This window comes from Lacihabitans sp. CS3-21 (assembly GCF_024343675.1).
Classification (GTDB): Bacteria; Bacteroidota; Bacteroidia; order Cytophagales; family Spirosomataceae; genus Leadbetterella.
Map to the genome: position 1 here is coordinate 57,672 of NZ_RJUD01000014.1, position 43,977 is coordinate 101,648.

General features: G+C 36.7%; 25 protein-coding genes (1 of these 25 cut by a window edge). 19 read left to right on the forward strand and 6 right to left on the reverse strand.

The window, feature by feature from the left end:
- The 3 genes from EGI24_RS10190 to EGI24_RS10200 form a co-directional block, all read right to left on the reverse strand.
- Positions 1-1,019, reverse strand: the 5' portion of a protein-coding gene (locus tag EGI24_RS10190; RefSeq protein WP_255048275.1) for an MFS transporter. It extends 397 nt beyond the left edge of the window; the window shows 1,019 of its 1,416 coding nt (coding positions 1-1,019); it begins with the start codon at positions 1,017-1,019; the stop codon falls past the left edge of the window.
- A 4-nt stretch (positions 1,020-1,023) separates the two neighbouring features.
- Complete coding sequence (locus EGI24_RS10195; protein WP_255048276.1) at positions 1,024-2,148, reverse strand: endo-1,4-beta-xylanase; 1,125 nt, start codon at positions 2,146-2,148, stop codon at positions 1,024-1,026.
- A gap of 340 nt (positions 2,149-2,488) precedes the next feature.
- Positions 2,489-3,646: a substrate-binding domain-containing protein gene (locus EGI24_RS10200; protein WP_255048277.1), complete on the reverse strand. Its 1,158-nt coding sequence runs from the start codon at positions 3,644-3,646 to the stop codon at positions 2,489-2,491.
- Positions 3,647-3,964: 318 nt separating this feature from the next.
- Here EGI24_RS10200 and EGI24_RS10205 point away from each other — a divergent pair, with 318 nt between their 5' ends.
- From EGI24_RS10205 to EGI24_RS10280, 16 genes are all read left to right on the forward strand, one after another.
- The gene (locus EGI24_RS10205; RefSeq protein WP_255048278.1) at positions 3,965-7,102 is read left to right on the forward strand and encodes a TonB-dependent receptor; all 3,138 of its coding nucleotides are present in this window, start codon (positions 3,965-3,967) and stop codon (positions 7,100-7,102) included.
- Positions 7,103-7,116: 14 nt separating this feature from the next.
- Complete coding sequence (locus EGI24_RS10210) at positions 7,117-8,928, forward strand: RagB/SusD family nutrient uptake outer membrane protein (protein ID WP_255048279.1); 1,812 nt, start codon at positions 7,117-7,119, stop codon at positions 8,926-8,928.
- 340 nt (positions 8,929-9,268) lie between these two features.
- Positions 9,269-11,725, forward strand: a complete 2,457-nt coding sequence (locus EGI24_RS10215; protein WP_255048280.1) for a glycosyl hydrolase family 95 catalytic domain-containing protein — start codon at positions 9,269-9,271, stop codon at positions 11,723-11,725.
- A 27-nt stretch (positions 11,726-11,752) separates the two neighbouring features.
- Positions 11,753-13,426 (forward strand): glycoside hydrolase family 43 protein, encoded by a 1,674-nt coding sequence (locus EGI24_RS10220; protein ID WP_255048281.1) that lies wholly within the window; start codon positions 11,753-11,755, stop codon positions 13,424-13,426.
- The gene (locus tag EGI24_RS10225; protein ID WP_255048282.1) at positions 13,423-14,976 is read left to right on the forward strand and encodes a glycoside hydrolase 43 family protein; all 1,554 of its coding nucleotides are present in this window, start codon (positions 13,423-13,425) and stop codon (positions 14,974-14,976) included. Before EGI24_RS10220 ends, EGI24_RS10225 begins: the two co-directional genes overlap by 4 nt.
- 4 nt (positions 14,977-14,980) lie before the next feature.
- Positions 14,981-15,820, forward strand: coding sequence for a sialate O-acetylesterase (locus EGI24_RS10230; RefSeq protein ID WP_255048283.1), 840 nt, complete (start codon positions 14,981-14,983; stop codon positions 15,818-15,820).
- A 59-nt stretch (positions 15,821-15,879) separates the two neighbouring features.
- On the forward strand, positions 15,880-16,764 hold the full coding sequence (locus EGI24_RS10235; protein WP_255048284.1) for an alpha/beta hydrolase: 885 nt from the start codon (positions 15,880-15,882) through the stop codon (positions 16,762-16,764).
- 7 nt (positions 16,765-16,771) lie between these two features.
- Complete coding sequence (locus EGI24_RS10240; RefSeq protein WP_255048285.1) at positions 16,772-18,322, forward strand: carboxylesterase/lipase family protein; 1,551 nt, start codon at positions 16,772-16,774, stop codon at positions 18,320-18,322.
- 32 nt (positions 18,323-18,354) lie between these two features.
- Positions 18,355-20,430 (forward strand): alpha-L-fucosidase, encoded by a 2,076-nt coding sequence (locus EGI24_RS10245; RefSeq protein ID WP_310586079.1) that lies wholly within the window; start codon positions 18,355-18,357, stop codon positions 20,428-20,430.
- 22 nt (positions 20,431-20,452) lie between these two features.
- Positions 20,453-21,607 carry an esterase gene (locus tag EGI24_RS10250; RefSeq protein ID WP_255048286.1) on the forward strand — a complete coding sequence of 385 codons (1,155 nt, stop codon included), beginning with the start codon at positions 20,453-20,455 and terminating at the stop codon, positions 21,605-21,607.
- 18 nt (positions 21,608-21,625) lie between these two features.
- Positions 21,626-22,699 carry an esterase gene (locus EGI24_RS10255; RefSeq protein ID WP_255048287.1) on the forward strand — a complete coding sequence of 358 codons (1,074 nt, stop codon included), beginning with the start codon at positions 21,626-21,628 and terminating at the stop codon, positions 22,697-22,699.
- Between the two features lie 31 nt (positions 22,700-22,730).
- Positions 22,731-23,840 carry an alpha/beta hydrolase-fold protein gene (locus EGI24_RS10260; protein WP_255048288.1) on the forward strand — a complete coding sequence of 370 codons (1,110 nt, stop codon included), beginning with the start codon at positions 22,731-22,733 and terminating at the stop codon, positions 23,838-23,840.
- 21 nt (positions 23,841-23,861) lie between these two features.
- Complete coding sequence (locus tag EGI24_RS10265) at positions 23,862-25,781, forward strand: alpha/beta hydrolase-fold protein (protein WP_255048289.1); 1,920 nt, start codon at positions 23,862-23,864, stop codon at positions 25,779-25,781.
- Positions 25,782-25,817: 36 nt separating this feature from the next.
- A complete protein-coding gene (locus tag EGI24_RS10270) occupies positions 25,818-26,444 on the forward strand; it encodes an MSMEG_1061 family FMN-dependent PPOX-type flavoprotein (protein ID WP_255048290.1) in 627 nt (208 codons plus the stop codon).
- Positions 26,419-27,240, forward strand: a complete 822-nt coding sequence (locus tag EGI24_RS10275) for an acetylxylan esterase (protein WP_310586080.1) — start codon at positions 26,419-26,421, stop codon at positions 27,238-27,240. The genes EGI24_RS10270 and EGI24_RS10275 overlap by 26 nt, the downstream gene beginning before the upstream one ends.
- 26 nt (positions 27,241-27,266) lie before the next feature.
- Entirely contained in the window at positions 27,267-28,697 is a 1,431-nt protein-coding gene (locus EGI24_RS10280) for a family 43 glycosylhydrolase (RefSeq protein ID WP_255048291.1), read from the forward strand.
- Between the two features lie 212 nt (positions 28,698-28,909).
- On the opposite strand, the gene EGI24_RS10285 is transcribed toward EGI24_RS10280, so the two are convergent.
- From EGI24_RS10285 to EGI24_RS10295, 3 genes are all read right to left on the reverse strand, one after another.
- Positions 28,910-29,635 carry a LytTR family transcriptional regulator DNA-binding domain-containing protein gene (locus EGI24_RS10285; RefSeq protein WP_255048292.1) on the reverse strand — a complete coding sequence of 242 codons (726 nt, stop codon included), beginning with the start codon at positions 29,633-29,635 and terminating at the stop codon, positions 28,910-28,912.
- Between the two features lie 3,043 nt (positions 29,636-32,678).
- Positions 32,679-34,106, reverse strand: coding sequence for a sensor histidine kinase KdpD (locus EGI24_RS10290; protein ID WP_255048293.1), 1,428 nt, complete (start codon positions 34,104-34,106; stop codon positions 32,679-32,681).
- 3 nt (positions 34,107-34,109) lie between these two features.
- Positions 34,110-34,808: a LytTR family DNA-binding domain-containing protein gene (locus EGI24_RS10295; protein WP_255048294.1), complete on the reverse strand. Its 699-nt coding sequence runs from the start codon at positions 34,806-34,808 to the stop codon at positions 34,110-34,112.
- Between the two features lie 1,065 nt (positions 34,809-35,873).
- Here EGI24_RS10295 and EGI24_RS10300 point away from each other — a divergent pair.
- The 3 genes from EGI24_RS10300 to EGI24_RS10310 form a co-directional block, all read left to right on the forward strand.
- A complete protein-coding gene (locus EGI24_RS10300) occupies positions 35,874-41,498 on the forward strand; it encodes a hypothetical protein (protein ID WP_255048295.1) in 5,625 nt (1,874 codons plus the stop codon).
- Between the two features lie 91 nt (positions 41,499-41,589).
- Positions 41,590-42,465 carry a hypothetical protein gene (locus EGI24_RS10305; RefSeq protein ID WP_255048297.1) on the forward strand — a complete coding sequence of 292 codons (876 nt, stop codon included), beginning with the start codon at positions 41,590-41,592 and terminating at the stop codon, positions 42,463-42,465.
- A 125-nt stretch (positions 42,466-42,590) separates the two neighbouring features.
- The coding region (locus EGI24_RS10310) for a hypothetical protein (protein ID WP_255048298.1) at positions 42,591-43,977 on the forward strand (1,387 nt) is incomplete at its 3' end.

Sequence of the window (43,977 nt, forward strand, 5' to 3'; positions counted from 1 at the left end):
GGAGGAAAGAAGTAAAAGAAAATGATAAATAAAGTGGAAACAAACAATGATGCTCCAAATACATTTCTTTTTCCGTACTTATCGGCAAACTTTTTCGAAAGCATAATTCCTATCAAACCGATTAAAATTCCACCGCCATTGAAGACGCCAAGTCCCATAGAAATGTCGTTTTCGAAGGCTGGAAGAAAGCTTTTCATAGGCTCCAAAAATGTGGTTAATTGAGCCTTATCTACATAATTTTCAAAATAGTAAACATAAGAACCGCCTTTCATGGCCAAAGTAACAAATACTAAAGTGGTTGTGACCAACATAATGATCCAAGGAATGTTTTTGAACAAATCTCCTAGGTCTTCTTTTAAAGAGGACTTTTGCTCGGGTTTTGGTACGATACGCTCTTTGGTGGTAAAAAAAGTTACCAAAAGCATCAATGTGCCCACAATGGCCAAAATGGTCATTACTTTTTCTATACCTACCGCTTTATCACCATCACCAGCTTTCAGGATAAGGTTGTACATAAAAACTTGCACAAAAAACTGCGAAAACATCACCGCCACAAATCGATAAGCCGACATACTATTTCTCTCCGCCATATCGCCCGTAATCACGCCACTTAAAGCCGAATAAGGCAAATTGTTTGCAGCGTAAAGCAAAAGCAACAAACTATAAGTAATTACTGCGTATATAACCTTGCCCTGATATTCGAAATTGGGCGTGCTGAATGCCAATAATGCGGTAACACCCAACGGAACGGCTGTCCATAAAATCCATGGGCGGAATTTGCCCCAACGGGTGCTGGTTCTATCGGCAATGGCACCCATTACTGGATTAAACACGAACGCAGCAAATAGTCCCACAAAAAGTGTGACCAATGTAGCATCTTCAGTTTTCAATCCATAAATGTCCGTGTAGAAATAGGCCAGGTAGGTTACCAAAGTTTGGAATACCAAATTGGCTGCTAAGTCACCTAGACTGTAGCCAACTTTTTCTAATACCGAGAGTTTCTGAGATTCTTGTGTCATTTTTTTATAGGTTTGGGTTGTTTTTTTTGAGGTTCATTACAGAATTATAAGCTTTTTTAGGTTCAAAATTTCGATCAAAAAGCAAAGGATAGTTGGTGCGGCCTCTAACTGGCCAGCCATTTAACCAAGAATGATTGTCAGCCACTCCCCAAAAAGTAATTCTGTCAATTTTGTCTTGATGTTTTAAGAAGACTTTAAAAAGCTCCTCATATTTTTGAGCCAAAGTAGTTTGAACCGAATCAGGCAATTCTTTTGGATAAGGATTCATTTTCGGACTATTCTCGAAATTTTGATTGACATCTGCTCCCTTTAAGTCCCATGGATTTGGCAAAACAGTAAGATCCAGCTCTGTAAAAGCTACTTTTAAACCCAAAGCAGCGTATTCTATAATCGCATCTTCAATATTTTTAGTGTTCAAACTGTTGATGCTCCAATGCCCCTGAATCCCCACACCGTCTATTTTTGTGCCTGATGCTTTCAATTTTTTGATCATTTCTATAGTTGCCTTGCGTTTTGCAGGTTGTTCGTTGTTGTAATCATTATAATATAATTCCGCTTTCGGGTCTGCTTTTGCCGCTAAATCAAAGGCCATTTTGATAAAGTCTTCACCCAATAAATTGTAAAAAATAGACTTACGAAAAGTACCATCGTCTTCAATGGCTTCATTTACCACATCCCAACTGTTAATTTTTCCCGCATATCTACCCGCCACAGTGTTTATATGATCCGTCATAAACAGTTTCAACGAATCTGCGGACTTTATTTTTCCAACAAAACGAGGCAATTGTGAATGCCAAACAAGCGTATGACCTACCACATACATATTGTTTTTCTGTCCATATTCAACAAATTTATCTCCCAAATAGAAATCGTATTTGTTCCACTCAGGATGAATGTTCATCGATTTCATGTGATTTTCGGGTGTAATGGCGTTAAATTCTTTTTTAATAAGCTGATTGGCTTTGGCATCTTTTTCGAGAATATGCTCAGCTCCAAGAGCCGTACCAACAAGAAAATCATTCTTAAATGCTTCTTTAAGTGAAGTGGGCTGATTTTGAGCAAAAGTTGCAGAAAATAGGCCAATCGAACAAATGAATAGCAGTTGGTATTTGAAATTTGAAGGTTTCATTGTTTAATTATCAAAGGTTAATAAATAAGGATTTTTTTCTTGTTCAGAAAATAAGCGTCAAATTAACACTTAATGTTTGAATAATTATATTTTTACATAAATTATTATTAGTTTTTTTTAATATTTCATAAACTGATATTACTAATAATTTCATAAATGTCTTATTATAAGTAAAATATTAAAAAATTATAACTTTTCTGAATGAATTATTAAATCTCGATATAATGAATGCACTAATCAAATTTTTAAAAAAAAGATATATTTTATGCCTTTTAGAAATCAAAGCCGAACTGAAATAATGAATGATTCAAGTTCAATTATCAAATAGGCTTTTTGAAATTCAATTAGAAGATTTTCTCAGCGAAGAATTTCTAATGATTAATTTACCGTCCAACACGTGTGTTTTCGCTGATAATTCTGTCTTAAATTTTATAATATCCAATAAAATATTCATAGAAGTTTCGCCCATTGAAATCGGAAATTGATTAAAAACTGTAAGGGAGGGCTCAAAAAACTCGACAAGGGAATCGTCACCATAAGACACAAAAGCCAATGCTTCAGGAATTTTTATTCCTGCCGATTTTGCGATGGACATCATCTCTATTGAGTGGCTATAAAATACTGTAAAAATAGCATCAGGTGGATTTTCTAAATTGATGAAATAATTAAAGGCTTCTTTGCTGTCATTTTCCGAAATGTCAGAATAAACGATATATTCTGGATTTATTTCCATACCAAAGTGTTGAAGAGCCGCCAAGTAACCTTTTAATCTTTGGTTAGAAATATCCAAATCTTTAGGTCCCAACATAATGGCAATTTTGCGACAGCCTTGGTTAAGCAAATGTTCCACCAAATCAAAACTACCTTTTACGTCTTGGCTTACGACTTTTGGAATATCCAGCTCGTCAAATACTCTATCAAACTGGACGACAGGTATTCCTTTTTTTATGGCGTTTTTAACATGATTTGAATCTATCATATTTTTGGTATGACTCATCAGAATACCATCAACTTTGAATGAAATGAGATTTTCAATATTCTTAATTTCAGTTTCATTCTTTTCGTCTGAATGGCAAACAATAATATTGTATTGTGACTTGCTCGCAATGTTTTGAATTCCTGCCAACACTCTTGCAAAAAAGGGATGAACCACGTCAGGAAGAATGACCCCGATTATATTGGTTTTCCCATCGTGTAGACTTTTAGCCAAGAGATTTGGATGGTAATCCAATTCTTTGGCGGCTTCAAGTATCGCTTTTTTTGTTTCGAGATTTATATCAGTTTTATCGTTTAAGGCCCTAGAAACCGTAGAAATGGACACACCAAGATATTTCGCCACATCTTGAATAGTGGCATGGGTGTTCTTTTTGGTTTTTGCTTCTGAGTCAGGATAAACAAAGTGAATGGCACAATGTCTGCAATAGTATCTTTGTTTACCTCGTATAAACCCTGCTCGCTTTAAGCCGTCTACATGATCACATTTAATGCACTTCTTCATATGGTTATTGAACTATTTCAAGAAACTTTATTTCATTTCTTCAGACTAAATTTTCCTCATTTATTTTAATTTTTCAATATTTAGTTTGATTATTAAAATAAATATTAATGATGATAGCTATCGGTAACCATTGCGGAAAGGATGTAGATAGCTATTCATTTTCAAATACGTGTCAAATAGACACTTTTTATTGGAAATTCCAAATCATTGAATATAGATTTGAACAAATATATCACAGAATGATCAAAAGGCAAGCTGTCAAAAAATCATTTGTCATGTATTTTGTTGTATTATTTCAATATTTAACCAAATTCAAAAATGACAAAAAACTACCTAAGTAAGACCAGGGTGAATCCATGGAAAATGTTAGGGTTGATGCTCTTTCTTTTTCCGATTACGCTCTTGGCACAAACGAAATCCATCTCCGGAAAAGTGATTGACGGATCCAATAATGAGTTATTGCCATCCGTAACCGTTACAGTAAAAGGAACATTCAGAAGTACCTTAACTGATGCCAACGGAAATTATAAAATTGATGCTGTTTCAAACGAGGCTTTGGTTTTTAGTTTCATCGGCTTCGAAACCCAAGAAGTTTCAGTAGGGGCTAAAAGCGTTATTGATGTTACATTAGTGGTTGGTAAAGGGAATCAATTAGATGAGATAATTGTAGTGGGTTACGGTGTCCAAAAGAAAAGAGACATTACGGGTGCACTGGTTTCTATATCTGAGTCAGCCATTAAAGAAGTTCCAGCTCCCAACATGCTAAATGCGTTGAAAGGTAGAGCTGCTGGTGTTTCTATCGTAAGCAACGGATCAACTCCAGGAAGCCAAGGTTCGATTAGAATTCGCGGTAATCGCTCTTTGACCACTGGAAATGGAGATGGTCTTGATGGCCCTCTTGTAGTAGTAGATGGCATACCTTATGGGGGTTTGAATGACATAAATCCCGATGATATAGCCAACATAGAAATTCTAAAAGACGCATCGGCCACAGCTATTTTTGGTTCAAGAGGAGCTGGTGGTGTAATCTTGGTAACCACCAAAAGAGGTAAAATTGGTAAACCAGTTTTGAGTTATGACGGCTACCATGGAGTAACCAACGTGATGGGCAAATACAATGTCATGAATGGCGAAGAATATGCCAAGTTCAAGGATTTATCAGCAGCCTACAATACTCAAGGTGCTGGTACTACGGCTTATCCATTGACTGAGGAGGAAAGAACCAATTTAGCGGCTGGAGTATCAACTGATTGGCAAGATTTACTTTTCAGACAAGGCTTCAATACAAGCCACCAGCTTGGTTTACAAGGCGGTGTAGAAAATACACAATATGGTATGGGCATAGGTTACTTTAATGAAACTGGTATAATGCCCAACCAAAACTTTGATCGTATGAGCATTAGAGCAACTATAGATCAGAAAATTGGTAAAAGAGTGAAGGTTGGTTTGAATACCATAAACACTTTGACGCATACCAATGACCCTGCAGGTGGCGGTGTACCTACAGAACTTATTCGTCTTTCTCCCTTAGTTACGCCCTACAATACAGATGGAACGGTGAATTTGAACCCCAAGAAAGGTACTATAGAAGCCCAAGCAGTTAGCCCACTTACATTAATTTCACGCGGAGACGATTTGTTGTCTAACAATCGTTCGATTAGAACTTTCAACAGCCTTTATGCCGAAGTAAATATCTTGGATGGCCTGAAATATCGTTTCAATGCCGGCCTTAACTTTAGCCAATCTCATTTTAACGGTTATGGTCCACCCAATACTTTTGTAAATTCAGGAACCGAACAAAGTGTATCTAATGCGGATATTTCAAACACAGAATATTGGGATGTTAACTTACAGCATTTGTTGTACTACGACAAAACCTTTGCTGAAAAACATAAGTTGGGTTTAACCGCTCTTTATGAAATTACTAAGAATCATAGCTTAGGTTCTAATTTCAACGTAAAAGGTGTGCCAGCTGACTATATCAAAACAGCCAACTTTGCTTTGGCTTCTGGAAATGTAACAGCCAACCCTAATAATGGTAATTTTTTCTCAGAAACTGGCTTGTTGTCGTATATGGCTCGCTTAAATTATACCTTCAATAGCAAATACACACTTACCGCTACTTTTCGTAGAGACGGTTCTTCAACTTTGTCAGATGGAAATAAATACTTTAACTATCCGGCAATAGGTGCAAGTTGGAACGTGATTGATGAATCATTCATGCAAGATTTGGGCTTTATTTCTAATTTGAAAGTTAGAGGCGGTTGGGGTATTTCAGGAAACCGTAACGTAGGAGCATATTCTACGCTAGGTGCTTTGTCTTCTAGATATTACAACTTTGGACCGACAGCTGCTGGTCAAGTGCTTGGTTATTTAGTTACTAGCTTACCGGCGAGTGATTTAAGTTGGCAGTCAACATCTCAATATGATATCGGTTTAGAAGTAGGATTTTTGAATAATCGTATCACAGGTTCATTTGATATTTATAAACAAAAAACCAAAGATATCTTGCTTTCAGTTAACCTTCCTGAAAGCAATGGTGCAGGATCGACCCTTAAAAACCTAGGAAGAACTGAAGGTAAAGGATTTGAGTCTTCTTTAACTTTTGATGTTTTAAGAAAAAGAAATGGATTTAACTGGAGCATAGATGCAACTTATTTCTATAACCGTGAGAAAATAACTCAGTTAACTACTCCTTCAGAATTAGACAACAAAGGAAACTTCTGGTTTGTTGGTCATCCGCTTACTGTTATTTATGATTACAACAAAATTGGGATATGGCAAACAGGAGATGCTGAATTAGCAAAACAAACATCCCCCGTTCAAGTTGCAGGTGAAATAAGGGTGGAAGACGTTGATGGAAATGGTAAAATAGATGCTGCTGACCGTAAAATAATTGGAAACTTTCAACCTAAATGGGAGGGAGGTATAACCAATAGAATTAGCTTCAAAGGATTTGACCTTTCGGCTGTCACTTATGCCCGTATTGGTATGAAAGTATTGGTGCCATATTTATCTGGAACATCAGGTGGTGGTTCTGGATTTGGATTCTTAAATCAGGGACGTTCTAACCAGCTGATGATGGATTATTGGACGCTCGACAATCCAACAAATGCTTTTCCGAAGCCAAATGCAGGTGGTGGTGTTAGAGATTTTACATCGACAACGCAATATCAAGATGGCTCATTTATCAAAATGAGAAGTATAAACTTGGGCTATACAATCAGCAACAAGTCTTTGTCAAAAGTAGGCTTGAGTTCAGCCCGATTATATTTGAATGCTACCAATCCATTTATTATTTATTCACCACTAGTGAAAGCTGGTTTGGCGGTTGATCCTGAGGGAAATGGTTATGGTAACACGATTCAAGGGGGGAATTTCAACCGTGTAATCAGTGTAAACCTAAACAATCCTCCGGTACGTCAATTCACTTTAGGTTTAAATCTTAAATTTTAATTATTGCTATTAATATGAAAAAAATAAAAATTTCTATACTCGCATGTTCTTTATTTCTGAGTTTAGGCTGTGAGAAAGTATTAGAAGAACATCCGCAATCGCAAATTGTACCGTCGTTTTTCAATAGTCCCGCTGGGGTCCTTGGAGGTATCGCTGGTGTATACAATGAGATTCGTGGCCAATGGGGTACCGAAGGCTTTTCATCTGAAATGCAAGCCGGTACAGATGAATTTATCCAAGGTGCCAGTAGCGGTGGAGGACCAGTTCACACTTTTAACGGTTTGAATGCTACCAATTTTGGATCAGCTTGGGCAACATCTTTTACAAGTATCAATACGCTAAATGGTGTTTTGAAATTTGGTCAAAACATAGAAATGCCTGAGGCAACAAAGAAGCAATACCTAGCTCAAGCAAAATTTCTAAGGGCATTTTGGTATTTTTATTTAGTACAAACATGGGGTGATGTTCCTTTGCATACTGAATTTATCACGGTACCCTCACAAAGTGCAAAAAGAGACCCAGCAGCAGAGGTTTATAAGTTAATAATTCAGGACTTGACTGAGGCTGCAGCGGCATTGCCTGATAAACCAACAGCTCCCTTCCTGGGAAAAGCGGCTACTAAATCTACAGCTTTATTTTTCTTGTCAAAAGCATATTTGACTCGTGGATGGTTAACCAACTCTCAAGCAGATTTTGCTGAGGCAGCTAAAATTTCGACTGATATTATAGCCAACAAAGGTGCTTACGGCTTGGATTTGTGGCAGGATTTCGGTGATGCTTTTGTGCCTGCAAACGACAATGGCAAAGAAACTATGTTTGTCAGTGACCATTCTAGTGATCCAAAATTTGGATATTATAGTGTGGGTGGTGGAGCAAGTGGTGGAGCTGCTCAAAACTTGACTCCTTGGTTCACGAATTGGAACTACCCCAACAATAGCGGTATCAATTCTTTTATAAATGCATCAGGTGTTTTGGTAAATTCGGGTACTTCAGGCATGATTCGTGACTCATATTATGGTCGTCCCTATCAACGTATTCGTCCTAATAGTGTGAAGCAAACTTCGGGTGAGAATGTTGGAAAGAATTATTTTCTTGACCAGGCTTTTGTAAAAAGAGACATAGATTCTCGTTATGCCAATACATTTTATTCAGTTTATATCGCCAACACTACTGTGAATAACAGTGCAACATCGAGTAATAACAAACGAGGTATTGCTTATACGTTGCAAATAGGAGTTGATACTTCTGTTTGGCTACCAGATTACGAAGTTCCAGGTGCTCCCCAGTTTGTAGGTTCCAGACCATTCAAAGGAATTGTAGCCCCTCCAAGCCTTTGGAAGGCCGATTTGTATCCTGCAATTAAGAAATTTATGGATCCAAGCCGTGGAAGTAATTTCAATGACCCGTCTACTCGTCCTGTGGTTATAACTCGTTTTGCAGAAGTGTATTTAGTAGGAGCGGAGGCGTATCTACAAGCGGGAGACAAAGTAAAAGCGGCAGAACTTTTAAATGTTTTACGCCAAAGAGCGGCTTATCGTAAAACCAACACTGCAGCTCAAAACACAGCAGCTGCGGAGGCTATGAAAATTACTGCAAATGACGTAACTGTTGATTTTATTCTTGACGAAAGAAGCCGTGAGCTTTTTGGAGAATGGATGAGATACCAAGACTTGGTACGTACAAAATCACTCGTGAGACGAGTGAAAGCCTGGAATACAGAAGCTGCAGCAAATGTAAAAGATTTTCACGCATTACGTCCAATTCCGCAATCACAAATTGACAGAACTGTAGAAGGACCAAAATTCCCACAGAACCCTGGTTATTGAATTACAAAAATCTAATAGTTTGAGAAATACATAGAATGAAGCCAGTCTAACGTCCACGTTTGATGGACGTTAGATTTTTTTTTACTTTGGAAACTTTAATACGACCAATTATTTTAGTCAGATATATTCATAATAATTATAAATAAAAGCATAGAAAATTAGTTTAAAGTAAACCTTTTATTAGTATATTTATCTTTTGTTTATTAAGAACAATTTTCTCATAAGAAATTCAAAATTGTTTCTTTTTAAAAATAAATGTGTTAAAATGACACATTTTTGTTATGCATATTCACTTTTAAATAGTTAGATTCAATTCTTTAAATTCTTTTCGGATTTTGGCATGAAAAAATTTTCTATTTTACTTTTTATATTAATTGCTCAATTTGGGTATTCTCAAAAAACTCCCCTAAAACTTTGGTATAAGCAACCAGCAGGTAACACCTGGGAAAACGCACTGCCAATTGGAAATGGTCGATTGGGTGCAATGATTTATGGAAATGTAGAAAAGGAAATAATTCAACTCAACGAACACACGGTTTGGAGTGGAAGCCCCAACCGAAACGATAATCCAAAGGCTCTTGAGAATTTAGCCGAAATTAGAAAACTGATTTTTGAAGGCAACCACAAAGAGGCCGAAAAATTGGCCAATCAGGCCATTATCACCAAAACTTCACATGGACAAAAATTTGAACCAGTCGGGAGTCTCAACTTAGTTTTCTATGGACATGAAAACTTCACCAATTATTACCGAGAATTAGACATTGAAAGAGCTATTTCAAAAACAACCTATCAGATTGGCGATGTGGTTTATACCCGTGAAGCAATTGCTTCTTTGGCCGATAGAGTAATTGTAATGAAAATATCTGCCAGCAAAGGCGGAAACGTATCATTCAACGCCAATATTTCCTCTCCACAAAAAAGAAAAACGATTGCCACTACCCCAACCAAAGATTTAACAATTTCGGGTACAACAAGCGACCACGAAAGCGTAAAAGGCATGGTTGAGTATAAGGGAATTGCTCGAATAAAATTAGAAGGTGGAAGCCTTCAATCAACCGATACCTCTTTGATAGTGAAAGGAGCAAATTCTGCTACAATTTTCATTTCAATTGCTACTAATTTTAACAATTATCAAGATTTAAATGGTGACGAAAATAAACGTGCCATCGAATATTTAAACAAAGCCTACTCTAAAACTTACAGTTCGTTACTAAACTCCCACACTATAGCTTATCAAAAATTATTTAATCGAGTAAAATTTGATTTGGGTGAAACCGATGCCGTAAAACTCTCGACTGACGAACGCCTGAGAAATTTCAGAAATACCAACGACCCTCAAATGGTGGCTCTGTACTACCAATTTGGGCGATATTTGCTCATATCATCTTCACAACCAGGTGGACAACCTGCCAATTTGCAAGGAATTTGGAATCATCGTATAAATCCACCGTGGGACAGTAAATATACCATCAACATCAACGCCGAAATGAATTATTGGCCTGCCGAAAAGACCAATCTTTCGGAGCTGCACGAGCCTTTCTTGAAAATGGTGCAAGAACTTTCGGTGACTGGTCAGAAAACTGCTAAAGATATGTACGGTGCAAAAGGCTGGATGGCTCACCACAATACCGATATTTGGCGAGCAACAGGTGCAATTGACGGAGCATTTTGGGGAATGTGGACAGCCGGTGGTGGCTGGGTGAGTCAGCATTTATGGGAACATTATTTATACACTGGCGATAAAGCATTTTTGGCTTTGGCATATCCTGCACTCAAAGGAGCGGCACAATTTTATGCCGATTTTTTGATTCCACACCCACAAAAAAATAATTGGTTAGTCGTAAACCCAGGAAATTCGCCCGAAAATGCTCCTGCAGCACACGATGGTTCTTCGCTTGATGCAGGCGTTACGATGGATAATCAGATAGTTTTCGATGTGTTCAGCAAGGCAATCAGTGCGGCTCAAATACTCAAAAAAGATGTTTCTTTTGTTGATTCTCTCAAAAAATTAAGAGATAAATTGCCACCCATGCACATCGGGCAACACAATCAATTGCAAGAATGGCTCGATGATATAGACGACCCAAAAGACCAACATCGCCATATTTCGCACCTTTATGGACTATATCCATCGAATCAGATTTCGGCTTATCGCACACCCGAACTTTTTGAGGCTTCAAAAAACTCTCTGATTTACCGAGGCGATGTTTCGACAGGTTGGAGTATGGGCTGGAAAGTAAACTGGTGGGCGAAATTGCAAGACGGCAATCATGCTTACAAATTGATTCAAAATCAACTGACACCCATCGGCAACGAGCGTGGTGCGGGCGGTACTTACAATAACCTTTTCGATGCTCACCCACCTTTTCAGATTGATGGAAACTTTGGCTGCACCTCTGGTATTACCGAAATGTTGATGCAGAGCAGTGATGGTGCAGTGCATTTACTTCCTGCCTTACCAGATGTTTGGCCTTCGGGTAAAATTTCGGGTTTGAAAGCTATCGGAGGTTTTGAAATTGTAGAAATGCAATGGAAAGATGCCAAATTGGTGAAATTGGTCGTAAAATCTCATCTCGGAGGAAATCTTAGATTACGTACACCAAATGAATTGAGACAAAATAATGGAGCAAAACTAAAAGAGGCAAATGGCAAAAATGCCAACCCATTTTATAGTTTAGATGAAACAGCCAAACCTGTTGTTTCAGAAAAAGCAACTTTAAAAGCACCAACTTTGGCAGTAACTAAATTGTACGATATTGCCACTCTAAAAGGACAAATTATCACCTTATCTCTATAAAAATTAACGAATTAAACAAAGATTTCAATGTTAAAAACAGTTTCAAAAATTTGTACTATCATAGTATTGGTTTGTTGTGTAAAAATGGCTTCAGCACAAGTAACCCTTACAAACCCCATCTTAACAGGATTTTATCCCGACCCAAGCATCGTTAAAGTAGGTGCAGATTATTATTCTGTACATTCTACTTTCTCCTATTTCCCAGGCTTGCCCATCATGCACAGCCGTGATTTGAAAAACTGGAAACAAATAGGGAATGTAATCACACGTCCATCACAAATGGATTTTATGGGCGAGCGTATGAGCCGTGGGCTTTTTGCTCCTGCCATTACTTATTACAAAGGCATTTATTACGTTACTTGTACCGATATAGACCACGACGGGAATTTTGTGGTTACAGCCACTAACCCAGCCGGCCCGTGGAGCGACCCCGTAAAAATGCCGCAAGTTCGTGGCATCGATCCTTCGATTTATTTCGATGAAGCCACCGATAAAGCTTACGTGGTGTACAACAGTGATGCACCTGATAATAAGCCACTTTACTCTGGCCACCGTACAGTGCAAATTTATGAGTTTGATTACAAAAACTTGAAAACGATTGGCGAGAAAAAGCAATTGATAAACGGGGGTGTAGATATTACTAAAAAACCAGTTTGGATTGAAGGCCCACATATTTTGAAACGGAACGATTGGTATATTTTGTATTGTGCTGAAGGCGGAACTTCGGTGAATCACTCGCAAGTGGCTCTGCGTAGCAAAGATATTTGGGGGCCGTATGTACCTTATGAAGGAAATCCAGTATTAACGCAAAGAGGTTTACCCGCCGACCGCCCAAATCCAATTACTTCGGCTGGACACGCCCAATTTATTGAAGGACCAGACGGTAATTGGTATTCTATTTTCTTGGCCGTCCGCCCATACGAAGGTGATTATTACAATACGGGTCGTGAAATGTTCATTGCTCCGCTTACTTGGGTAAACGATTGGCCAATGATTGAACACGGAGAAAAAGTCATCGAGTATAAATACAAAACCAATATCAAAGAAGTAAAACAGAAAGGTGCATTGCCACAAAATGGCAATTTTGCTTATACCATGAAGTTCGATAAAGGTCTTGACCTTTCGTTAATGCACTTGCGAACAATTGACAAAACTTCATTTAGCACTTCAAAAAAAGATGGTTTAACTTTAAACTTAAAGCCCGAAACAATTTCAGATTTGAGCAATCCATCTTTTGTTGCAAAACGCCAGCAACACATGTATTCAACTGCCGAAACCGAATTGAGTTTTTCGCCAAAAAATGAAAAGGAGAAAGCAGGTTTGGTGATTTATCAAGACGAAAGCCATTATTATTTCTTGGCAAAATCTATTAAAGATGGTAAAGCTCAGGTTGAATTATACAAAAGTGTTCATCGCAAAAAAGATGTAGAATTGATAAATACCCTTGATGTTGGCAATGGAAAATTGAATTTAAAAATAACTTCAAAAGCAGATAAAGTCGATTTCGAGATTTCAGAAAATGGTAAAGACTACAAAATAATTGCCGAAAACTTAGATGGTAAGCACCTTTCTACCAAATTTTCAGGCGGTTTTATTGGAAATGTATATGCTATGTATGCTACTTCAAACGGTGAAAAATCAGACAATAAAGCATCATTTAAGTTTTTAAAATACAGCGGAAACGACCCAGTTTTGAAATGAAAACAATTTTAAATATTTGTTTATTGCTATTGGTAGGTCAGATAGGGTTTGGGCAAGCTATAAACCCAATCATCCATGCCGATGTACCCGATATGTCGATGATTCGGGTGGGCGATACGTATTACATGAGTAGCACCACTATGCACATGAGTCCAGGTTTGCCAATTATGAGTTCAAAAGACCTAGTAAACTGGAAACTTGAAAGCTACTGCTATGATAGATTGGTGGAAAACGATGCCATGAATCTAACGAATGGTCAAAACACCTACGGTCGAGGTTCTTGGGCGAGTTGCATCCGCCATCATAATGGCGAATTTATGGTCAGTACTTTTGCCGCTACATCGGGCAAAACGCATATTTATACATCAAAAAGTATCAAAGGACCTTGGAAAGAAAAATCCTTTGCTCCTGCTTACCACGACCACAGCATCTTATTTGATGACGATGGTAAAACTTACCTCATTTATGGAGCTGGAAAGCTCAAAATTTTAGAACTAAAGCCTGATTTGAGTGGAGTAGTTGATGGAATTGAAGAAAAAGTTTTGATTGAAAATGCTTCTGCGGCTGCCAATGCCCCAATTATGTTACAAGCCGAAGGCTCACAGCTTTTCAAACACAATGGCAAATATTATCTTTTCAATATTGTTTGGCCGCGTGGCGGAATGCGAACTGTCCTTATTCACCGTGCCGACAAAATCACTGGTCCGTGGGAAGGAAAAATTGGCTTGCAAGATTTGGGCGTAGCTCAAGGTGGCTTGATTGACACGCCAGATGGGCGTTGGTTTTCCTATCTTTTCCGTGATAATGGCGGTGTGGGGCGTATTCCTTATTTAGTGCCTGTCGAGTGGAAAAACGGTTGGCCAATTTTGGGCGAAAATGGAAAAGTACCCTTGACCTTGAACTTGCCCGCCAATAAAACTTTGATTCCAAATTTGGTAAATACTGATGAATTTACTCGAAAAAAAGAAGACGCAAAACTGCCCTTAGTTTGGCAATGGAATCATAATCCTGATAATAATCTGTGGTCAATTACTGAACGAAAAGGCTTTCTTCGCTTAAAAACAGGTAGAATCGATACCTCATTCGTATCTGCTAAAAATACTCTTACACAACGTACCATTGGTCCAGAAAGCACTGGTTCGATTGCCCTTGATGTTTCAAAAATGAAAGATGGCGATATTGCGGGCTTGGGTTTACTTCAGAAGAATTATGGTTTTGTAGGTTTGAAAAACGAAAACTGCACAAAATCTATTATCATGGTAAGTACCAAGGGTGGCAAAGCTGTTGAAATTGAGAAAGTTCCAGTTTCTCAAAACACCCTTTACTTCAAAGCTGAATGTAATTTCAAAGACCGAGCAGACGTTGCTAATTTCTTTTATAGTCTTGATGGAAAATCATGGACAAAAATCGGTGAACCTTTGAAAATGCCCTATACGCTACCGCATTTTATGGGGTATAGATTCAGCCTTTTCAATTACGCCACCAAAGAAATCGGTGGCTTTGCAGATTTCGACTATTTCAGAATAGAAGGTAAAATTTCGAAACTTTAATATCATGAAGAAAAAGATACTACTTTCATTTGCTTTATTTCTATTTATTGGAAAAGCTTTCACTCAAGATAAAAAATTCCATATCTATCTCTGCATTGGTCAGTCAAATATGGAAGGTGCGGCACGCATCGAAGCCCAAGATACTGTTAATATCGACAGCCGATTTAAAGTCTTGGAAGCCTTAGATTGCCCAAAAATCGACCGTCAAAAAGGTCAATGGTACACCGCTAAACCGCCTCTCTGTCGTTGCGATACTCGCCTTTCGCCAGCCGATTATTTTGGAAGAACTCTGCTAAAATCTATGAAAAAGAAACAAAAATTGGGCATAGTCCATGTGGCAGTGGCAGGAAGTAAAATTGAGATTTTTGATAAAGTAAATTACAAAGCCTACCTCGATTCTTCGGCCAAAGAAAAGCCTTGGATGATAAATATGGCTAATGCATATGGAGGCAATCCTTATGAAAGATTGATTGAAATGGCCAAAATCGCTCAAAAATCAGGAGTAATTAAAGGTATTTTGCTACATCAAGGAGAATCAAATACGGGTGACAAAACTTGGCCAGCCCAAGTAAAAAAGATTTACGATGATATTTTAGCCGATTTAAACCTAGCCCGGAATTCCATCCCTTTGTTGGCTGGAGAATTAGTGGCTGCTGAGCAAGGCGGCAAATGTGCAAGCCACAATGCCATTATTGCTACGCTTCCACAAAGCATACCAAATGCAGTGGTGGTGTCCTCAAATGGTCTTACAGCCGCCAAAGATGGTTTGCATTTCGACTCAGCAGGTATTCGTGAATTTGGTAAACGTTATGCTGAGGCATTAATGCAATATTCAAAAAAATAGAATAAGTTGTTGTCTTTGTCCTCATAGACAGTGACTTATATTTTTAATTCAACCTTATAATGAAAAGTAAATTCCTATTAATAGCTACCTTTCTCTGCGGATTTTCCGCTTTTTCGCAAGAAAAAATAACCTTGTATCCAAATGGGGTACCAAATTCCAAGCCTTCGAGCGTAACTGAGTCTGGTGCGGAACGTGGCTTATACAAAGGAATCATTCATCCAACCCTCGAATACATCAAGCCCGAAAAACCAAATGGAACGGCAGTTGTGGTAATTGCGGGTGGTGGTTATGGAGTGATTGTTTATAATGGAGAAGGACTCGGAACGGCCAAAAGTTTGGCTGAAAAAGGAATTTCTGCATTTGTGTTGAAATATCGTTTGCCAAGCGATGAAATCATGCAGGATAAGAAAATCGGACCATTGCAAGATGTGCAGCAGTCTATTAAATACTTGCGTGAAAATGCTGAAAAATATGGAATCGATAAAAACAAAATCGGGGTAATGGGCTTTAATGCGGGCGGGCATTTAGCAAGTACAGCCGCAACACATTTTGAAAAATCATACATCGAAAATCCTCAAAATACCAATCTTCGCCCTGATTTTCAGATTCTCGTTTACCCAGTGATTACGATGCAAGATGCACTTACGCACGGAGGTTCTCGTGATGCCTTGATTGGCAAAACACCTTCGCAAGAAGACAAAGATTTGTTTTCAAATGAATTACAGGTAAAAGCCAACACGCCTATCACTTGGCTCACTCACGCTGCCGACGATAAAGTGGTAGATGTGGACAATAGTATACATTATTTTGAAAAACTGCGTAAAAACAAAGTCGAAGTAGAAATGCACGTTTTCCCGAAAGGAGACCACGGATTTATCTTCCGCCAAAAAGGTTGGATGAACCCACTTTTTGATTGGATGGAAAGGAATAATTTGATTAAATAAAAAAGATATGAAAAGGACGGTTCAATTAATTTTTTTCATTTTGGTTACAGGCTTATTTAGCTTTGCACAAACCGTAAAAACTCAATATGGCTTGGTACAAGGTACTACCGAGAATGGCCTGCAAGTGTACAAAGGTATTCCCTTTGCTGCCCCGCCTGTTGGAGATTTTCGTTGGAAAGCACCTCAGCCAGCAGCCAAATGGGAAGGCATAAAACTTGCCAACAAATTTGGGTCTTCACCATATCAAGGCGGAAATCCACCTTCGGGAAAAAGCGAAGATTGTCTGTATTTGAACGTGTGGAGTCCCGAAAAAAAAGCTGAAGAAAAGCTACCCGTTATGGTATGGATTTATGGTGGCGGATTTGCCTTTGGGTCCACTTCAGAAGCCGTTTATTCGGGCGAAAAATTGGCAGCAAAAGGTGTAGTTTATGTTTCTATACCTTACCGTGTAGGTCAATTGGGATTTTTGGCTCACCCCGAACTCAGTGCCGAAACTATTCAAAAAACTTCAGGAAATTACGGTTTGTTAGATATGATTGCAGGACTTGAATGGGTAAAAAACAATATTGTAGCATTTGGAGGAGACCCTAATAAAGTTACCATTTTTGGGGAGTCGGCAGGTGGTATTGCCGTAAGCATGCTATGTGCCTCGCCTTTGGCCAAAGGACTTTTTCATGGTGCTATCTCACAAAGTGGAGGCTCCTTTGGACCAAACAGAATCACTACTTATCCAGGCGAAAATATGAAGTTATTGTCTTTGGCAGAAAGCCAAGGCGTAGAATTCATGCAAAAAGCAGGTGCAAAATCTCTCGCTGAAATGAGAGCGATTCCTGCTGAAAAACTACCAGGTGGATTTGGACAGCCCGGCGGCTGGCCTATTGTAGATGGCTATGTAATTCCTGACGACCAATATAAGCTATACGAACAAGGGAAATACAACAAAACTGCAATTTTGGTGGGCTATAATTCAGACGAAGGCTTAAGTTTTAGTCCACCAAAAACCCCGAAAGACTACATTGATGGGGTGAATAAACGTTATGGAAAATTTGCCGATGAATTGATAAAAGCTTACCCAGTTGGTGAAAATAATGTACCCAAAACTGCCCGTGACTTAGCTCGTGATGCAGCTTTTGGTTGGCAAACTTGGGCTTGGGCAAATCTTCAAGCCAAAACCAGTAAAGCCAAAGTTTATTACTATTATTTTGACCAACACCCCGACTTTCCCGAAGGTTCTCCGCAGCATGGCCAAGGTACACCGCATGGGCATGATGTAGGTTTTGTGTTTGGCCATACCGACCCAAAAAGCCGTTTAAAAACAGATACCGACGAAAGTATTTCAGAAGCTATGATGAGTTATTGGACAAATTTTGCAAAATATGGCAATCCAAATGGTTCAAATTTGCCAGTTTGGAAAGAATATACCAAGAAAAATCATGCTGTAATGCACCTTAAACAAAGCCCAAAAATGGGAACAGTCCCAAGCGAAGAATCTTTGAAAGTTTTGGATAAATATTTTGAATGGCGAAGAACTGCCGAAGGTAAAGAATGGGCAAAATAAAATATTTCGAATAATTTGATTTAATAATTTATATGAAAAAAGGGTTCTTGATTGTTATATTTTCATGCTTTACATTTTGTTTTTCGTTTGCACAAAATGAAACTCCAAAGCCAGTTTTGCCAATACCTACCGAAAATCAACTGCATTGGCAGCAAATGGAGTATTACGGCTTTATTCATTACTCCGTAAATACTTATACGGATGAGGCTTGGGGTTTTGGAAACGAAGACCCTAAAATATTTAATCCCGATAAATTAGATGTGAGACAATGGGCACGCATCTGCAAAGAAGCAGGTATGAAAGGGGTAATTTTCACGGCAAAACACCACAGTGGTTTTTGTTTGTGGCCTTCAAAATACACCGATTATTCCGTGAAAAATGCTCCTTGGAAAAATGGGCAAGGCGATATGGTGAAGGAATTGGCCGATGCCTGTAAAGAATTCGGGCTAAAATTTGGCGTTTATCTTTCCCCTTGGGACAGAAATCACCCCGACTACGGCAAACCCGAATATATCACATATTTCAGAAATCAATTGACTGAACTTTTGACCAATTATGGTGAAATTTTTGAAGTTTGGTTTGACGGTGCCAATGGCGGAAATGGTTATTATGGGGGAGCGAATGAAAACCGCAAAATAGATGCAAAAACCTATTATGACTGGCAAAATACTTACAAATTGGTTCGTAAACTTCAACCCAATATTGTGATTTGGAATGACGGCGGCGACCGTGCGGATTTACGTTGGGTCGGTACAGAGTCGGGTTATGTCGGCGAAACCAACTGGAGTTTGTTGAATGCCACAGGTGATGTGCCAGAAGATATGCTTAGACATGGTGTAGAAAATGGTAATGCTTGGGTGCCTGGTGAGGTAAATACTTCTATTCGTCCAGAATGGTTTTATCATCCCAAAGAGGACAAAAAAGTAAAAACGCTGCCTCAATTGATGGATACATACTACAATTCTGTAGGTAGAAACGGTACGCTTTTGCTAAATTTCCCAATTATGCCAAATGGTTTGATTCATGAAACAGACGAAAAAAATGTGCTGGATTTTGCGAAGGCAAGAAAAGAAGCTTTCGGGAAAAATTTATTAAAAAATACAAAAATTCAAGCCAGCAATGTACGGTCTAAAAGCAGCCAGTTTTCTGCCCAAAAAGCTATTGATAATGACGCAAAAACTTATTGGGCCACAGATGATGGTCTTACAAGTGGCTCATTAACGATAATTTTTACAAAGCCAACTTCTTTCAATCGTTTTTTGGTACAAGAACCCATTCAGTTGGGTCAGCGAGTAAAAGCTTTCACTTTGGAAGCCAATATTAATGGAAAATGGCAAAAAATAGCCATAGAAACCACCATTGGGTACAAACGAATTTTAAGATTTAAAACTATTATAGCAACCAAAATCAGGCTAAATATTACGGATGCAAAAGCATGCCCGCTAATAAATAATATGGAGGTTTACCAAGCTCCTATAATTTTAAGGCCTCCAATGATCAGTCGTAACCAAAATGGTGATGTTCACATCTCAAAAACCGATGCGGAATCTGAAGTGTTTTATACATTAGATGGTTCACTTCCAACCTCAAAATCATTCAAATACACAGCTGCTGTACCTTCTAATTTGGGCAAACTTACTGTAAAAGCCATTTCATTTAATCCTCAAAATAAATTATCGAGTGCGGTAGCTGAGGTATCTTTTGACATCGCTCGTAAAAATTGGACTATCGTTGCTGAGCAAGATAAAAATGCCTTGAAGGTTTTGGATGGAAACGAATATACTTCTTGGCAAAAATATAAAGCACCTACCGAACTAACCATCGATTTGGGTAAAGTGGAAAATTTAGTAGGATTTCGTTACCTCTCAGACCAAAATTGGTGGGCAGATGCCAGTATAATTTCACATTATCAGTTTTTTGTGTCAGACGATGGCAGCATTTGGAAGCTGATGAGCGAGGGCGAATTTTCCAATATCAAAAACAATCCAACTTGGCAAATCAAAAGTTTTGAGCAAACCAAAGCACGATTTATTAAACTGAAAGCCTTGAAAAACATTAAAGAAAACTCAAATTCTGGTTATGCCGAAATCGATATTTTAACAAAATAATTCAACCTAAATACTCTAAAATATGAAAAAACAAATTTTACTTATAGTGACACTTTTGGTTTGTTTGGTACATTTTGCAATTTCACAGCCACCTCGTGGACCATTTGTTATTTCGCCAAAGGTAAATCCCGACAAAACGGTAACTTTCTCGTATTTGGCACCAAATGCTACTACTGTTTTGTTGGGAGGTGGGCAATTTGGAGCGGTAGATGTACCCATGACGAAGAATACCGAGGGTGTATGGTCAGTAACTTTCGGGCCAATAAAGCCAGATATTTATCCCTATAGTTTTAAAGTTGATGGTGTAACTGTAATGGATCCAGCCAATGTGGCTTTCTTCCCAAATGAACGATTTAAAGGGAGTTTGGTAGAAATCCCATCAGATGTTCCTGCTATTTATGCCTTGAAAAATGTTCCGCACGGTACGGTTTCTTATGATTATTATCCATCTGTCGAGGGTTCCACGGGTACGTTAGTGGTCTATACGCCACCCGGTTATACCAAAGATAAGTCAAAAAAATATCCCGTTTATTACCTGATTAGCGGCACTACAGATACGGAAGAAACTTTCTGGAAAGTAGGCAAAACCAATCTTATTTTAGATAATATGATTTCGGAAGGCATTGCCAAGCCGATGATTGTGGTGATGCCTTATGGCAATCCGATGGCTAAAATTGCAGAACAAACAGGCAAAGACAAGCCTGCTGATGTTATGAGCAGGGATGGAGAAGATGCACTTCGGAGAATGAAAATGTTTGAAATAGACCTCATTAGGCATATCATTCCTTTTACTGAGAAAAATTATCGCACAATTGCTAATCGGGACAATCGTGCCATTGGTGGTTTTTCACGTGGAGGCGGTCAAACACTCAGAACTGCATTCAACAACGTAGATAAATTTGCTTATGTATGTAGTTATGCCTCATATATTTCTCCTGCTGAAATGGACAAAAGCTTTACTAATATCACTGCAAATCCTGCCAAAACCAACAAAGATTTTAAACTCCTTTTTTCAGGAATCGGCAGGGAAGATTTCCTATACAAAGGCACTTTGGAATGGGAAAATTATTTAAAAGAAAAGAAAATCAATTTCAAAAGCTATGTTACAGACGGCGGCCATACGTGGATGAATGTGAAAAAATACATGAACGAAACACTGCCTATTCTTTTTAAATAATTGAAATTCAACAAGATAATGAAGAAATGTTTAATGATTTTTGCGGTAATGTTTTCGGCAATGGATGTAATTGCCCAACGCCCACCCGCTATCAGTTCGCCTGATGTGCAAGCTGATAATAGTATTATTTTTCGATATTTTTCTAGAAATGCCAAAGAGGTAAAACTTTCGGGTGAATTTTTGAAAGAACCTATTACCCTAACGAAAGACACATCTGGCATTTGGAGTGTAACAGTGCCACCCGTCACGCCCGATATTTATCCGTATAATTTTACGGTTGACGGTGTAGGAGTGGCTGATCCGAATAATACGCATATTTTTGCCAATGAGCGTTTCAAACGAAGTATAGTGGAAGTAAAAGGCAACAAGCCGCTGGTTCACAGCCTTCAAAAGGTGCCGCATGGTAAGGTTACATATCAGTATTATGATTCAAAAGCACTGAATACTACTCGTCAGTTATTGGTTTATACACCACCAAATTTTGATGCCAGCGGTAAAACGAAATATCCAGTTTTGTATTTGATTCACGGAGGCTCAGACACCGAAGAAACTTGGACCAAAGTGGGCAAAGCAAATCTGATTGCTGATAATTTGATTGCTTTAGGCAAAGCAAAACCGATGATTATCGTGATGCCTTATGGCAATGTTCGTCCAGCACCCATGCCCGATTTTACAAAAGATGTAATCAATGATGTGATTCCATTTATTGAGTTAAATTACCCTGTTAAATCAGGTTCAGAAAACCGTGCCGTAGCAGGTTTTTCGGTGGGCGGTGGTCAAACTTTGAATATCGGCTTGACAAATACTGATAAATTTGGCTACATCTGCTCCTATGCACCTTACACTGCCACCGAAGAATTTAAGAAAAACTTCACGGATTGGTCACCTGATGCCGAAAAAATCAACAAACAAGTCAAATTATTCACCATCAGCGTGGGTACAGACGACTTTTTGTATGAAAGTGTAAAACAAAATATTGCGATGTTCAACGAAAAGAAAATTAAAGTGAATCCACTCATTGTCTCAGGCGGCCATACTTGGATGAACTGTAAGTTATTTTTGGCAACGTCCCTCCAAGAAATTTTTAAATAGTATTCAAAATAATTATTCAACCTCATAATAAATGAAAAATACACTCAAAAAAATTGCTCTTTTCACTGCCTTATCAAGCAGTATTTGCTTTGCTCAATCTACTTCCATTGTTGAAGACTTTAAGCCTTCATCCTACAACCAACCGCAGCAAGAATACCCTCAAGTAAATTCCCAAGGCTATGTAAGATTTAAAATCATAGCTCCTGCTGCCGATAGTGTTAGAGTAAGTTTAGGTCTTGGAGGAAAAGGAGGCACTAAACTAGCTAAAACAGAAGATGGCTCTTGGATGGCCACTACTGATGGGCCTATGGATGAAGGATTTCACTATTACAATGTGAAAATTGATGGCGGAAAATTTAATGACCCAGGGGCATTGAATTTTTATGGCTCAACTCGTTGGGAAAGTGGCATAGAAATTCCAGCCCATGATCAAGATTTTTATGCACTCAATAACGTGCCTCACGGCCATGTTCAGCAAGTGCTTTTTCCTTCTCCTAGCACCAATACCTCACGAAGAGCCTTTGTATACACTCCACCTGGGTACGAAAAAGGCAAGGGTAAGTACCCAGTTTTGTACCTTCAACACGGTTGGGGCGAGGATGAAACCGCATGGATGAACCAAGGGAAAGCCAATTTAATTATGGACAATATGATTGCCGAAGGGAAAGTAAAACCTTTCATTATAGTAAATACTTATGGTATGACAAATGAAGTGAAATTTGGTAAAATAAGAGAATTCAAAATTGAGCCTTTTCAAACAGTGTTGGTTGATGAGCTTATTCCTTATGTGGATAACCATTTTCGCACAATTGCCAAATCATCAGATAGAGCTATGGCTGGCCTAAGTATGGGAGGCATGGAAACTAAAACCATAACCCTCAATAAACCAGACGTTTTTGCGTATTATGGATTGCTAAGTGGTGGCACCTATGCACCTGAGGAAATCAAAGACAAATCGAAAGTAAAAATGATATTTTTGAGTGCAGGAAGCAAAGAAAGACCCGAGAGAATCTTGGATGCCACTGCGAAATTGAAAGATGCTGGTTTCAATGCCGTTTCGTATGTTTCGGACAAAACTGGCCACGAATTTCTGACTTGGAGACGCAGTTTGCTGGAAATGGCTCCTTTGCTTTTTAAATAATTATCTAAAAAATTAACATTTATGAAAAATCTTATATTAACATTCTTGATTTTGTGCAGTTTCATGTCTTTAGCACAAAAAATGGAAAAAGAAATGCCCAAAGGCTATGAACAAGAAAAAATGGGTATCGCAAAAGGCAAAATTGATACCGTACTTTATGATTCAAAAACCGTAGGAAATAAGCGTAAAACCTTGGTTTACACACCACCAGGTTTTGATAAAAAGAAAAAATATCCTGTATTTTATTTGTTACATGGAATTGGTGGCGACCATTTGGAATGGTTTAAAGGGGCAAGTCCACAAAATATCTTGGATAACCTTTATGCCGAAGGTAAATTACAGCCGATGATCGTAGTTATGCCAAACGGACGTGCCATGAAAGACGACCGCTCGGTAGGAAATATTTTTGATAAAGATAAGGTGGAGGCGTTTGCAACTTTTGAAAAAGACTTGCTGAATGACCTTATTCCATTTATTGATAAAAAATATCCAACCCTGACCGATAAAGACAATCGTGCCATTGCTGGTCTTTCAATGGGTGGTGGTCAGTCCTTGAATTTTGGTTTAGGAAATTTGGATAAATTTTCGTGGGTAGGAGGCTTTTCTTCCGCTCCAAATACCAAAGTTCCTAAAGATTTAATGCCAAATCCTGAAGAGGCTAAAAATAAATTAAGACTACTCTTTATTTCGTGTGGGGATGCCGATGGTTTAATCACATTCAGCAAGCGTACACACGATTATATGTTTGAAAACGATGTGCCGCATATTTATTATTTAGAAGCAGGCGGCCACGATTTTAAAGTTTGGAAAAACGGTTTGTACATGTTCTCACAGTTTTTGTTCAAGCCAGTTGATACTACTTCATTGGAGCAATATACGGTTTTGGGAACACCAGCCACAACCAATATCCGCAATGTTAAATACCCTCAAATTTTACCAGACAATCGTGTAGTTTTCAAAGTTAAAGCCCCTAATGCCCAGAAAGTTCAGATTGATTTGGGTAAAAAATACGACATGGAGAAAGACACCAGCGGATTCTGGAATGTAACCACCGAAGTAATAAGCCGAGGCTTTCATTATTATTCATTAATCATTGACGGTGTGGCTTTGGCAGATCCAGCCAGCGAGACTTTTTACGGTATGGGTCGCCAAGCCAGTGGCATCGAAATTCCCTACAAAGAAGGTGGTTTTTATGCTTTGAAAGACGTGCCTCATGGCGATATTCGTATAAAAAAATACTATTCAAAAGTAACCAACTCTTGGCGTGAGGCGTATATTTATACGCCACCAGGCTACGATAACTCTACCGAAAAATATCCAGCCGTTTATCTTCTTCATGGTGGTGGCGAAGACCAACGTGGTTGGGCTACTCAAGGCAAAACGGACTTGATTTTAGACAATCTTATTGCCGAAAAGAAAGCCAAACCAATGGTAATTGTGATGATGGATGGTAATTTTCAAGGTGGCGGTGGCCCCGCAGGATTTGGCCTACAACAGCTCAATCAGTTTGAAAATGAGCTAAAAAATGCACTAATTCCATTCGTAGAGGCAAATTATAAAGTCTCTAACGAGGCCAAAAATCGTGCTCTGGCAGGTCTTTCGATGGGAGGTTTGCAAACTTTGCATGCAGGTGTTCGCAATTCTGATTTATTCAATTACCTCGGTGTTTTCAGTTCGGGTTGGTGGGCAAATAATGCCAAACTATCTGACCCACAATACGAATTCATGAAAACCAATAAAGAAAAAATCAATGCCAATATCAAAGAATTTTGGATTTCGCAAGGTGGCAAAGAGGATATTGCTCACGCAAATTGCCAAATTATGATGAAAAAAATGGACGAAATGGGAATTAAATACCAATATAGCGAATATGCTGGCGGACACACTTGGCCAGTTTGGCGACATGATATTTACGAGTTTGCTCAGTTAATCTTTAAATAAAAGACAACTTATTTCTAATTCAAGAAATTTATAAATATGATTAATTTTCAAAACATTATCACAAGTGAAGACCAACTTCGAACAACTTTAGGTTATCCAAATGAAATTGTGACACGAAAAACAATCAATTATATCGACGAGCATTGTCGAAACTTTATTGAAAATTCTCCATTCATTACCATCGCAACATCAGATTTGCATGGGAATTTTGATGTTTCGCCTAAAGGTGATCCAGCAGGCTTTGTAAAAATTTTGGATGATAAAACTTTAGCAATTCCCGATAGACCTGGAAACGCAAAAGCAGATACTTTGACCAATATCATTAAAAATCCGAATGTAGGATTGATTTTTTTGATTCCTGGGGTTAGAGAAACTTTAAGAGTGAATGGCGAGGCTTTAATTGTAACTGATGAAAGTGTTTTAGAACTTTTAATTTGTGACGGCAAAAAGCCTTCATTTGCCATTATTGTGAAAATGAAAGAGGCATTTATGCACTGTGCCAAATGTATGATTAGGTCAAAGTTGTGGCAAAATGCTGAAACTTTAAAAGTAAGACCTATTGCGTCTTTGGCAAAAGCATTGGTAGATCACGGAAAACTCGAAATTTCTGTTCAAGAATTAGACGGTAGGATAAAAAATGATGAACAGACTAATTTGTATTGAGTCCACTGATTCAAAATATATGGTAAAATTAAATCTAATCATGAATAGAAAACGCAATTCATTACTTTCAGTTTTGGCATTTGCCATTATGTTTAGTTTACTAAGTAACTTAAATACTGCTAGTGGGCAACCGCCAGGTTTTCAAAGACCTCCTTTGCCACCAATTCCAATAAAAGGGGATACAACACATACTTTGAGTAGGCATTTTTCAAATGCCACTAGCGTAAAAATACCTCCATTTTCAAATGGTTTTATTCATAGGTGGTTGGTGTTGGAACCTATCAAAAAAGACATAGCACGAAATAATATTTTCACGGATAATTATTTGCGAAGTGAGTTTAAGAATAACAATTTCTCCGAAGATTATTTAGTGATGCCTAAGGCTGGTGAAATGGTAAAAGTGGGTAATCAAGACCTCAAATGGTACGCTCTGGATAGTAAAACCTTTAATTTTAATTTGTTTAATTTTTCTTATGACATCAACAAACCGAAGTATGGATTACTTTTTTGGTTGGTTACAGTAATTGACTGTAAAGAAGAAATAGAGAATGTTAGAATGACAGCTGGTTGTAATTCTGGAGGGATGTTTTGGCTCAATGGTCAAGAAGTACTTATGCTTTCTGGTGACAGAGATATGATAGTTGACAATGTGGCTTCACCATTAATTACCTTAAAAAAGGGAAAAAACATTATTAGAGGAGCGGTAATTAATGGCCCTGGGATGGCCAATTTTTGCCTTCGTTTTATTGATGAAAAAGGCAAGGCTGTTAGGAATATCAGTATCAGCCAAGATTAAAGTCTAATCCAAATTTTAACAAAGAAATGAAATTTAAAATAATTGCTTTTTTATCAGTAACACTCGCAAATACTGTATTGGGTCAAGTTGGCAAACCTTTCATTCATGACCCTTCAACCATTGTAGAATGTGAGGGCAAATTCTACACCTTCGGAACAGGAGGAGGAGGGTTAATATCAGAAGATGGATGGACATGGTATGGAGGAGCTGTAAGACCAGGTGGGGGTGCTGCTCCTGATGCTATAAAAATAGGTAATCGTTATTTGGTGGTATATGGTGCAACAGGAGGAAGTCCCACGCACAAGGGTATCATATATACCATGTGGAACAAGACATTGGATCCAAAATCGCCCGACTTTAAGTATTCTGAACCCATAATAGTGGCTACTTCAGATGGCTATGAAGAAAACGATGCCATAGATCCAGGTATAATGTTAGACCCTACAAACGGTCGACTATGGATGGCCTATGGCACTTATTATGGATTCACTCGCATCATAGAGTTAGATCCCAAAACAGGCAAAATCAAAGATGGAAATAAGCCAATTGATGTGGCCATAGTGTGCGAGGCAGCCGATTTGATTTATCGAGATGGTTGGTATTATTTGCTTGCCACACACGGCAGTTGTTGTGATGGTGCAAACTCAACCTACAATGTGGTGGTGGGGCGTTCTAAAAAAGTAACTGGCCCTTATATGGATAATGTTGGTAGAAGCATGCTGGAAGGCGGCGGTAAAATGGTGGTGGCGACACGTGGTAAACTCATAGGTCCTGGGCATTTTGGAAGAGTAATTCTTGAAAAAGGTGTCGAAAAAATGTCAATTCATTACGAGGCAGATTTAGATCAAGGTGGTCGCAGTGTATTGGGCATTCTTCCTATAGTTTGGAAAGATGGCTGGCCAGTGGCCGGTGAAAAATTCAAAGAAGGAACTTATGAAATAGAATCGGTAAGAAGAGGATATGGATTAGAACTGGCCGTAGATTTTAGCAGAATGCCGGTTGCCCAACGAGGATTTGGTCAAACCAATACCGAACCTATCAAACCAGTGCCAGCTCAAGAATTAGCAGAAGTAATCAAAAATTGGCCAACAGGTAACATTAATGTACGTATTGGCGATTACATGTATCGACCGCACCAAAAATGGACCATTACAGATGCTCCAGATTCTACAGGATATTTGGGTGGCCCTTATTATAAAATTGTGTTAGAAGGAACCGAAAGGGCATTAGCAGCCACATCAAATTCTGAAGTAATTACTGTACCCAACTTTACAGGTAGCCCAGAACAATTATGGCGAATAGACCAGCTAACTGATGGCTCTTACAGGATTATGCCCAAGGTAGTTCCAAATTCAAACAAAAAATTAGCATTGGTTTCATCAGGAGATAGCACACCTTCGCTGGCCGAATTTGACTTTGAAAGCGATAATTCTAAATGGAATTTCAGGATGCATTAAAAGTTCTTAGGGAACATAAATTAGAATCTTTAAATTAATTTCCAATCAAAAATAATTAGATTCGTTTCTGCCAATTATTTTCATTCAATTAATTAAAAATAATAAAGAAAAGCACCTAAAATAGGTGCTTTCTATTAACAAAGGTATTTGTTAGTTATAGTACTAGCAAATCCTTTTCCACCTTATACCCCTGGCTTGAAACCAAAAGTTACCTAATATCTCAAATATTTAATTTTTCTAAATCTTTTTTCTAAATGTAGAACAGCACTTCTATTCCCAATTTGAATTTTATTTCCTTCAATTTGAATATAATCATCTGTGTAGGAATTAATATAATGGATATTTACAGCGTACTGTTCAGAAATTCGAACAATCGAATCACCCATAATACTTGTCAAGCCAACAATTGATTTTGGAGAATTATATTGATTACTTTTGGTGAAAATTTTGCATCCGACAACTTTGGTTTTAAAATAAATTATTTCTTCGAAATAAACCCTTTCAGTTTTTCCAGAAATTGACTTTAAGAAAAAGTAATCTCCTGCTTTTTTATTTAGTTTTAAATAAAAAAACTTCACAATATTATCATGCAATTTATTTAGTTCATAGGAGAGAAAATGTATATCTGAATATTTCTTATGTTTAAAAGTGCCAAAATTCTTATGAAATTCAAATTCTTGATAATCAAATGTATAGAACAGGATAGGAATGCCGTAAAATAACTTTTTGTTTAATATAGAATCTATTGTTATTCGACCATTAATTGTTGTATTTGAAACAATCAAATCGATATTTTCAATCAGAAAAATATCATTTGCAATCCTAAGCGAACTAGCAATATAACTTTCAGAAATTCCATGAGCAGATAAGTATTTTTCTATAATGCTATACTGCCATTTCTCGTTTTCATTACAGATTATCAGTATTTTAGGTTGCATGATTCAATAAAAAAGTAATGTGTCCCAAAAAATATTATGCTTTAGAATAAAAATATTCTATTTTTTGTGAATAAAAATATTATAAAAATATAGACATTTTAGGGTACAAAAAACTGCCATTAGGCAGAATTAAATAAACTTGAATATTAATTCAATGAAACTTAGATTTGTTTAATTGAAACTATGATTTACCTTACACAACTTTCTTTTTTGATTTTTACATTTCTAAGTGTTTGTTTAAAACGCGGTAAATCGAAGTTTGGCTTTAATTAGATTTGTTATGTCAAAACATTGGGAAGATTATTGTGCATAGAAATTATAATCTCATGAAGGTGTACGATTTGTTGAAGGTTTAAACTAATTAGCGAAAAGAACAAGTTTGGTAAAAGAACGCCTTCAGAGACATAACTATTAACCATTTTATACATTAATTCAAGTTGGCAACTCTGCAATGAATTACAAATTATATGTTACCCTAAGAGGTAATGAATCTCTTTCAACAAGTTTTTCAAACTTATCCTTTGCCGAAACAATTCAATGATAGAAACAAGAATTACTCACATGCGGCTACATGTCGCTTTCAAACAACAGTTGTTCAAGAATATTTAAGGGCCTAACTTAGGAATTTTCAAAAATTACTTCTTTTGAGCAAAAAGCATGTATCGAGTCATTTTTCGTAATCATGGAAAGTTTTATTTGTCAGAGATTTGAAGGTTAAACTATGAGAGATTTTTAAATTAATTATGTCCAGTTGGAAAAAAAATATAACATCGAACGAAATCATGGAGGGTTAGCCTATAAAACTTCAAAAATAGTCCACAAATCAATAGGTAACAGTATAGGTAGGAAATGTAAACTAATCGTCTTATCTAATTAATTGCTTTTAAGTTTACTTTATAATTTAAAGCTACATGAATATGACCTTCTAACTGAGCCCATTAGCCGTATTGTTTTTAATCATTTCACTCGGAGAAATAATAAAATTTCCATTCTTGAAAACAGTAATTAATCTATAATGAATTCTATTAAAAGGTCTATATTTATCTTTAAATTGAAAATGGGTTTTGCCTTTTTTCATAATTTGGCCGATATTAATATAGCGGCCATCACCTCGTGAAATTTGAATTAAGAAATAATCGATAGATGTATTCTTTTTTATCTCCCATTCAAGGATATAACATTTCGAAGAATATTGACTTATTTTCGGAGTTATGAATTCGTTTGAATTAATAACCTTTTTGGACATTAATGAAAATGAAACCAAAAAGGCAGCGAGAAATAAATATAATTTTAAATTAATAAGAAAAAGTCTACTGTTTGACATAACTGAAATTATTTTACATTTCCAAAAACGACCTTCAAACCTAAAAATCTAATGATTTTGGAAGTAATAAATGAGATATAAATATGGTTTGGAATTTAGATTGATTAATTCTTATATTTTAAAACTATTATTAATATGACTGAGCTTATGCGGTTTTTTTAATTTGAATATTTTCTTTTTACATCAAGCTGATAAATAAATTTGATAATAAACCAATCTTATTATCATAGCTTAATCACTGAAATGCTTAGATATAAATTTTGGCAAATGTATGGTGCCGTTATATCATAGTCAAGAATTCAAGTTTTAAGATATATGTAATCAATAAATACTGGATTGAAATTCATTAAATGTTTAATGAAATAAGAAATGGCGTTAATAAATTTTCAAAAATTTGCCATTCATTCAATTGGGTTTGATTTTCCAACCCATCAATTACAGAAAAAACTTCACCGTAGTTAATTTATTGCTATCGAAATTTCATTTTATAAAAAAACTATAATTTTTTTGTTCTTCAACTTAGCTATATTTTAATCCATAAAATAGATTTTTAGAAACCTGAAAATTTTATTATTAGGAAGATCCAATAGTTAAGAATTTAACTTATAAAACCTATCAATAAGCTCAATGATTGAAAAATTTCGTTTATGTGATTTGATCTAAAAAGCTAATTAAATTTCATCTTTGTTTAGGACAATTAATAATAAAGGCATAAATTAATTGTGTGGATTCATCCGATTATTATGTAATGTTATTTAGTTTAAAATTTGATTTTTTCTCAAAAAAAATATTAGTAGACTCTTTTTTTTAATTGATAAAGAGTTTTTATTTTTAAATTGGTTAGACTAATAACCGATTTCATTTTAATTAATTTGATGTTCATTTAATACTGCGTAAGTGTGCTTTTTTTTTATCTATCCTACCATTAGTTTTGTTGCGTAGTTACGAATTCATATGACTTTTTTTTATAAAGCTATATCCAAAAAATAGACAAATTTGTCTTCTAAAAAATATTAAACATATAAGCGATTCACTCGTGTAAATTTAAGACAGCACCTTATGATAAGGTGCTATTCTTTTTTTTGCAGATTGATCTGTTATCTTAATAATTAACTAAATATTTAAGATATTTTTCAAATCTCTTTAAGGAAATTGAGTTTATAAATTTTGAGAATAGTAGTAAAATTAATAGCAAAAATTAACCTGTCCTTTTAATGCTATTTTCCCAATTGCATAATGTTACGGCTTCTGCAAAATAATAACAATCCAGACAATTTATCATAGAAAATAGATGGTACTTTGACAGTTTACACTTGGAATGAACTAAATGATATTTTGTGGTCCAATTGACCTAACTATTAAAAGATACAGATCAATAATTGACTAAAGAGATATATAGGGCGAGTGTTACCATTTTTACCTGGTTACATTAAATGTCCTCTCCAACCGTAAATATCCACACTCGAACCCTGATTTTTTTAAATGTTCCAGAAATGACATGCTGAACTGAATGCTGCAGTACAATTCGCTTCTGAAGACCATGCTTTCCTATGTTTTGACATTCACAAATCAATCGTTAACTTAGTTTTGGTCCGAGTTTATATCCGTTGTTCAGTTTTTATTAAACCAAAATGGTTTTCCTATGATTATTCTATTTCTTTAAAAAAGACTTTATTTCTAATCTTTCAAACTTGAATGGAAAATACAGCGTAGTCTTTTCTAAGAATTAATGGTTTTATTTTCGTTCTTAAATTTCAAAATAACAGTAGTTCCTGAATTTGGTTTGCTTTTGACCTTTATACTACCGCCATATTGCTCAATAATTTCTTTACAGATAAACAATCCAAAACCAAAACTATCCTCTTTTTTTGTTCCTATTTTATTGACAGGATTTGCTAGTATACCATCAATATGAGCTTGAAATACACCTTCCCCATTATCTTTAATCGCTATGGAAGTAAACTGAGCTCTTTTTATGGCAATGATTTCAATAAATCCATTCATTCTATTAAACTTAATGGCATTTCCGATAATATTTCTCAAAATTGTTTCAATAAAAATGTAGTTGAAAAAAAGTGTAAGATCAGAGGGAACTGACTTTTTTATTTGTATTTTTTTTGTGCCAATTGCTTCTTCAAATTCCAATAATATATTGGTTAATTGATCATCCAAATTCAAAACTTTGAAAACTCTACTTTTATTGAAGTTTTTTGCCTCTATCCAATTTAGAAATAAATAGAAGGACTCATTGATGGTTTCCAGTCGATCAATTTGGCTCTGAATAAATCCTTTATTTTTTTTATTTTCTTGTTTTAACAAAAAGATGGCTTCATTTAACGGCCCTCTTAAATCATGTGAAATAATTCCTAAATAGAATTTCTTTATGGATAATATTTCGTTCAACTTTTCCGTTTCGGCCTTTATTTTCTCATTTAACGATTCATTTACTTTTTTTAATTCAATTTGCTTTTCCCGCTCTATTTCATTGATCCTTTTGATATTTCTTGCTTGTAAATTTGTTATTTGACCGGTCCACAATCCTGTCAGTACAAGTGAAAAAATAGTGATGTATATTTCACTTAAACTATAATAATACTTATTAATCTCTACATTTTTTAAAATAAAAAAAGAGCTTAAAACCAGACAGGAAATCGAATAAAAAAAAATTGAAAATATGGTTATTATTTTATTTTTATAACTGATTTTAGCATTCAGATAAGTCCTATAGACATTAAAATTCAATATGATGAGCCCCGCTATAAATAGGGTTAACATGAAAAGTGGTAAAAGAATAATTCCCAGAAGTATTATAGGGCTAAACTTTAAAACCCATATTAGGGTATTGGAAAATTCAAATTTTATCTTTTTATAAACTCTGACTTCAATCAACCCAGCTTTTATGATTTTTTGAATTATAAGTCCTTCAATTAAGATTGCAAAAAAAATCAGTGATATGCTGACATTCTCTCCTAAAATTAATTTTAAATAATTTATGTAAAAGGGTGCTGGAAGTAAAACAATCCAAAATAGAGAATAGAAAAAAAAATAAAAGAATTTCTTGAATGATAATCCATAAGACAATGAATAAGCGGCCATACCTATCCATACTGTGATGTTGAGGATTCTAATTATATCATAGATTTCCATAAGTTATTTTTTATCTTGAGGGAATGTGCCTATGAGCCCTTGTAATTTGTTTTTATAAGTTAATCCAACAGGAATTGGTTTATCATTGATAAATACATGATTTGCATCTATGCTCGTGATTTTATCCAAATTTACGATGTATGATTTATGTATTCTTATAAACAAATTAGACGGCAAGTTGATTTCTAAATAGGAAATGTTGTCATTAACTAATAAATAGTTGTCATTAAAATAAACTTTGGTATAAATTCCATAAGCAATAATGTAATCTAAATTTTCAAAGTTAATTTTTTGCATTTTTCTTCCAACCTTAAAGAAAAATGAATGAGTATTATTTTCGAGTGTTTCAGGTTGTGATAAACACCTCGATATGGCCTTATTTAACCGACCTTTCGAAATAGGCTTTAAAATAAAATCCTTAATATTTTCATGTTCGTAAGTTTCTATAGCAAAGTTAGGGTGTGAAGAAGTAATTATTATAGGAGTTGTCTTTGTAGCATGAATCAGATCTAATCCATTATCCTTACCCAACATTATATCTAAAAAAATCAAATCGAAGTTTTGGCTATAGATTAATGAAAGTGAATCTTTTAATGTGGTAGCTAAAGTTATTTTACAAAGAATCAAATCATTTAGGTGATTACTCAATTCTTGGAAAAAATGCTCTGAATCCTCTACAATTAATACAGAATAATTCTTCATTTATTTTTTGGCACAGGTGAAAATTAAATTTTTTGAATGCTCAAATATAGTACCAAAATTATATTTTTTTTTCTCTACAAATCACGTTCGTTCTATCTAACTGTTTTTTGGTTATACAAAATGTTAATTACATATAATCAGAAGTTTATTTCATTAAAATAAAAAAGAAAATTTATTCCAGTAATTGTTAAAATTAGTTTAGTTGTATTGGAAATCTAGTTCAACTAAATTAAATCCTACTTCATTTATTTAAATGCCCATTTGCTTAATTAGAGCCATTTTTCGCCTCTCTTTGGAGTTCTTTTTGCGTCTAATTGTTTGACTGATTTGAAAATAATATCAGTTTATGTTTTTCGATTTATTAGAGATTTGAGTCAATATTCTCGATAAAATGATTGCATATAAATTAAAACAAAAAGTAAAAAACATTCAATATGATTTAAGAAAATTTAGCTTTACCTACTAGGGTATCACAAACATAAAAACCTTAAATAAATCTTTCATTGTCTTGGAAAATCAAAGCTTTAATCCTTTGGATTTGTTAAGTCCCATTTCGTTCAATGTTGTTGTTTTAGGTTTCGCAAAAAAGTACACCTTATTTCTTAAAAAGAAGTTAAGTATTTTGTGTGTTCCAATGCTTTGATTTGCGTGTTTGATTCTACTCTTCGTGATTTTAGCTTAATTTCTAATAAGCATAGATGTTTGATAAATTATATCAAATATGAGCGATTTGAAAGATTTTCATATCATTTTTATTCTTAAGTCTTTATATGGTTTTATCGTAAAAAAGCCCTTTGGAAATCATTTTCCCTCTTTTGACTTTAAAACAATTGGATACAATACAATTATAGGAAGTTACCAATTTCTTTGGGTAAATATCATCCTGTTCAATCCTTATTTTGACGATGATTGATAAAAATATTTTGCAATCAGTTTTTAATTTCTTTGATCAAAAAATAGGTCATCTAATAACTTTTTGCTTTTCGATACCTATTAGTTTTTTTTCAAATTAAACTTTCAATTAGATTAAAAACAATTCATTTAAAAATAAATCAAATTAATATAATGAACAATAAAATTACAAATAAACATTTACATATACGGATGCTCTATGTTTTTGCAGTGTGTATGTTTTTGGCAAGTCTGCCAAATCGTGCATTTGCACAACTCACTGGCCCTGGTGGAGTAACCTCGGGTCTTAGAATTTGGCTTAAGCCAGATAAAGATTTTTTACCCAGTAGCTGGAAAGACCAATCGCAAGCGGGTAATACTTATTCCCAAACGAATACTAATAGGCAGCCTTATTCCAATGCTTTTAGCAAAACAACAAACTTCCATCCTACTATTAATTTTGGAGGAAGTACGTTAGCTGATGCACGTTTTATGGTGGTACCTACTGGTAAACCTTTTTCAGCGAATGGGTCTAATGGTAGTATCTTTATGATGATTAGCAAGCATAATTCTAGTGGTGCATATAGAGATTATTTGGGTTTTAATGGCACAACAACAGGTTCATCTTTAGTCAATGCAAATGAGCCAGTAATAACCAGCTTAGGTGATGTGCAAATGTACCCGTATCTGGGGCCCACAGTCGCTGCACCTCTTACGGCTAATGAACTTGCAATATCAGATGTAATGTGGACAGTAGGAGGATCCAGCATAAAATATGGGAATAATGGTCTTAATGGTTCTCGTAATCAAACAGTATTATCAATTCATGCTAGAACGGCTAATGGGTCAATACTTGGTTCACAACCGGAGATATCTGATGCTGATTTCGGTGAGGTTGTTGCCTATGAAAGAGAATTGACAACAGAAGAAAGGACTAAAGTTCGCTCTTATTTAGCCATTAAATATGGTATAACTTTGAAACAAGCTCAAAATTACATTGCTTCCGATGGCACAATAGTATGGAATAGCGATGTAAGTATAGAAGCACAAGCTTATAATAACAATATTTTTGGTGTAGGACTTGACAATGCGTCTACCTTAGACCAACGCATAAGTAATAGTATCAAAGGCGAAGAACCATCGCTTCTTACGGTTGCAACTAGCAATAATTTTTTATTGGCAAACAATGCAATAGGCAGAAGGAAGATGGCGGTTGATAAATCATTTTTAATGTTTGGTGATAATAAAAATATCTCTACTGTTTTACGAAACCTAACTGCGAGTGATTGCCCAGCTATAGACCCCAACGCTAGTGTAAAAAGAATAGAGCGTGAATGGTTTGTGCAAAAAACAGGCACACCAGGTGGAGTTTTTTTGAATTTTGATTTTTCTACTTATGCCATTAATGCAAGAGTGTTTATGTTGGTGGCAGATGATCCATTTTTTACACAAAACGTACAAAAAATTACAGGTACATATAAGGCAGGAATAGGTACGTTTTCTTATGATTTTCCTGCTAACAAATACATCACTTTTGGTGGCGAATACGATGCTACGGTATGTCCTTCGTGCGAAGGAGGCTCATTTAAGATAGATAACAGAGATAAATGGTGGGATACAAAATACCCAGCAGATGGTGATTCTTGGAATTTGAATCAGGTGGGGCCTTTTATAGCAGCTACCCCGACTAGTGGAGCAATCAATGCAACGCTTAAAATCTTAGACCCTGAAGGTGTAGAGTTCATTCCTCAATACCGTCCATGGGTTTTCGGACAAGACTGGTTATGGTTAGAAAGATGGACAAATGAAAACGACGCACTAATTACCTATCAGGTAAATTTGAGTGGAACAACTGCAACTGCTCCAGCACAGGCAAAAGTTAAATTCCAAATTGCAGGTATCAATACCGAAGTAGGTAATTCCGATATTGTTACTGTTGTTGGTTATTGTAATGGCGTTGCGGTAATGCCCACCATTAAATATGCTTCTGCTAACAAGACATATAGGACTTATTCAATTAGTGGTAATGTTTTAACAGGAACCAAATGGTGGGGCTTCGTTGATGACTTTGGCAAGGCGAATGTAGAATTTAATACCCCAGTCGATAGACTTGAAATTAAATGGAAACATAATAGCAAGTGGGCATGGAGAGTATATAAAGCAGATTTGATGATAGGCAAAATGTCGTTTGAGTGTCCAGCTCCACTGCCACCCAATGCGGATGCTATCTATGTAGAACAAGATTTTAATAATAATGATATAGCGACGTGTGGTAAAGCCACGATGGAGTTGAAGTTTACGAATGAAAACTGCGACCCAAGAGTGATTAACTTTAGTGATGTATTACCACCTCAATTAGAGTATATACCTGGTACATATAATGACAGTGATATGCCAGCGGGTACATTACAGCCTACTTACTCAGGTCAAAACTTTAGTTTTAACGCCTTATCAGTTCCTCCAGGATCACGCTCTGTGTATGTAGGAGTACGCCCAACAGGTACAGCTACACCAAATACATATAATACGCAAGGAAACTATACAGTTACCAGCAGTGGTAAATCTTATACTACGATAGGAGACAGTGGAGATTTTGGTCCCACTGCTATGACAATACATGCAGGCACACCTGTGGCAAAACCAGATACGATGTATATGACAGTGAATAAAACTTGCTTCACAGTAGGCGATACATTAACATATACTGTTTCGTTTGTTAACAATACGGCATCTTCAATACCAAAAGTACAATTCCAGAATTTTGTGGATAGTACTAAAATGAGTTTTATTGGAGGAAGTCTTAATACAACATTTGGCGGAACGGCAAATACTTATACAGGTGCCAGTTACTTAGATATTCAGAATATGACATTGCCTTTAGGAGGTAGTAGCCTTTCTTATAAAGTTAGAGTGTTAGCGGCCGCAGATACACTTAGAAATCAAGCAGAAATCTTTATTGATCCTACTTCAGAATGTGGCGGAGAAAATGCTCAAAAAAATACGCAGGAATTGAAGTTATTGAAATGTGCAGATTGTGGTACACCAAGTTCATTGGGTGCAAATAATAAAGCTATTCCAGACCCAATATGTTCGGGAGCTGCAGTAACTTTACAAGGTGCTTGTACTGCGGGCATACCAACATGGTATAAAATAGGTACACCAAATGTAAAAATTGGCACAGGGTCGCCATTGACTCAAAATCCTACTTCCACTACTACGTATGGTTTAGTGTGTAAAGTAGATTCAAACTGTGTTGCATTATTTACATCTTCAAATAAAATAACAGTAACGGTGCAGCCAATAATAGCTCCACCAACTAATAATGTATCTTCAGCAGGTTCAACAGCAATATGTGTAGGAGCAAGCACTACTTTAACTAGTACTTGTGCTTCAGGTAGTACAGCAGTGTGGTATATTGGAGCAGCGGTAGCTGCTACAGGCTCGCCAGTAACAGTAAGCCCAACCACAACTACAACGTATACAGCCAGTTGTAAAGGCACCTCAACCAGCTGTATAAGTGATACTACATCGGCTACCAATAAGGTTATGGTCACTGTAAATCCCGTGGTGGCAGTACCAACAGGAATTACATCATCAAAAGGCACGGCAGGTCTTTGCCTAGGAGATTCTACAAGCCTAAGTGCAACTTGTGCAGCGGGTAGTACTCCAGTTTGGTATATCGGAGCAGCAGTAGCTGGTACTGGTTCACCATTATCGGTAAAACCAACTACAACGACAACTTATACAGCTAAATGTAAAACTACTGATACTGCGTGTGAAAGTGTAAGCACTTCAGCACAGGATATAGTAGTAACAGTGTTGCCAGTAGTAGCAAGCCCTACAGGTTTATCTTCAAGTGCAGGGAACACAATATGTGCAGGTACTTCTACAAGTATTTCAGCAACATGTGCAAGTGGTTCTACAGTTGTTTGGTATTCAGCAGGTGCGTTAATAGCTACAGGTTCGCCTCTATCTATTACTCCAGCAGCCAATGTAACTTACACAGCTAAATGTAAAAGTACAGCAACCTCATGTGAAAGTGCAGTAACTTCGGCAAACGACATAGCGATTATCGTTACACCAATACCAGCAGCACCATCATCGGTTTCTTCAGGAAGCTCAACAATATGTCCTAACGGAGCAACTACCTTATCGGGTATTTGTACTACAGGAACAATACAATGGTATAACGGTTCGGTATCTGTAGGTTCAGGCTCACCATTAGCAGTGGCACCTTTAGCTACAACAACATATAGTGCTACATGTAAATCAGCGGTAGGTACTTGCGAAAGTGTTAAAACGGCTACTTCGGATGTAACCGTAACAGTAGCTAACCCAGCTCCGCCTACGGGCATAAATTCAAGTGCAGGTAATACAGTTTGTACATCTAATACTGCTACAAACTTAACCGCAACATGTGCTGCAGGTAGTACAGTTCAATGGTATATCGGTACAGTATCTGTAGGTTCGGGTTCTCCTTTAGCTATTCAGCCATTGGCAACAACAACTTACACGGCAACTTGTAAGTCAGGAACAGGCACATGCGAAAGCCCTTCATCAACTTCATCTCAAATAACAGTGACAGTTGACCCTTGCAATGTACCAGCACCTTTTATAACTTCAAACCCAACGACACCAGTAGTAGGACAACCTACAATTTTTACAGCAACGGGTTGTACAACAGGAGTTATATCTTGGTATAAAAACGATGTGCTGATTCCAGGGGAAACAAGCTCAACTTATGGCCCTGTTACAGTAGTAGGCGGAGATAAATATACCTCTAAGTGTACAGTAAATAACATTACTAGTCCAGCATCAAATGTGATAGCGATAACGCCAACTACTCCAGTGGTAACACCAAATCCAAATCCAGTGGTAGCAGGACAGCCAGTAACGTTTACGGCAGCGGGTTGTACGAACGGAACAATATCTTGGTTGAAAAACGGTGTTGTAATACCAGGAGCTACCAGTTCAACATTTGGCCCAGTTACAGCAGTATCAGGAGATAGTTATACTTCTGTTTGTACAGTAAATGGAGTACCTAGTTCGCCTTCTACTCCAGTAGTAGTTCCAGCTGCAACAGATGGAGTGTTAAATGTAAAAGCATTATTGCAAGGACCGTTGTCAGGTTCAACAATGACAACTACGTTAAATTCTTTAAATTTAATACCTACTACAGACCCTTACGGTAAAGGAGCCACTACAACAAGTGCAACACTTTCTTCAAACTCAATCACTGACTGGGTATTGGTAGAATTGCGTTCTGCACCAGGTACTATTACCGAAAGTATTGCGGCATTAGTTAAAAACGATGGAACAATTGTAAATGCCGATGGTACTTCACCATTGAAATTTGCGACAACTTCAGGAAACTTCTATGTATCCGTACGTCATCGTAATCACTTAGGTGTAATGACAGCTAACCAAGTGGCTATATCAAGTACAGCACAAGCAATTGACTTTACTACTGTGGCAACATTTGGTACAAATGCACAGGCAGTTGTAGGTGGTGTAAAAGCTATGTGGGCAGGTAATGCAACAGGTATAACACTTACTGGAACAGATAATGTACGTTATAGTAGCGGTGATATCAATGCAGTAACGGGTTATTTAACAACTCAAACAGGAAGCCCAGGTGGTGTAAAACAGAATGTTTACACTAAAGAAGATACTAATTTGGATGGAACAGTACGTTATTCTGGTGGAACTAGAGATATCCTTCCGATAACAATAACTATTACAACTTATCCAAGTAATACTTCATCTAGTTTAGGTTTAATTGTTAGTCAAACATTTTAGTAATTTTTAACAAAGAGCTGAGAGAACTTTTTCTCAGCTCTTTATTAATTATTTAAATAAATATTTTTTTTAAATTAATATATACAAAAATATGAAATCGAAAATATTTCTTCTTAGAATATTCTTACTAATGGCAGTACTTAATATTGCCTTTGCCGCCACAGCCCAATCGGGAAATTTATCTATTGTAAATGAAAATGGTACCTATAAAGTAACTTTCACCCCAACAAGCTCAGGAGCTTTTACATTAGGAGCCTCTTCATTAGTAGCTCTTAAAGCCCCATTGGGTACTATGGCTTTGCCAACTACTGTTACAGATGTATCCGGTGGCCCTTGGACCTTAACAAGCCCAAAACAATCAGATGCAAATTTTGACTATTGGGGATATACAACCAGCGGAAATACTGCTTTGACATTGACTAGCGGTACTTCAATTACGTTATTTACTTTTCCTGCACCATTACCTTGTAATGGAACAGTATCAATTGTAGATCCTGCAAACTTACCTGCAGGTGGAAGTGGAATTGTGAATGGCTTTGACTTTGGTACAACCATTAATTCGCCAGTTAGTGGTAATATAGCTAGTGTAACAGGTGCAGGTGCAGTATGTGCAAACCCTCTTACTGCACAAACCCCTCCATTACAAACAAAAACTGCGGGTGCTCCTGCTACTGGAAATGCAGCTACTGAATTAGCTCCTACTGGTGGTGTTGGTGCCTATACATATCTGCAAGATATTAGCAGTTCATGTATTGCACCATCAGGTGCTACAGCATTACAAACTCCAGTTACTGTTAATAGCTCAACGGGTGCTTACTCTTATAATACGCCGTCAAATCCAGGTACTTATTATTATTGTATTAAAGTTTGTGATGCAGGAACTCCTCAAAGTTGTGTTACAAAAACCTATACAATATCTGTTCCATCAGTATGTAACGCTGGTAGCGTAGCTCCTTCTGTTCATTAATAATTAAAAATTAATGCTGATAGTCAATGTTTTTTCTGAAAGCAAAAAAAAATTGCTTAATGGCAAGCTATTGACCTATCCAAAAGTTTTGAATTACAAAATCATTAATTTTATTATGAGAAAATATGAATAATATATTAACAAATATCAAGATAAATCACCCATTGAGGTATTCTCTTGTGCTGTTTCTGGTTTTTGTAAGGATGATGTCTTACGGCCAAATAGTTGTAAACAATGATTGTAGTAATGTAACAAACCCTACAACAGTTGATTTGACTAAACACGTAATAGATGCTCATCCTGCAGGGACATCATTAACCTGGCATACCGGTACTCCAGCCACATCGAGCAATAAATTTACGGGCGATCCCACAAAGGCACCTGCTTCGACAGGTGGCAATGACTATTATGCGGCTTATGAAGATTCAGCATCAGGATCACCCTGTTATAGCCCAACAAGTGCAGCAATACGTGCAGTATTGATTAGCTGCACAGCTATTCCCCTGTCAAATGAATGTCCTACCACTTTTGTTGATTTAACAACGCATGTTACTTCAACAGGTACTAATATGGTATGGATAAAAGGCTTACCTTTAAATATTGCTAATAAAGTTAGTAATCCAGCTCAAGTAGGGGTTAGTGGAGATTATTTTGCAGTTTTTTATGATCCAACCAATAATTGTTTTGGCCCTGCTTCAGCACCAGTGTTTGTAACTATTACACAATGTAATGTTGTAACTTTAAACAATGTTTGTCCATCAACATTTGTTGATCTGACATCCCATGCTAGTCCTCTGTTAAGCTCTGGTGGAGCTCAATTAAAGTGGTTTACTTCAAGTACTCCTTCAGCTGCTGCAATGGTAGCAGATCCATCGAAAGTGGGTACCACAGGTTCTTATTATGCGGCGTATTATGATTCAATAAATAATTGTTTCAGCCCTGCTTCAGCGGCGGTTCAAGTTACAATTACTACATGTGGAACCGTTTCTTTAGCGAATGTTTGTCCTTCAAATAAAGTTGATTTAACATCACACGCTAGCCCTTTGACAAGCTCAGGCAATGCTCCATTAAAATGGTTTACGTCTAATACTCCTTCGGTTAGCACAATGGTAACCGACCCAGCTGCTGTTACTACTTCAGGAACATATTATCCGGCTTTTTACGACCAAATAAATAACTGTTTTAGTCCGGTAGGTGCTAGTGTGGCGGTAACGATAACACCTTGTACAGTATTGATTCCAGACTTCGCAGTCGTTCAACCAAACACACCATCATCGGGTAATGTAAGTACAAATGATAGCGATGTACCAGCAGGTACTACTTATGGACAACCAATTCCAGTAGCGGGTAATCCAAGCTCATGTGTACCAGTGATGTCAAGCAATGGAAGTTATACATTTACATGTACAACACCAGGCGACTATAATTTCAATGTGCCAGTTTGTCCTCCAGGGGTAACGGTAAATTGCCCAACAGTTCCTTTAAAGATAACAGTTAGCAATCCACTTACAC

Excerpts from the sequence above, each read along its gene's own strand:
- EGI24_RS10195 (WP_255048276.1), bottom strand. The coding sequence starts at position 2,148 with ATGAAACCTTCAAATTTCAAATACCAACTGCTATTCATTTGTTCGATT.
- EGI24_RS10200 (WP_255048277.1), bottom strand. The coding sequence starts at position 3,646 with ATGAAGAAGTGCATTAAATGTGATCATGTAGACGGCTTAAAGCGAGCA.
- EGI24_RS10205 (WP_255048278.1), top strand. The coding sequence starts at position 3,965 with ATGACAAAAAACTACCTAAGTAAGACCAGGGTGAATCCATGGAAAATG.
- EGI24_RS10210 (WP_255048279.1), top strand. The coding sequence starts at position 7,117 with ATGAAAAAAATAAAAATTTCTATACTCGCATGTTCTTTATTTCTGAGT.
- EGI24_RS10215 (WP_255048280.1), top strand. The coding sequence starts at position 9,269 with ATGAAAAAATTTTCTATTTTACTTTTTATATTAATTGCTCAATTTGGG.
- EGI24_RS10220 (WP_255048281.1), top strand. The coding sequence starts at position 11,753 with ATGTTAAAAACAGTTTCAAAAATTTGTACTATCATAGTATTGGTTTGT.
- EGI24_RS10225 (WP_255048282.1), top strand. The coding sequence starts at position 13,423 with ATGAAAACAATTTTAAATATTTGTTTATTGCTATTGGTAGGTCAGATA.
- EGI24_RS10230 (WP_255048283.1), top strand. The coding sequence starts at position 14,981 with ATGAAGAAAAAGATACTACTTTCATTTGCTTTATTTCTATTTATTGGA.
- EGI24_RS10235 (WP_255048284.1), top strand. The coding sequence starts at position 15,880 with ATGAAAAGTAAATTCCTATTAATAGCTACCTTTCTCTGCGGATTTTCC.
- EGI24_RS10240 (WP_255048285.1), top strand. The coding sequence starts at position 16,772 with ATGAAAAGGACGGTTCAATTAATTTTTTTCATTTTGGTTACAGGCTTA.
- EGI24_RS10245 (WP_310586079.1), top strand. The coding sequence starts at position 18,355 with ATGAAAAAAGGGTTCTTGATTGTTATATTTTCATGCTTTACATTTTGT.
- EGI24_RS10250 (WP_255048286.1), top strand. The coding sequence starts at position 20,453 with ATGAAAAAACAAATTTTACTTATAGTGACACTTTTGGTTTGTTTGGTA.
- EGI24_RS10255 (WP_255048287.1), top strand. The coding sequence starts at position 21,626 with ATGAAGAAATGTTTAATGATTTTTGCGGTAATGTTTTCGGCAATGGAT.
- EGI24_RS10260 (WP_255048288.1), top strand. The coding sequence starts at position 22,731 with ATGAAAAATACACTCAAAAAAATTGCTCTTTTCACTGCCTTATCAAGC.
- EGI24_RS10265 (WP_255048289.1), top strand. The coding sequence starts at position 23,862 with ATGAAAAATCTTATATTAACATTCTTGATTTTGTGCAGTTTCATGTCT.
- EGI24_RS10270 (WP_255048290.1), top strand. The coding sequence starts at position 25,818 with ATGATTAATTTTCAAAACATTATCACAAGTGAAGACCAACTTCGAACA.
- EGI24_RS10275 (WP_310586080.1), top strand. The coding sequence starts at position 26,419 with ATGATGAACAGACTAATTTGTATTGAGTCCACTGATTCAAAATATATG.
- EGI24_RS10280 (WP_255048291.1), top strand. The coding sequence starts at position 27,267 with ATGAAATTTAAAATAATTGCTTTTTTATCAGTAACACTCGCAAATACT.
- EGI24_RS10285 (WP_255048292.1), bottom strand. The coding sequence starts at position 29,635 with ATGCAACCTAAAATACTGATAATCTGTAATGAAAACGAGAAATGGCAG.
- EGI24_RS10290 (WP_255048293.1), bottom strand. The coding sequence starts at position 34,106 with ATGGAAATCTATGATATAATTAGAATCCTCAACATCACAGTATGGATA.
- EGI24_RS10295 (WP_255048294.1), bottom strand. The coding sequence starts at position 34,808 with ATGAAGAATTATTCTGTATTAATTGTAGAGGATTCAGAGCATTTTTTC.
- EGI24_RS10300 (WP_255048295.1), top strand. The coding sequence starts at position 35,874 with ATGAACAATAAAATTACAAATAAACATTTACATATACGGATGCTCTAT.
- EGI24_RS10305 (WP_255048297.1), top strand. The coding sequence starts at position 41,590 with ATGAAATCGAAAATATTTCTTCTTAGAATATTCTTACTAATGGCAGTA.